The sequence below is a fragment of the Parahoeflea halophila genome, from assembly GCF_900220985.1.
Taxonomy (GTDB): domain Bacteria; phylum Pseudomonadota; class Alphaproteobacteria; order Rhizobiales; family Rhizobiaceae; genus Hoeflea; species Hoeflea halophila.
Genome location: NZ_OCPC01000006.1, coordinates 128,003 through 185,673, shown reverse-complemented (window position 1 = coordinate 185,673; position 57,671 = coordinate 128,003). Strand labels below are relative to the sequence as shown.

The window sequence follows — 57,671 nt, the reverse complement described above, 5'->3', positions numbered from 1 at the left end:
GTCGGCAAAACCGGGATCGGATCTCTTCCAGGCGGCCAGTTCGCCCCAGCCTTCGGCGCGATCGCCGAGCTTTGGCGGCTCGAAATAGGCGTTGATCGCGGCAATATCGGCTTCGGGCAGCTTTAACTCGCCATCCTTGAGATGGGCCCATTCGGCTTCGATCTCGGTGGTCAGCTTTTCGACACCGGTTTCATGCACCAGGATCTTGATGCGCGCCTTGTACTTGTTGTCGCGGCGGCCATGCAGGTTGTAGACCCGCATGATCGCCGTCACATAGGAAAGCAGATCCGCTTCCGGCAGGAAGTCCCTGACCTTCTTGGCCAGGATCGGCGTCCGCCCCTGCCCGCCGCCGATCCAGACGGCAAAACCGAGCTCGCCCTTGTCGTTCTTCTTCAGTTGCAGCCCGATATCATGAGTCTGGATTGCGGCGCGGTCACGTTCGGCCGCGGTCACCGCAATCTTGAACTTGCGCGGCAGGAACGAAAACTCCGGATGCACCGACGACCATTGCCGCAAGATTTCGGCATAGGGCCGAGGATCGGCCACCTCGTCGGCGGCAGCGCCTGCGAAATGGTCGGCGGTGACATTGCGGATGCAATTGCCCGAGGTCTGGATGGCGTGCATCTCGACCTCGGCCAGCTCTTCGAGAATTTCCGGCATATCTGAGAGCTTGGGCCAGTTGTACTGGATGTTCTGCCGCGTGGTGAAATGGCCATAGCCGCGGTCATAGGTGCGGGCGATGTGGGCAAGCTTGCGCATCTGGCGGCTGTTGAGTGTGCCGTAAGGCACCGCCACGCGCAGCATATAGGCGTGCAGCTGCAGATAGACGCCGTTCATCAGCCTCAGCGGCTTGAAGGCGTCTTCGGAGATTTCGCCGCTCAGGCGGCGCTCGACCTGGTCGCGGAACTGGTTGACGCGCGCGGCCACAAAGGCATGGTCGAATTCATCGTAACGGTACATGGATCAGTCCTTCAGGCGGCGTGGGAAACGCCGGCGGTGAATGCCGGTGCGTAGTCGATTGTCGGGCCATCGGAGCGAATGCGCTCCCGCAGCCGGAACGGGCGCGGGCCGGCTTCCGTTTCCTCGACCTCGATGACGTTGACATCGACGACGCGGTTGTCGTCGAGCGCCTGCTGGCCGGCGGACTCGATGGCCGCCACAGCATCGTCATGGCGGGCGAGAAACGCCTCCTTGAGCGAGGTGGTCCATTCGCCATTGGCGCCCAGCCAGACAGCGATGCCGTCGGTCAGGCGGTTTGCGGTGAGAACCTTGGTCTTGGTCGCAGCGGTTTTCATCGGGGCCTCCTCAGGCGGCTTGGGTTCGGTTGGCGGGTGCAGCGCTGGGCTGACCGGCCGCGATGGGTGTGGAGTGCTCGAAATTGGCGCCCGCGACGGCGTCGCCGATGACCACCATCACCGGGCCGGCAAGCTCGGAGCGGTGCTCCAGCGCGGGAAGGTCGGCAAGGGTGCCGTGAAACAGGCGGCGTTCGCCGCGCGAGGCGTTTTCGACGATGGCAACCGTCATGTCGGCGGGCAATCCAGCCTCGATCAGCCGGGTGGCGACGCTGGCGGCCACCGTGCGGCCCATATAGACACACAACGTGGCGCCGGAGACGGCCAGCCGCGCCCAGTCCGGCAGGGCGGCGCCGGTCAGGTCATGGCCGGTGGTAAACACCAGCGACGAGGCCACGCCGCGAAGGGTCAGCGGCAGCTCGAAATCGGCGGCTGCGGCAAGCGCCGAGGTGATGCCCGGAACGACCTCGAACGAGACCTCCGCGTCTCTCAACGCAGCCATTTCCTCGCCCGCCCGGCCAAACACCAGCGGATCGCCGGATTTCAGCCGGACAACGCGCTTGCCCTCGCGGCCAAGGCGGATCAGAAGATCGTTGATTTCGGCCTGGCTCTTCGAATGGCAGCCCTTGCGCTTGCCGACGGAAAAACGCTCAGCGTCGCGGCGGCCAAGCGCGACAACGCTTTCAGGCACCAGCGCGTCATAGACGATGGCATCAGCCTCCATCATCGCGCGCTGGGCCCGCAATGTCAGCAGATCCTCGGCACCCGGTCCTGCACCGACCAGCCAGATGTGACCCGGGACCGGTTCACGGCCCCGCAGCATGCGGGTGGCGGCGCGGCGCGCGAGCGAGATTTCGCCATTGTCGACATGGGTTGCCACATCGGCCTCGAAGAACCGGCGCCAGAAACGGCGGCGGGCGACGCCGCGCGGCAACAGGCGGTCAACCGCGACACGGTAGTCGCTCGCAAGCCGCGCAAGGGTGCCAAGAGACGGCGACAGCATCTGGTCGACCCGGGCGCGGATCATCTGCGCCAGCACCGGCCCTGCGCCTTCGGTTCCAATGGCAATGGCCACCGGCGCCCGGTTGACCAGTGCCGGAGTGAGAAAATCGCAATAGTCTGGCTGATCCACGGCATTGGCCGGGATGCGCCGCTCGCGGGCCGCGGTCACGATGGCGCGATCCTGAGCGGCATCGCCGGTTGCGGCAAACACCAGCGTGGCCCCCTGCATCTGCCGCACATCGAAGCGCACGCGCTGCGGCTCGATGCCAAGCCGCGCCAGGCTGTCGATCAACTCGGCCTCCGGCGCGTCGGCATAGACCGAGATGTCAGCCGAGGTGTTGGCAACCAGACGCGCCTTGGCCGCGGCTTCGGCGCCATTGCCGAAGATCGCCACCTTTTTCGCGTCAACCCGCATGAAGGCTGGGAATGTGGTCAGTTGCGCCGGTTGCGTCGCCATTTCGCTCAAACTCCTGATCTGAAGCCATTTTCAGGAAAGAAACGAAACAAATGAAGGAACAAACATGTGCCGATGGGGGCGAACAGACATTCTTTTACCTCTAGAATCCGATTATGGAGAATGGGTAACCGCGACGCGTCACGCTCCTGCGGTCGGACGAGACAGACTGGACCCTCACATGGAGATCAAGAAAAACGCAGACCTGGTGCGCAGGCTGCTCGACGTCATGGAACACGATATCCTGCCGCTGACGGAGACGGGCGTGGCACAAGGCAACAAGGTGTTTGGCGGCGCGCTGCTTAGAAAATCGGACTTTTCGCTGGTGATGGCAGAGACCAACAACGAGACCGAGAACCCGCTCTGGCACGGCGAAGTCCATCTTCTCAAATGCTTCTACGAGAGCCCTGTCGCGAAGGCCGAATCGACAAAGGACATGATATTCCTGTCGACCCACGAGCCCTGCACAATGTGCATGTCGGCGATTGCCTGGACCGGATTCGACAATTTCTTCTACTTTTTTAGCCATCAGGATTCGCGCGACAGTTTCTCGATCCCGCACGATCTCAAGATGCTCAAGGAAGTCTTCGGACTGGAGCCGGGCGGATACAATCACGACAATGCGTTCTGGCACGGACGCGGCATTTTCGACATCATGGCAACGCTGCCCGACGCCGAGGCACAGCCGCTGCTCGATCAGGCCAGGCGCATCCGTGACCGCTACGATGTGCTGTCGGAAGCCTACCAGGCAGGCAAGGACGACAACGCCATTCCGCTCAATTGAGTGGGACCGCGCACGTTCTTGCCGGCTTGATCTGTGGACAACGCCGACACCCGGAGCTGAAAAGTCGCGGGCGTCCCCCGGCTCGGGTAGTCTCGCCCGATACATTGATCCAGACAGCACGGCACGCTCCAGATGAAACCATCACGCGACATTTCCGGTCTTATCGAGATCATGGCGGCGCTCCGACATCCGGAGACCGGTTGCCCGTGGGACATCAAGCAGGATTTCTCCAGCATCAAGCCCTACACGATCGAGGAAGCCTACGAGGTGGCCGACGCGATCGAGCGCAATGATCCCGAGGATCTCTGCGACGAACTTGGCGATCTCCTGTTGCAGGTGGTGTTCCATGCCCGCATGGCCGAAGAGCAGCAGCTGTTCTCGTTCGAAGACGTGGTCGAGGCGATCACCCGGAAAATGATCCGGCGGCATCCGCATGTATTCGAGCGCTCGGAGGCCGACACCCCGGACAAGGTCAAGGCGCAGTGGGCGGACATCAAGGCCGCCGAAAAGCGCGAGCGGGCATTGCGTCGCGCCGCCCGGGGATTGCCGGAAACCGAAGCGGCCGGGCAATTGACCGGTATTCCGCGCGCCCTGCCCGCGCTGATGGAAGCGCTGAAACTGCAGGAAGCCGCCTCACGCGTCGGCTTCGACTGGGGGGCGGCCGGCCCGGTTCTCGACAAGATAGAGGAAGAAATCGCCGAGTTGCGCGCTGAGATCGCCGGCGGCGAGACGAGCAAGGCTGCAGGAGAACTGGGCGACGTGATCTTCGCCGTCGCCAATCTCGCACGCCACCTCAAGGCCGACCCGGAAGATGCGTTGAGGTCGACCAACACCAAGTTCCGCAACCGTTTTGGCCATGTAGAGGCTGGATTGGCGAAACTTGGCAAGACACCCGACGAGGCGACGCTCGAGGAGATGGAAAGGCTGTGGCAGGAGGCGAAGTCGTCCGGCTGAGGCAGACAGCAATCCGATCCAGAGAATAACCGAATCTAGTAATCTGCTTCCGGCTTCGGCCCCAGACCCAGCAGCCGGTCGAGATCTTGGTCGTCGGCGACGGTGAATTCGGCGGTCAGTTCCACCGAGCCGTCTTCGTGATCGACTCGGTTTTGCACCCGGCCGCGCTCGTAGATCCAGGACATCACCGGCAATTGCTGCGCAGTGAGCAGGATGGTGCGGGTGATAAGTTTTCCCGAAATCCGCTCCTCGACTGCGGCAAGCAGCGTGTCGACACCGTCGCCATTCAACGCCGAGACCACGACGGCCTCGCCCGACCCGGCGCGCGCGCGTAATGCCTCTGCCGCTTCGGATTCGAGCAGATCGACCTTGTTCCAGACCTCCAGCATCCGCTGCGGCTTGATTTCGCCAACGCCGAGACTGTTGAGGATCGCCTCGACATCTGCTGCCTGCGAGCTGCGGTCGGGATCGGCCATATCGCGCACATGCAGGATCAGATCGGCCTCGATCACCTCTTCCAGCGTTGCCCGGAAGGCGGCAACCAGATGGGTTGGCAGATCGGAAATGAACCCAACCGTGTCGGAGAGGATGACGGTGGCGCCGTGCGGCAGCTTCATCCGCCTCAGCGTCGGGTCGAGCGTGGCAAACAACATGTCCTCGGCCATCACCGCCGCGCCGGTGATGCGGTTGAACAGCGTCGATTTGCCGGCATTGGTGTAGCCGACAAGCGCCACGATCGGATGCGGAACCTTCTTGCGCTTGGCGCGGTGGAGCTGGCGCGTGCGGCGCACCTGCTCGAGCTCGCGCTCCAGCTTGACGATGCGTTCCTGCAGCAGCCGCCGGTCGGCCTCGATCTGGGTTTCGCCGGGACCGCCCATGAAGCCGCCGCCGCCGCGCTGGCGTTCAAGGTGGGTCCAGCTGCGGACGAGCCGGCCGCGCTGATAGTTGAGATGCGCAAGCTCGACCTGCAGCACACCTTCCTTGGTGGAGGCGCGGCGACCGAAGATCTCGAGAATGAGTCCGGTCCGGTCGATCACCTTGACCTTCCACTCGGTCTCCATGTTGCGCTGCTGGACCGGGGTGAGCGGGTGATCCACAATGACCAGCTTGGCATCGGTGGAATGGATCAGCGCATCGATCTCGAGCATCTTGCCCTTGCCGAACAGCGTCGACGGCCGCGGGGCGGACACAGGCACGATCAGCGCCTCAGCGACCTCGAGATTGATGGCACCGGCCAGTCCAACGGCTTCAGCCAGGCGGTTGGCATCGGGGCGCTTGTCAGGCTCGCCGCTTCCGGGCGCGGCATTGCGCGTGCGCAAGGTGGGAACCAGCACAATCGCGCGCATGACGCCGGACTTGCTGTCCGGGTCGTTGAAATTACCAGAGCTGTCTACAGTTTCGATTTGCGTTGTCCTGTCAGGCGCCGCTTGCGGCGTCCTCGTTTTCAAACATCTGCACAGGCTGACTTGGCATGATCGTGGAAATCGCATGCTTGTAGACAAGCTGCGAATGCCCGTCGCGTCTCAACAACACGCAGAAATTGTCGAAAGAAGTGACCACACCGGTCAACTTCACCCCGTTGATCAGAAAGATCGTCAGAGAGATTTTCTGTTTCCGAACCGTGTTGAGAAAGAGATCCTGCAGGTTCTGTGAACGCTCCGCCATTGCGCCTATTATCCGTCTTTTTCTTGCCCGCTAACCGCAGGTCATTACCGCACGTGTCCTATCCCTATGACATTCGCTTTCCCCAGAGATGAAAAAAGCGCAGCGCAGCCAAAAAGCTTACGCAACGTCAAGCCCCGAACAATCCCACTCCTTCTGGCCGACAGATATGGTAGTCTCGCCGCTGACAGAAAATTGCTCGTCCGAACGCTGTAGAGAAGACCATTGTTGCGGTGTTTTGTAAACACTTGTTTTCGTGCATGCAATTCACTGCGCCAATTTCCACTCGCCATGCAGGCCGACGAAATCCGCGATCCCCCTGGAATCTCAGGGTGGCGGGCCCACGGTGCTGGCTTTCTGCCGCAGCGTCGGGACTAACTGAAACAATGAGGGCTTGATCGTGGCCGGCAGTCCGGCATCGCCTGCAAACTGCGGACAACCAGTTGCCCGAACGGCATTGCCGCGATTGCTAGCGGCTCATCCAGTAGCGGACATTCAGAACGGCGAACACAACCATAATTTCAAGCCGCCCCAGGGTCATGATGATAATGGCAGCAATTTTCCCGGACGCCGGCATGGCCTGGAATTGCGGCCACACCTCATTGACCGGTTCAGTGACATAGGTTGGCGGGATCAAGGCTTCGTAGACCGGTCCGGCATTGGAGAAGAACGCAACTGCCATTGTAATGCCGCCTTCGAATTCTGCTGTCTCCAAAGTAAAGGCCAACGCGCCGAACGCAACAACGAGCAGCGATAAGGAAAAATAGGTCCAGATCGCGCGCATGGTTTTTTCGTCGATGAGATGCCGTCCGAAACGCAGGTTCGTTACGCTGCTGGGATAGATCAACTGATTGAGCTCGCGCGCCGAATGAACGGCCATCGCGGCAATCCGGTAGAGTTTGAAGCCGCCGGTTGTGGAGTAGATTCCGCCCCCGACCAGCACGATCATTAGGACGACCAGATCCGGCAACAGGGCGATGACGCCCGGCCGGCTTTCTATGCCACTGGTGGCGATTAGCGAGGAGGATGCAAGCAGGCCCTCGATAAAGATCGGTCCGAGGGACGCGCCTCCGGAAACGGTCGACAACCGAACCGCATAGAGCATGGCCACGAGCACAACCACAACAAAGATAAGCGCAATTTCCGGGTTACCCGTCAACAGCTGCTTCGGTGTGCGCAGCATCCGCCGGCGCCAGAATACGCTTACCGTGCCGAGCAGCAAGCCAAAGGTGAGCACCAACTGGGCCATCGGTCCGGCCTGGTTTTCCAGCGCCCCGTCGAACGGCAGGAATCCGCCGGTGGCGATCACCACCATCGACAGCATGGCCGAATAGGGACCATTCACGCCGGACAGCATCAAGCCGACAAAGACGACGAAGGTAATCAAAACGTACTGACCGAGTACCCGGCGAAAATCGCGCAGATCAATGGTCATGTTGCTGGCGCTGCCAGTAATTACCCGCCGGTCACCGGCCGGCAAACCACCAAAGCCGCCGGGCGCCAGCACATGGATGATCGACAGCAATGTCAGAAAGCCGCCGTACCACTCGATGGATGCACGCCAGAAAAGGATCGCCTGCGGCGCGGTTTCGCGGGACAGGAGGGTGGCGCCGGATGTCGTCAGTGCCGATACCGATTCGAACCATGCATCGATCCAGCTCAAGCCGGTCAGTGTCTTGAAAGATGCCGCCGCGACCATCGGCAGCAGCACCCACATCGCCACGAGCGCCACATAGCCCGATGCCCGGCCCAGGGTCCTGGCGAAGCCGGCGATTGCGCCGAGCACCATCAGCGCGGCGAAGACCCCGAGCGAGCCGACGAGCAGCATCGACAGCGCCATGTCCCGCATACCGTCCGCTATGGCAAACAGCACGGCTGGCACGAGCAGCGTGAAAAGCCCCGCAACCGCAACCGCCAGAACATGCAGGATGCCGAGCATCGGCTTAGAAGAACTCGAGGCTGACGCGGAACATCTGCTCCACATGACGGACGGAATCGAGCGCAGAGAACATCACGACCCTGTCCTTTGCCTTTATCTTGACCGAGCCGTCCGGGCGCAGCACCTGCTTGTCGCGATAGATGGCGCCGATGCGCACGCCGTCTGGCAGATCCAGGTTGCGCAACGGTTTCCCGACCAGCGGTGAGGTGTCCAGCGCTTCCGCCTCGATGACTTCAGCCGCCCCCTTCTGAACCGAGTAGACCGCCCTGATGCGACCGCGGCGAACGTGCTGCAGGATCTTCGAAATGGTCACGGCACGGGGATTGATATGCGCGTCGATTCCCAGCGTCTTGGTGAAGGACTGATAGGACGGGTTGTTGATCAGGGTCAGGTTGGCTTTGCAGCCGAGCCGCTTGGCCATTACCGATGACAGGATGTTGACCTGATCATCATTGGTCAGCGCCACCATCAGGTCGGCATTTTGAATATCGGCCTCGACCAGGATGTTCTGGTCCAGCGACGAGCCGTTCAGCACAACCGTGCGGGCGAGCGAATCGGCAATAGAGACCGCCCTGCCCCGGTCCGCCTCGATGATCTTGACCTTGGTCTTGGGCTGCCGTTCCTCGATCGCGGCGGCGACGTAGTAGCCGATATTGCCGCCGCCCGAGATGACGATGCGGCTGGCTTCCTGCTCTTCATGACCGAACAGGCCGAGCGTGCGGCGGACATGATCCTTGTCGCACACGACATAGGCCAGGTCGCCGGTTTCCAGCTGGTCGGACGAATGCGGAACAAACAGGCTCTCGTTGCGCCAGACCCCGACCACGGTGGCGAGAAGATCGGGAAACAGTTCGCTGAGCTGCACCAGCGGCGTGTTGACCACCGGGCAATCCTCCAGACACTCGATGGCGACCATGGCCACCTTGTCGTCAGCGAACCGCACCGCATCGGTGGCGCCAGGCAACGCGATACGGCGCAGCACCATCTGGCCGACCTCCACTTCCGGCGAAATAATCACGTCAATCGGCATGTGGTCGCGCGAGAACAGGTCCGCCCAGTGCGACTTGAGATAGGACTGGGCGCGGATACGGGCGATCTTGGTCGGCACGTTAAAGATCGAATGCGCAACCTGGCAGGCCACCATGTTGATCTCGTCATAGAGCGTGACGGCGATGATCATGTCGGCCTGGTCCGCGCCGGCCTGGGCCAGCACATCGGGATGGGCGCCATGGCCGACATAGCTGCGCACATCCAGCGTGTCGCGGATCGCCTGCACCAGCGTGGCGGAAGTATCGATCACCGAGACGTCGTTGTCTTCGGCTGCGAGGCGCTCGGCGATGCCGTACCCCACGCGTCCCGCTCCGCAAATGATAACCTTCATTGCCGACCCCTTAAGCGCCAATCCGATTGCGCGGCCGTAACCGCTTCGCGCCGCTTATACGCCAAGAGATTTCAATTTGCGATGCAGGGCAGACCGTTCCATGCCGACAAATTCGGCGGTGCGGGAAATGTTGCCGCCGAAGCGGTTGATCTGGGCGATCAGGTAATCGCGCTCGAACAATTCGCGCGCTTCGCGCAACGGCAGGGTCATGATGTGGTCCGATCCGGCCGCCGACGTCTTGGGCAGCATGTCGGAGACATCATCGGGCAACATGTCGGCGCTGATGGCGGTTTCCGGACCATCGGAGCGAGCCAAAATCATCAGCCTTTCCATATAGTTGCGCAATTGCCTGATGTTACCCGGCCAGGTATGGGCCTGAATGACGGCCAGCGCATCGTCCCCAATCCGCCGGTTGCGGATGCCTGCCTGCTCGGAAATCTGGCGCATGAACATGTCGACCAGGAAGGGAATATCCTCGCGCCGTTCACTGAGCGAAGGTACCCGCACCGGCACCACCGCAAGCCGGTGATAAAGATCCTCGCGGAACTCGCCTGCGCCGATGAGCTCTTCCAGATTGCGGGCCGTCGATGACAGGATGCGCACGTCGACCTTGACCCGCTTGGTGCCGCCGACACGCTCGAACTGCTGATCGACCAGCACCCGCAGGATCTTGCTCTGGGTCCCGCGCGGCATGTCGGCAACCTCATCGAGGTAGAGAATGCCGCCATGGGCTTCTTCCAGCGCGCCGACCTTGCGCTCGTGGCTGGCCGCACTTTCGGTTCCGAACAGGGCCACTTCCATCCGTTCAGGTGTAATGGCTGCGGCGTTGACGACGACGAACGGACCGCCGGCCCGGGTCGACTTGCGGTGGATCAGCCGCGCCACCAGTTCCTTGCCGGACCCGGAGGGCCCAAGAATCATCACGCGGCTGTTTGTCGGCGCGATCTTGTCGATCGACTGCTTGAGCTGGGACACGGCCACCGATGTGCCGATCAACTCGACCGGGTCGCCGGAACGCTTCTTGAGCTCGGTAACTTCGCGCTTGAGATTGGAGGTTTCCAGCGCCCGTTCGGCGACCAGCAGCAAGCGGTCGGCCTTGAACGGTTTTTCGATAAAATCATAGGCGCCGCGCTGGATGGCCGAGACCGCTGTCTCGATGTTGCCATGACCGGAAATCATCACCACCGGCAGGTCCGGATAGCGCGCCTTGATTTCATCGAGAAGTGCGAGGCCGTCCAGTCGGCTGCCCTGCAGCCAGATATCGAGAAAGACCAGGCGCGGAACGCGGTCCGAAATTGCCGCCAGGGCCGAATCACTGTCCGCGGCCGTGCGGGTTTCATGCCCCTCGTCATCCAGAATGCCGGATACGATCTCGCGTATGTCGGCTTCGTCATCCACGACCAGAATGTCAGACGCCATCTGCCGGTTCCCTTTCATTTTCTTCTTGCTCTTCGCTGCCCGGGGCCTCGACCGGTAGACGGACGGTTATCATCGCCCCCTTGCCTCCGTCGACCTCGACCGGCGCATCGCGCAACTGGATGGTGCCGCCGTGATCATCAATGATCTTCTTGACGATGGCGAGACCGAGGCCGGTGCCCTTGTCGCGCATAGTCATGTAGGGCTCGAGCAGGCGATGCCGGTTCTCGCCCGGAAGCCCCCGGCCATTGTCGATGATGTCAACGACGTATTCTCGCCCGTCGAGCGAACGGGCGGCGCGCACGATGATGGTCTTGCCGGACCGCTCCTGATCAGACGGAACCGCGTCAATCGCCTCGGTGGCGTTCTTGACCAGGTTGGCGAAGGCCTGCCCCAGCATGCGCGGATCAAACTCGCCTTCCAGCGGCTCTTCCGGGAACTCGCTGCTGAAGTCGATGTCGGAGCGGCTGACCTCACGCAAAAACGCGGCGTCCTTGAGGATTTCGCGCAGATCGGTGCGCACCTTGGACGGTTTCGGCATACGGGCGAAGGAGGAAAACTCATCGACCATGCGGCCGATATCCTCGACCTGGCGCACAATCGTATTGGTGCACTGGTCGAAGACTGCGCGATCCTCGTCGGGGATCTGCTTGCCATAGCGGCGCCGGATGCGTTCGGCGGAGAGCTGGATCGGTGTCAGCGGATTCTTGATCTCGTGGGCAATACGTCGGGCGACGTCGGCCCAGGCGGTCGAGCGCTGGGCAATGACGAGGTCGGTGATGTCATCCAGCGTGACGACGAAGGATTCGAGCCCGTCATGGCTCTCCTCGCGGGTTACCTTGACGTTGAGCGTGCGCTCCTTGCCGCCGCGGTAGAGCGTCACTTGCGCGATTGCCGCCGAACGCGGCCGCATCGAGGCCTCGGCGATGACGGTTTCGAACTCCGGCGCCAGCTCTGTGAAATGCTGGTCAATAACATCGGCTTCGCCACCCCCGAGAATTTCGCAGGCCGAGCGGTTGGCTATGGTCACCGTGCCATTGTGATCGACGCCGACCACGCCTGCGGAGACGCCGGACAGAACCGCTTCGGTGAATCGCCTGCGGTCGTCGATCTGGTCCTTGGCCGAAAGGATCTCGTCCCGCTGGGTCCGGATCTGCACGATCATGTTGTTGAAGGTCTGCGCCAGCGAACCGACATCGCCGTCGGAGGCATGAACCGGCACCACCACATCGAGATTTCCGCTGGCGACATCGTCGGAGGCCCCGATCAGCACCCGGATCGGGCGAACCAGACGGTCGGCAACGGCGATGGCGGTCCAGATCGCCGACAGCAGCACGATCAGGGCAAATCCTAGATAGAGAATGCCGAAGGCCAGTTGCAGCGATGCCCGCCCCTGCTCAAGGGTCTGGTATTCCAGTGTCGCCTCCTCCATCAACCGCATCGAGCGCATCACCTCGGCATCGACCACACGGACGGTGTAGAGCATCGTCCCGCTGATCTGCTGCAGCGGCATCAGCGCGCCCACCAGGTTGGTGACACCAGGCGGGATCAGCGTCGGCTGCCCGTTGACCGCATCCTTGAGCGCCCGCTCCGGCACCGCAGGCAATGGCCGCTCCGTTTCGATGTCGGCCTGCAGGATGACACTGCCATCCTCGCGGATGAGGAAGGCCCCGAGCAGGCCCCGACCGATCGCCTGGCGCGTCATGAATTGGGAAAAACCGACCCGGTCGAGCGAATAGAGCGACCGGGCGTTGTCGAGATCATTGGCCATCGACACGGTCTGCCCCTGCAGAAATCGGGCATTCTCGAGCACATAGGCTTCAGCGACCGACAGCGAGGAATTGACGATCGCCTTGGTGCGGATCGAGAACCAGCGGTCAAGTCCCACGTCCAGCGTGATCGACGCCACGATGGCCACCAGAATGGCAGGCAGAATGGCCACGATCGAAAACAGCGCAACGATGCGGATGTGAAGCTTTGCCGCCGCCTTTCCCCGTCGGCGCGCCCTGAGTAGCGAGCGAATCTCGAGAAAAACCAGCGTCACCAGACCGATAACAAAGACAAGATTGATTACCACCGCGCTAAGCACGACCCGATCGACCGGGTCAATCGGCGTCAGGCCGAGCAGAATGGCAAAGGATATCAGGGCGCTGAGAAAGGCGGAGACGACCAGGGCAATGCCCGGCAGCGTAAACAGGTTGCGACGACTGCCTGCGCCACCGACAAATCGTCCGGCATCAGCCGATGCACCGGGCTTCGGTGCGTGCTGCGAACCGGTTTTAGCCATTTCACCGCCAGCGGTATTGCGGCCGGATCCTGTTAGGCCCGTCTGTGCCGGTCCGGGCGCCGTGTCGATTGCCATGTGCTGCGTGCCACCTCAGTTGCGCTCCGACTACCGTTGCGAACAAGCAACAGAATGTGGCGAAAATGCAACGTGTGAACAATCCCTGTCAAGCGGCCGTGGGCGTCACCGAAACACGTCAGGCCGGGCGCGGCGAGCGATAGACCGTGACGCCGAGCTCGCGGATCTTCTTGCGCAGTGTGTTGCGGTTAAGACCGAGCAGGTCCGCGGCCTTGATCTGGTTGCCACGGGTTGCCGTCAGGGCGGCCAGGATAAGCGGATACTCTACCTCCTCCAGCACTCTCTGATAGAGTCCCGACGGCGGCAGCTCCTCGCCGAAACCCGAGAAGTAGCGACGCATGTTCTCTTCTACCGACTGGGCGATGGTGACCGGTCCCATGGCAGTCGCCCCCTGCGGCGAGGGCGGCTCCGGCGTTTCGATGCGCAGCTCATTGTCGATGATTTCGCGGGTTATGACATCCTGTGGGTAGAGCGCCATGACGCGGCGGACGACATTTTCGAGTTCGCGGACATTGCCTGGCCACGGATAGGCCTTGAGCAGCTCCAGCGCCTCGTTGTCAAAGCGCTTGGCATCAAGCCCCTCGCCGACCGCGCCACGCACGAAGTGACGGACCAGATCCGGTACGTCCTCGGCGCGGTCGCGAAGTGCCGGAAGGCGCAGCGGTACGACATTGAGACGATAATAAAGATCTTCGCGGAACAGGCCCTGATTGATCAGGATCTTGAGATCCTTGTTGGTGGCGGCAACGATGCGCACATCGGTCCTGATCGGGGTGCGGCCGCCCACGGTGGTGTATTCACCCTGCTGCAGCACACGCAGCAGACGGGTCTGCGCATCCATCGGCATATCGCCGATCTCGTCAAGGAACAGGGTGCCCCCCTCGGCCTGCTCGAAGCGGCCGGTGGACTTGTGCTGAGCGCCGGTAAAGGCGCCCTTTTCGTGTCCGAAGAGTTCCGATTCAATCAGATCGCGCGGGATCGCAGCCATGTTGATGGCCACGAAGGGGCCGTTGCGGCGCTTTCCGTAATCGTGCAGCGCCTTGGCAACCAGCTCCTTGCCGGTGCCCGACTCACCGGTAATCATCAGCGTCAGGTCGGTCTGCATGAGGCGAGCCAGAACCCGGTAGATCTCCTGCATGGCGGTTGAGCGGCCGACCAGCGGCATGCCCTCGGTGGTTTCCTCGGGCTGGACGGCAAGCTTGCGCGGTTCCGACAAGGCCCGGCCGATGGTGCCGATCATCTCGGTGAGATCGAACGGCTTGGGCAAATAGTCATAGGCCCCGCCTTCGGATGCCTTGATGGCGGTCATGAAGGTGTTTTGCGCGCTCATCACCAGCACCGGCAGATCCGGCCGGGCGCGGCGAATTCTGGGCAGCATGTCGAAGGCGTTTTCATCAGGCATGATCACGTCGGTGATGACCAGATCGCCATCGCCGGCCGAAACCCAGCGCCAGAGTGTCGCCGCATTGGAGGTGATGCGGACCTCGTAGCCGGCCCGGGTCAGGGCCTGGTTGAGAACGGTGCGGATAGCCGCGTCATCATCGGCGACAAGAATAGTGGCTTTGCCCATCAGCTCAGTCCTTCTGTCCGGATGCGCCGCTCATGCGAGCAGGCAGCGGTTTTGGTGGCCGGCCGTCGGGCGAAACCGGCATCAGAATGCGGAAAGTGGTCTTGCGGTTCTGGCTGTCACATTCAACGATGCCGCCATGACCGCCGACGATCTTTGCCACCAGCGCAAGGCCCAGGCCCGAGCCATTGGTCTTGGTGGTGACGAAAGGGTCGAACAGGTGCGAGACGAGATCCGCCGGCACGCCGGGGCCGTTGTCCTGAACGCAGAATTCGAGCGGCAGCGAGATTTTTTCCCGTGTACCGGCCACCGAAAGCTTGATGCCCGGCCGATAGGCCGTCGTCAGCACGATCTCGCCGTTGGGATCTTCGCCGATCGCTTCGGCGGCGTTCTTGACCAGATTGAGGAAGATCTGAACCAGCTGATCACGATTGGCATAGACCGGCGGAAGCGATGGATCGTAGAGTTCGACGAATTTGATCCTGCGCGCAAACCCGGCCTTGGCCACCGCTTTGACATGGTCGAGGACCGAGTGGATGTTGACTGGCGTCCGGTCGACCGGCCGTTCGTCCGAGAATATCTCCATGCGGTCGACGAGCGAGACGATGCGGTCCGTCTCATCGCGGATCAGCCGCGCCAGGGCACGGTCCTCGTCTCCCACCGACATCTCAAGCAGTTGCGCCGCTCCACGAATGCCCGAAAGCGGATTTTTGATCTCGTGGGCCAGCATCGAGGCCAGCCCGGTGACGGACCGCGCGGCCGCGCGATGGGTCAACTGGCGGTCGATCTTGTCGGCCATCGAGCGTTCCTGAAACACGACGACGACATTTCCGGGCAGGCCGGCGACGGGCGCGACATAGAGATCGACCAGCTTGTCGCTGCCAAGCCGTGGCGAACTCAGGTCGACCCGGTACTCGTTGACCGCCGCCCGGCGTTCGCGCACCTGTTCTATCAGTTCGAGCAGCGGACTTCCGAATGGAATGAAGGTGTCGAGCGTGTGGCGGCCGAGATGGGCCGCACTTGCGGCGAAAAAGGATTCCGCCTCCCAGTTGGCAAAACACACCATGCTGTTGGGGTCGACCATGATCACCGGATGCTGGATGGCGTTGAGCACCATGCCGGCGGTGTCCATGTCAACCGCAGCGGCCTGCTCTGCAAATCTCTCGCTCACGCGGCACTCTCCATCTCCGAAGACAAACCGGCGGCGGTTTCGAGCACTTCGGCGAAAGTTTCGACAACTTCTTCGGCATTATGGGAGGTCATCATCATGACCTTGCGGTCAGCCGGTGTACGGGGTGCAAGGGTTTCGAGATACCAGCCGATATGTTTGCGGGCGTGGCGGACGCCGACATCGTCGCCGTAATGGGCGATCATTGCACGGTAGTGTTCGAGCGCCACGGCATTGCGCGCCTTTCGATCGGCGGGAATATCCGCGGAGCCTGCCAATTCGCCGCAGATCCAGGGCTGTCCCTGCGCCCCGCGACCAACCATGACGGCATCGGCACCCGAACGGCGCAGGCACACGGCAATGTCGGCGCGGGACGTGACGTCGCCATTGGCGATCAGCGGAACCGCCACCGCTTCGCGCACCCGGGCAATCGCATCCCAGTCGGCGCTGCCCTTGTAGAACTGCATCCGGGTGCGGCCGTGGATGGTGATCATCCGCACCCCGGCAGCTTCCGCCCGGGCCGCGATCAGGGGCGCGTTGAGACTGTCGTGATCCCAGCCAAGACGCATCTTCAGCGTGACAGGCACCGAAACCGCCTTGACGGTGGCCTCGATCAGGCTCAGCGCATGATCCGGGTCGCGCATCAGCGCCGAGCCGGAGTAGCCGCCGGTGACCTTCTTGGCCGGGCAGCCCATGTTGATGTCGATCATCGCGGCACCGGCATCCTCGGCGATCTTTGCCGCCTCGCCCATCCACCGCGCCTCGCGGCCGGCCAGCTGAACCACATGCGGATCAATCCCGTCGCCGCGCAACCGTGCATGCGATTCGGGGTGGTCGACCACCAGTTCGCGGCTTGCCACCATTTCGGTAAAGACCAGACCTGCTCCGTGCCGCCAGGCCAATTGCCGGAACGGCAGGTCGGAAATTCCGGATAATGGCGCCAGAAACACCCGGTTTCGCGCGGTTACCGGCCCAATCTGAAGCGGCTGGCGGAGGAAAGCGTCAATGCTCTGCATTCGTTTCGTGCAACTCTCGTTTCTGCCTTTTTTTTAGACAATCATGATCGTGTTGCCAAGGCGTATTCGCGGGCGGGGCGAGAAAAATGCAAAAGAGCTTTTTTCCGGTAAACGCAACCTCTAAACACAGGAGCAACCGGGGCCGCCACAGCCCAGCCCAAATGCCGAGGATGAAAAGCCATGACCAAGGAAAACCAATCGGCCCCGCTGCTGCCGGATGTGCGCACCGGTAACGGTTATGACGTACACCGGCTAGTGGCAGGCAAGTCCGTTACGCTCTGCGGCGTCGAAATTCCGCACAATCAGCGGCTCGACGGCCATTCAGATGCCGATGTCGGCCTGCATGCGCTGACCGACGCATTGCTGGCAACCTGCGCGGCGGGCGATATCGGCGATCATTTTCCGCCTTCCGATCCGCAATGGCGCGGCGCCTCCTCCGACATCTTCCTGGCCCATGCGGCGAAGCTGGTGCGTGATGCCGGTGGCGTCATCATGAACGCCGATGTCTCGCTGATCGCGGAACAACCGAAGATCGGTCCGCACCGGCTCGAAATGCGCCAATCACTGGCGCGCATTCTCGATATCTCGATCGACCGCTGTTCGGTGAAAGCCACCACCAACGAGATGATCGGCTTCATCGGCCGCCGCGAAGGCATTGCCGCAATTGCCACGGCGACCGTGGTTTACGGAGCCGCCAGATGAGTACCGGTTCAAATCATGACGACGCCGGCAGCGACGTGGAGATGCTTGCCGGCCTGCGCGCTGACTGCCGTGAGCTGGCGCAAGAGATTATCGACACGTTTTCCCGCGGTCCGGCAACCATGGTGGCGACCGCGGAATCCTGCACCGGCGGTCTGATCGCCGCGGCAATTACCGACATTGCCGGCTCTTCCGCCGTCTTCGACCGCGGGTTCGTGACCTACTCCAACGAGGCCAAGCAGGACATGCTGGGCGTGCGGGCAGCAACACTCGAGGCCTACGGCGCGGTGTCGGCGCAGGTAGCAACCGAAATGGTGCTAGGCGCGCGGCGGCGCTCACGGGCCGATATTGCGGTCTCGGTCACCGGCGTAGCCGGTCCCGGTGGCGGCAGCCGGGACAAGCCGGTGGGACTGGTCTGGATGGGCCTTTCCGGCCCCGGCGACCTGACCAGCGCTTCCGAACTCAGATGGGATCCCTCATGGAGCCGCGACATGATCCGCGCCGCAACCGTATGTGCCGCACTTGAGGCCCTGCTCGGCCGTGCCGACTTGCGCTAGGCTTCTCAAGACACTCCGGTTTCGCCGTAGATCTTTCGGGCGCGTTTTTCAAAGGCCTCGGCAAACATGCGAAAGGCGCGGTCGAACATCGCGCCCATCAAAGCACCGAGCACCATGCTCTTGAACTCATAATCGATGAAAAACCTGACTTCGCATCCGCCATCGCTGCGTGGCTCGAAAGTCCATTTGTTGTCGAGATACTTGAACGGACCATCGAGGTATTTGACATCGATCACCAGATCCTCGGGCTTGAGCAGCACCTGGCTTGTGAAGGTCTCGCGGATCTTCTTGTAACCCACGGTCATGTCGGCAATCAGCAGAGACTTGGCGTCGCCGTCCTTGCGCGAGCGAACCGACAGCGCCTCGCACAAAGGCAGGAATTCCGGGTAGCGCTCGACATCGGCCACCAGATCGAACATCTGGCGCGGCGAATGGGGAACGGTGCGGGTGGTTTCGTATTGAGGCATTGAATCAGCCGGCTGCCGCAGCCGCCAGCTTCGCTTCCCGGTTGGCCTTGAGACGGGCGAAATCATCGCCGGCGTGGTGCGAAGAACGGGTGAGCGGGCTCGACGAGACCATCAGGAAGCCCTTGGTGTAGGCGATCTTCTCGTAGCTCTTGAACTCATCCGGCGTGATATAGGCCATCACCTCGTGGTGCTTGCGGGTCGGCTGCAGGTACTGGCCGATGGTCATGAAGTCGACATCGGCCGAGCGCAGATCGTCCATCAGTTGCAACACTTCGTTGCGCTCCTCACCCAGGCCCACCATGATGCCGGACTTGGTGAACATGGTCGGGTCGAGTTCCTTGACCCGCTGCAACAGTCTGAGCGAATGGAAATAGCGCGCGCCGGGACGAACGGTCAGATAGTTGCCGGGCACGGTTTCGAGATTGTGGTTGAAGACGTCGGGCTTGGCGGCAACCACGCGTTCGAGCGCGCCGGGCTTGCGCAGGAAATCCGGCGTCAGGATTTCAATCGTCGTCTCCGGAGAGGCTGCACGGATCGAGCGGATCACCTTTTCGAAATGCTCGGCGCCGCCATCGTCGAGATCATCGCGGTCGACCGAGGTGATGACGACGTGTTGCAGGCCCATCTGCTTGACCGCCTTGGCGACATTGTAGGGCTCGTGCACGTCCAGCGCATTGGGCTTGCCGGTAATCACGTTGCAGAACGCACAGGCGCGGGTGCAGATTTCGCCCATGATCATGAAACTAGCGTGCTTCTTGTCCCAGCACTCGCCGATATTGGGGCAACCAGCTTCTTCGCAGACCGTGACGAGGTTGTTTTCCTTCACGATCGAGCGGGTTTCCTGATAGCCCTTGGATGTCGGCGCCTTGACGCGAATCCATTCCGGCTTGCGCTTGACCTCGGTATCCGGACGCTTCTGCTTTTCCGGGTGGCGGACGCGCCGGGTCTCGGGCTTGATCGCATCAGGCTTGGTGGCGTCGAGGATCGTGACCATTTCGTGGTCCCTTCAATTCGCGTTGTGGTTCAGCCGCGCTTGGAGCGGCCGAAAATCCAGAGAATGAGGATTGCGCCGGCTATGGCGACAACCAGATTTCCGGCAAATCCGTAGTAATTGATGTTGAGCACTCCGGCCAGTGCGCCGCCGACAAAGGAACCGGCGATGCCGACCAGCATGTTGGTGAACAGCCCGTGATCGCGCTTCATCACGCGTTCGGCCACGTAGCCGGCAATGGCGCCGATCAGCAGCAGACCGAAAAACCCGACACCGGGCATTGTCATGAAGCCCGCCTCATGTTCCATCACCATCTGTCTCCGTTGGCGGCGTTTTCAAGCGCGCGCATGATCAACCAGAATGTAAGGCCGAGCATCAGTCCCATCAATGCCAGGATGACCGATACCGCGAGAATTCCCGCCAGCCCTTCAAGCCGGACGGCGCCCAGTTCCACCGCGCCGCGGCCGCTCAGGGCTGCCAGACCGCCAAGGGCGCCGAGCACGGCACCGCCGATCACCGGCAGCACCACAGCTCTTGGCATCCGGCCGAACCCGCTCACGCGTTGAGCGCCTGCCCATAGGCGTCAAGCACGCTTTCCTTCAGCGTTTCCGAGATCGTCGGATGCGGGAAGATGGTGTGCATCAACTCTTCCTCGGTGGTCTCGAGGTTCATCGCCACGACAAAGCCCTGGATCAGCTCGGTAACCTCCGCACCGACCAGATGGGCGCCCAGCAGTTCACCGGTCTTCTTGTCGAAGATTGTCTTGACCATGCCCTGGTCTTCGCCGAGCGCAATCGCCTTGCCATTGGCAACAAAGGGGAACCGGCCGACGCGGATGTCGCGTCCCTGTTCCTTGGCCTTGGCTTCGGTGAGACCAACGCTTGCCACCTGCGGATTGCAATAGGTGCAGCCGGGGATCTTGAGCTTGTCCATCGGGTGCACATTGGGCATGCCGGCAATCTTCTCGACGCAGATGACGGCCTCGTGCTCGGCCTTGTGCGCCAGCATCGGCGGACCGGCGACGTCGCCGATGGCATAAAGGCCGGGCACATTGGTCTTGCCGTAACCGTCAATAACGATGCAGCCGCGATCGGTTTTCACACCAAGCGCTTCGAGCCCGATATTCTCGATATTGCCCTGTACGCCAACGGCCGAAATCATCCGGTCCGCGGTGATCTTCTCGACCTTGCCGTCCTTGAGTTCGACATGGGCGGTCACGGAGTCGGCGCCCTTTTCCACCTTGGTGACCTTGGCCTCGAGCAGGATCTTCATGCCCTGCTTGTCGAACTGCTTCTTGGCGAAGGCGGAGATCTCGGCGTCCTCGACCGGCATGACGGTCTTCATCACCTCGACCACGGTCACGTCGACCCCCATGGTGCGGTAGAAGGAGGCGAACTCGATGCCGATGGCGCCGGAGCCCATGACCAAGAGCGATTTCGGCATCTTCTCGGGTTTCATCGCCTCGAAGTACGTCCAGATCAGCTTGCCGTCGGGCTCGATGCCCGGCAGGGCGCGGGGCCGCGCACCGGTGGCGACGATGATGTGCTTGGCGGTGTAGGTGCCCTCGCCCAGCGTGTTCTTGGGGATCGGGCCCTGCGGCTCGACGATCTTCTTGGTGGTCTTGGAGACCTTGATCTCGCCGGGCTTGGTAAGCTTGGCCTCGCCCCAGATGACGTCGACCTTGTTCTTCTTCATCAAGAAGCCGACGCCGCCATTCATGCGCTCGGCAATGCCGCGCGAACGCTTGACGATGGCGTCGAGATCCGGCGTCACCGTGCCTTCGAGCTTGAGGCCATAGTTCTTGGCATGCTCACTCAGGTGCAGCACTTCGGCCGAGCGCAGCAACGCCTTGGTCGGGATGCAGCCCCAGTTCGAACAGATACCGGCCAGATGCTCGCGTTCGACAACTGCCGTCTTGAGCCCGAGCTGGGACGCACGGATGGCCGCGATATAGCCGCCAGGGCCGGACCCGATGATGATCACGTCGTAATTGTTTGACACGCCTCGTCTCCTCTAAGTCAGGGCGGACGGATCACGGTCCGCCCTGCCAGGTTTACGGGGCAAGGTCGGGCTGTCTCAGCCGGCCAGCATCCCGTAGATTTCATCCTTGAGCTTCAGGCGCTGCTTGCGCATCGATTCCATGTTGAAATCATCTGTCGGCTCAATGTCGGTTTCAGCACGGTGGATGGCCCGGTTGACGTCGTGATAGGCATCGAAGAGCTTGGCAAAATGGGCATCGCCCTGCTTCATCTCGTGCATTTTCTCAACGTGCTCGGGAAATTCCTCCGCCAGTTCGTGGGGTGTATGGGCCATCAATCATCTCCTCGTTGGCTGGGTGATGAAAGCAGTCTAGTCCCCCTATGTCCTTGTTCTCCTTGACCTTGGTCAAATGTCCAAAATTCAGTGCCCCAACAGCAGCCGCGCCACCGGAGCCAATCCGCGGCCGATGGCGCGGGTATTCTTTGCATCAAGATGCACACCGTCGATCGCCGAACACGCGGCCACCGAGCCGGCATCGAAAAAACCGGCCCCGGTTTCATCGGCCAGATCGGCATAGAACGAGGCCAGCATGGCCGACTCGGCAACGCCGCCCTCGAACATCGCGGCGAAATCCGGATCGGCGGTTTCCACCAGCGGCGGCGGCGAGACCACCAAGATCTGCGGCGGTTCCTGGTCGTCCACCGGCCAGGCATGCAGCTTCACCAGTTGCAGCAAACGGCGCATGCCCTTGGAGGCGGCATGCGCGGTGCCTGCGAGAACCGGTTTCATGTCGTTCGAACCGAGCATGATAATCACCAGATCCAGCGGTGCATTCGTGTGCAGAACCGTCGGCAGCGTCCGCGCGCCATTGCGGTCGCAGTCGCCGGTGTAGTCGTCAAAAGCCGTGGTGCGGCCATTGAGGCCATCGGCCACCACATGCACGCCCTCGCCCAGCGAAGCGGTCAGCACCGTCGGCCAGCGGTCTTCCAGCTGATGCCGTGCCCGGGTCCTGGGGTCGTAGCCCCAGGTCAGGGAATCGCCATAGCAGAGCACGGTTTTCATGGTCTACCTTTCACCGGAAGCCAGAGTCTCATTCATGCCCCAGCTTGCGCAAGCCCAGCGCCACGAACAGGAACAACACGCCGTTTGAAACCAGTTCGATGCCAAGAAGCAGACCCAGAATGGTGGTCGCAGACGCTGGCAGACCGGCCAGGATTAACACACCCAGTGCTGCGGAGACGAGGCCGGAGACCAGTACCCAGACCCAGCCGCTGGCTGGTTTGAGCGACAGAGCGAACATGATCTTGGCAACACCGGTGGCCAGAAACAGCACCGCCACCAAGAGCGTCAGCGGGATGGCTCCGGCCAAGGGATCGGCGACCAGGATGACACCGACGAGCAGCGACAGAACGCCAAGGCCGAGCGACCAGATGAAGCCCGGCCAGTCACGGACGCGAAACGCGTGAATGATCTGGATGACACCCTGGATCAGGAACACCCATCCGGCCAGTGTGACGGCGAAGATGGTCGCCCCAAACGGGTTGAGCAGCGCCAGGAAGCCGCCGATGATACAGATCACCGCCAGCGCTGCCATCCAGGTCCAGCTTCTGCCGAATGTCCCGCTCACATCCTGATCTGCCATGTGCAGTCTCCCGTTCCGGATCGCGACAGTTCTCAGACAAGCATTCCCATCGGGTTCTCGATGTAGCCCTTGAAGGCGGCCAGCAGTTCGGCACCAAGCGCGCCGTCGACACAGCGGTGATCGGTTGAAAGCGTCACGCTCATCACCGTAGCCACTGCCAGTGCGCCATCCTTGACCACCGGGCGCTGTTCGCCGGCACCGACAGCCAGAATGGTGGCGTGCGGCGGATTGATGACGGCGGCGAAGTCCTTGACGCCCATCATGCCCATGTTCGACACCGAGGTGGTGCCGCCCTGGTATTCCTCGGGCTTGAGCTTGCGCTCCTTGGCGCGCTTGCCGAGATCCTTCATCTCGTTGGAGATCGCAGACAGGGTCTTCTGCTCGGCCGAACGGATGATCGGGGTGATCAGGCCGCCGGGGATCGAGACGGCAACGCCGACATCGGAGTGCTTGTGCACCACCATGTTCTCGTCGGTCCATGAGACATTGGCATCCGGCACATCGCGCAGCGCCAGCGCCAGCGCCTTGATCACCATGTCGTTGACCGAAAGCTTGTAGGCGGGCTTGTCGTCCCTGACCGGGGCCGACTTGTTGAGCTGCGATCTGAGCGCCAGCAGCGCATCGAGTTCGCAATCCACGGTGACGTAGAAATGCGGGATGGTCTGCTTGGATTCCTGCAGGCGCCGGGCAATGGTCTTGCGCATGCCGTCATGCTTGACGAGCTCGTAGGAGCCCTCGGCAAAGTTCTTCAGCACCGCGTCGTCCGACATGGCCTTGGTCGCTGCGGCGGGTGCTGCCGAAGCTGCGGCCTTGGGCGCATCCGCGGCCGCAGGCTTGCCGGTGCCCGAGGCAATCGCTGCCTCGACATCCTTCTTGACGACGCGGCCATGCGGGCCGGAGCCGGAAATCTGCGCCACGTCCACACCGGCATCCTTTGCGATGCGCCGGGCCAGCGGCGAGGAAAATACCCGTTCGCCGGATTTCGTGGTCGGCGCCGGTGAAGGTGCGCCGGGATTCTGGTCGCGGATCGGCTTGTCGAGCTTCGCGGCCGGATCGGATGCCGGTGCGGATTTTTCAGCATCCTGCTTGGAGGTGTCGGTCTTGGTCGATTCTTCCGCCTTCGGTGTTTCCGTGGCAGGAGCTGCTTCGCCGCCGGCCTTGGCGGCGTCCTCGACGCTTTCGCCTTCACCGGCAAGAATGGCAATCAGGGCATTGACCTTGACGCCTTCGGTGCCGCCGGGAACGACGATCTTGGCCACCGTGCCCTCGTCGACAGCCTCCACTTCCATTGTTGCCTTGTCAGTCTCGATCTCGGCGATGACGTCACCGGGGCCAACCTTGTCGCCTTCCTTGACCAGCCATTTGGCGAGGTTGCCCTCCTCCATGGTCGGCGACAGGGCGGGCATTGTGATGTTGATAGGCATCTGTCAGTCCTCCCCTCAAGCCGTGTAGGTGACGGCTTTGACCGCATCGACAATCTCCGCGACATTCGGCAGCGCGAGCTTTTCGAGATTGGCCGCGTAGGGCATCGGAACATCCTTGCCCGCGATGGTGATGATCGGCGCATCGAGATAATCGAACGCCTGTTGCTGAACGCGCGTGGCAATCTCGGTGCCGACCGAGGATTGCGGATAGCCTTCCTCGACCGTGACCAGACGGCCGGTCTTCTTCACGCTTTCGATCACGGTCGGCAGATCCATCGGACGGATGGTACGCAGGTCGATCAACTCGACATCGATGCCCATGCCTGAGAGCTCTTCCACGGCCTTGATGGCGTAGCTCATGCCGATACCGAAGGAGACGATGGTCACGTCCTTGCCCTTCTTGTGGATGCGGGCCTTGCCGATCGGCAACACGAAATCATCCATCTTCGGCACATCGAAAGTGTGGCCGTACATGATCTCGTTTTCCAGGAAGATCACGGGATTCGGATCGCGGATCGCGGCCTTGAGCAGGCCCTTGGCATCGGCTGCCGTGTAGGGCATCACCACCTTGAGGCCGGGAATGTGGCTGTACCATGCAGCGTAGCACTGGGAGTGCTGGGCGCCGACGCGGGCGGCCGCACCATTGGCGCCGCGAAAGACGATCGGTGCCCCCATCTGGCCACCGGACATGTAAAGCGTCTTGGCAGCGGAGTTGATGATCTGGTCGATCGCCTGCATGGCGAAGTTGAAGGTCATGAACTCGACGATCGGGCGGAGGCCGGCCATGGCTGCGCCGACAGCGATGCCGGTAAAGCCGTGCTCGGTGATCGGGGTGTCGACCACGCGGCGGGCGCCGAATTCCTGCAGCAGGCCCTGGCTGATCTTGTAGGCACCCTGATATTCGGCCACTTCCTCGCCCATGAGGAAGACGTCTTCATTGGCGCGCATTTCCTCGGCCATGGCATCGCGCAGGGCTTCGCGCACGGTGGTCGGCACCATTTCGGTGCCCTCGGGGATTGCAGGATCGGACAGGGCTTCATTGGCGACGGGGGCTGCCGGAACGGGTGCTGCCTTTTCCGGTTCGGAGGCCGCTGGCGCTTCCGGTTCCGCCGTAGCCTGGGCAGGTTCCGCGGCCTTGCCGGAGCCGATGTCGGAGGCGCTTTCGCCCTCTTCCAGCAGCACGGCTATTAGCGCATTGACCTTGACGTTCTCGGTGCCGGCGGCGACGACGATCTTGCCGATCGTGCCCTCGTCGACGGCTTCGACTTCCATTGTCGCCTTGTCGGTTTCGATTTCGGCGATCACGTCGCCGGCGGCAACCGTATCACCCTCGTTCTTGAGCCATTTCGACAGCGTGCCCTCTTCCATGGTCGGGGACAGCGCAGGCATCAGGATATCAATCGGCATGGTGTTCCCTCCCCTTAGAGCAAAATGTCGGTGTAGAGCTCGGAGGCATCCGGCTCCGGATTGTTCTGGGCGAAGTCGGCGGAATCGGCCACCACTTCGCGCACCTTCTTGTCGATGGCCTTGAGGTCATCTTCGCTGGCATGCTTGAGTTCGAGAATTCGCGCCTTGACCTGTTCGATCGGGTCGCTCTCCGAGCGCATCTTCTGCACCTCGTCCTTGGAGCGGTATTTCGCCGGGTCGGACATCGAGTGGCCGCGATAGCGGTAGGTCAGCATCTCGAGGATGATCGGGCCCTTGCCGGAGCGGCAATGGGCAACCGCCTCGACGGCTGCCGCGTGCACAGCGCGAACATCCATGCCGTCGACCTGATGGCCGGGGATGCCGAAGGAATTGCCGCGCAGGGAGAAATTCGACTGGGCCGAGGAGCGCGCCGTCGAGGTGCCCATGGCGTAACGGTTGTTCTCGACGATGTAGATTACCGGCAGCTTCCACAGCGCGGCCATGTTGAAGCTTTCATAGACCTGGCCCTGATTGGCGGCGCCGTCGCCGAAATAGGCGAGCGACACATTGTCATTGCCGCGGTACTTGTTGGCGAAGGCGAGACCGGTACCGAGCGACACCTGGGCGCCGACGATGCCGTGACCGCCGTAGAAGTTCTTCTCCTTGGAGAACATGTGCATGGAGCCGCCCTTGCCATGCGAATAGCCGTCCTTGCGGCCGGTCAGCTCGGCCATGACGCCGCGTGCTTCCATGCCGCAGGCCAGCATGTGGCCGTGGTCGCGGTAGCCGGTGATGACCTGGTCACCATCCTTGAGCGCCATCTGCATGCCGACGACTACGGCTTCCTGACCGATATAGAGGTGGCAGAAACCGCCGATGAAGCCCATGCCGTAGAGCTGGCCGGCCTTTTCCTCGAACCGGCGGATAAGAAGCATCTCGCGATAGGCTTCCAGCTCGGTTGCCTTGTCGAACTCGGTGATCCCGCCGTTCAGCCCGCTTTTCTCAGCCGGTTTCTTGCGGGATGCGGCAGTGGCGCTTTTGCGTGTAGCCATCTCATCCTCCCATTAGGTATCGTGAATTGACCATAGGAAAATTGGAGGGGTTCAGCAAGCGCATAAACGCATAGCTGGCATTCGCTCTAGAGAACTGTTTTTATTAGAAAATTGGACGATTAACTTAATTCAGGTTAACTCGCCGGATCAGTTGAAATACACAACCTCATCCTCGCGGGCGACGTTCAACAGAAACCGCGCCCGCTCGTCAAGCATGTCCGCTTCCACCGCACCGTCGCTCAACAGCATCACCTTGCGTTCGAGATGTTGCCTGCGTTCGGTCAAGCTTGCAAGCCGTTCCGACAATTCGACACGGCGAATCTCAAGCGCTTCGGCTGATTCCAGACCGTAGGCGCCCGACCATGAATGAAAACCGAAATATTTGAAGCAGGCGACCGACAGCACCGGGACGACCCAACGGCTCCAGAATCGCTTTTTCCTAAACTGTGTCCGCATTCGAAAAACGCCTTACCCCTGCGAAGCGATCAGTCTGCCGCAACAGGCTTAATATAGCGTTAGCTGAAACTGCAACTTGCTGCATTGCAAACAAAAACCCGCGCTTTCGCGCGGGCTCCTTGACTGGCCGTATTCTGCGCCATGCAAGGCGCACGCCGTGTTATCCGCGCAGGACGGAGGTTCCCGCGTAAGCCCCCTCTACACCGAGTTCCTGCTCGATGCGGATCAGCTGGTTGTACTTGGCAAGCCGGTCCGAACGCGACAGCGAACCGGTCTTGATCTGTCCGCAATTGGTTGCGACAGCCAGGTCGGCAATGGTGGAATCTTCGGTCTCGCCGGAGCGATGGCTCATGACAGCCGTGTAGCGCGCCTTGTGTGCGGTTTCGACGGCATCGAGCGTTTCCGACAGTGTGCCGATCTGATTGACCTTGACCAAGATCGAGTTTGCAACCCCCATCTTGATGCCGTCGCGCAGGCGGGCGGAATTGGTGACGAAGAGATCGTCGCCAACCAGCTGGCAACGGTCGCCGATCTTGTCGGTGAGCGACTTCCAGCCGTCCCAGTCATCTTCGCCCATGCCGTCCTCGATCGAAATGATCGGGTATTTCGCCTGCAGTTCAGCCAGGTAATCGGCCATCGCTTCGGGCTCGAGCGCGCGGCCTTCGCCGTCAAGCTGGTACTTGCCGTCGCGGAAGAATTCGGTGGCGGCGCAATCGAGCGCCAGATGGATGTCCTCGCCGGGACGATAGCCGGCCTTCTCGATCGACTTCATGATGAAATCGAGCGCATCGGGCGCGCTCTTGAGGTCAGGCGCGAAGCCGCCCTCATCGCCGACATTGGTGTTGTAGCCGCCGGCGGAAAGCTCCTTCTTCAGGGTGTGAAACACCTCGGAGCCCATGCGAACGGCGTCGCGGAAGGTTTCAGCGCCGACCGGCATGATCATGAATTCCTGAAAGTCGATCGGGTTGTCGGCATGGGCGCCGCCATTGATGATGTTCATCATCGGCACCGGCAGCAACCTGGCGTTGGCACCGCCGACATAACGGTAGAGCGGCAGTCCGCTCGACTGGGCGGCGGCGCGGGCGGCGGCCAGCGAGACGCCGAGAATGGCATTGGCGCCGAGATTGCCCTTGTTGGCCGAGCCATCAAGCTCGATCATAGCCTTGTCGAGGGCGATCTGGCCTTCGGCATCCATGCCGCACAGGTTCTCACACAGCGGGCCATTGACGGCCGCCACAGCCTTCTCCACACCCTTGCCCAGATAACGGCTGCCGCCATCGCGCAGCTCAACAGCTTCATGCGCACCGGTCGAGGCGCCGGATGGAACCATCGCCCGGCCCATGGCACCGTCCTCGAGATGCACGTCGACTTCAACCGTCGGGTTTCCGCGGCTGTCGAGGATTTCCCGTCCGACAATATCGATGATGGCGGTCATGGTGTGGTTCCTTTGATTGTATGTGGCAGGGAAGTGTCTGCGCCGTATTACCGCACCGGGACAAAAAATCAATCGCGGCGCGTGGTGCGACGTAGCACCCACAGAGCGCCGACGCCGCCGAGCGACCGATGTCACAGCTCCTGACCCACTCGGCGGAATGCGAAGCGTATCTGCTTAAAATTTATTTGCACCCGTTAACTTTATCTCTCACCGAAATACCATGATATTTACGGGGCTTTTCGGGATGACGTTCTCGGAGAACACTCAAATATAATGGATTTATACCCGGAATCAGACACCAACAACTCCTTTTAATTGAACTCGCAATACGAATGCAACCTGAAAAGACGTGCTAGAAATCGAGCACTGCCGTTAATCACTGCTTAGGCATTTGGCAACCGCCGCGAGACAAGACTTTGCCGTATTCGGGGGCAGCCTCACACACCGTGACGTTCTTGCATGATGCATTCCGCGCCCTTGCATTATGACCACGCAAATGGAGCACTACGGGCTGCAATAATGAGTCTTACTATTCAAAAAACCCTTCTTGGGCATAGTCGTCTCTGTCGGCCTCACCAGCTCAATCGCTCTAAAGAAGTACATCTTCGAAGAGCTCAGAATCAACGGTATCGTCTATCACGATCTTGCGCACGGCAAAGACCTGGTCGCCGACATCAATCCGCCAGCGCTTTACGTGGTCGAACCCTAAATGCTCGCCAATCAATTGCGGATAACCGAAAGCCTCGAAACCCGGAATTTCCCAATCTTGGCACCGGCGATTAAGGTTTCGATAACCACGAATACCCATAGTTATTTAGGGGATATTCGAAGGGCTGACACACCCCGAATGACGTGAAGCCAACAACCGCGATCGGTGCTGATCCTGGTTGCCACCACAACATCGCATCCAATTGAGGGTGACAACCTCGGAAAGGACTCACATTTCTATCAACATCTCGCGTAGCCTATTGCTGCTCGCGGCAACTGTGACGCTTGGCCTTGTGGCGGCGTTCGGGCTTCAAAAGAATATCTACGACAAGCTCAAGGTTACTGGTCCCACCTATTCCGTGATCGTTGACAGCAAGGATTTGCTTGCCGACATTCTGCCGCCGCCGCTTTACGTGGTTGAATCCTACATGCTGGCGAATGAAAACGTGGTCCACCCCACGCTGGTCGAACAGAACAGTGCCCGTATCCGGGAACTGCAAGGGGAATACGAGACCCGCCGGCGATATTGGCTCGACTCGAGCTACCAGAAAGAACTGGTCAATCACCTGAGTTCGGGCATTCTGAAAGAAGGCGAAGCCTACTGGCAAACCATGACCGGCGCCTTCCTTCCTGCAGTCGAGGCCGGTGATTTTGATGCCGCGACGATTGCACTGGATGAACTGCGCAAATCGTTCCTCGCAAGCGATGCCGCGGTCAAATCGCTGGTCACGGAAGTTTCCGAGTTTGATGAGGACTTTCGCGGCAAAGCCGCCTCCGAGGACAGCTTCTATTCGGTGGTCACTCTTGCCGCCAGCGTAGTGTCGGTAATCGTGTTCCTCGTCGGGCTTTTCATCTTCCGCCAGCGCGCCATTGTACCGCTGACGGCCATGAAGGATTACATGCGGGTCCTTTCGGACGGCGATTTCAGCCGTGACGTGCCCTATGCGGAACGCACCGACGAGATCGGCGAGATGGCCCAGTCGGTTGCCTTCTTCCGCGACACGGCCATCGAGCGGGATTCAGTTCGCGCCCAAGGCGAGACCGTTCGCAAGGAAAAGGAAGCCCAGGACGCTGCCACCGCCGCCCGCAAGGCGGAAGAGGATGCTGAACGGGTCAAAATCATCGAGGCGCTGTCTCGTGGATTGGAGAATCTGTCAGCCGGCAATCTGACCTATCGCATCACCGAGCCTTTCGCCCCCGAATACATGAAGCTGCGGAATGAGTTCAATGCATCGATCGAAAAACTGAACTCGACCCTTTCGGAGATTGCCGAAACCACAGATTCTGTTCGCCAGTCATCTTCAGAGCTGGGTTCGGCAGCCGATGACCTGTCCAAGCGCACGTAGCAGCAGGCAGCTTCGCTTGAGGAGACCGCAGCAGCACTCGACGAGATCACCTCGACCGTGAAGAGTTCCTCGCAGCGCGCCGAGGAGGCCAGTGACATGGTTGGCTCCGCCAAGACCGGTGCCGAGAAGTCTGGCATGGTGGTCAAGAACGCCATTTCGGCGATGGAAAAGATCGAGGACTCATCCAGGCAGATCAGTCAGATCATCTCCGTCATCGATGACATCGCCTTCCAGACCAACCTGCTGGCGCTCAATGCCGGCGTCGAGGCGGCACGCGCCGGAGACGCCGGCAAGGGGTTTGCCGTCGTTGCGCAGGAAGTGCGCGAGCTGGCGCAGCGTTCGGCGAACGCGGCCAAGGAGATCAAGACCCTGATCGAGACCTCCTCGACCCATGTCGGCGCCGGCGTGTCGCTGGTCAATGAGACCGGGACGGCGCTCGGCGAAATCGAAAGCCAGGTCGGCAAGATCAACGATCTGGTGCAGTCGATCGTCACCGGCGCACGTGAACAGTCCACCGCGCTCATCGAGATCAACACGGCGATCAACCAGATGGATCAGATGACGCAGCAGAACGCCGCGATGGTGGAAGAGACCAACGCCGCCACGCAGGGGCTTTCCGGCGAGGCCGTCAAGCTCGAGGGGCTGGTGCGCCGCTTCACCACCGATGGCAGCGCCAGTCACACCACTCCGGTTGCGGCCAGCACCACTTCCAAACCGGCGCAGTCCCCTGCCCGGGCACTCGGAGCCAAGGTCGCCTCGGCCTTCGGCTTTGGCGGCGGCGCGGCCACCGCTGCCAAGGAAGAAGCCTGGAGCGAGTTCTGACAGATCAAATCCACATGGTAGAATAAAAAAGGCCGCCGGGGACAAACCGGCGGCCTTTTTGCTGCTTCAGGCGGAAAACGGCGGTATCGGGAGTCAGGCCCGCTTGGCGACACTGTCGAATGCCATGAGGGTTTCAAGCAAGCGCGGCATCTCGGTGAGCGGCACCATGTTGGGGCCGTCGGAGGGCGCGTTGTCGGGATCTTCGTGGGTTTCGATGAACAGAGCCGCGACGCCGACCGCGACGGCTGCGCGCGACAGGGTCTCGACGAATTCACGCTGGCCGCCCGAGGAGCCGCCCTGCCCGCCGGGCTGCTGCACCGAATGGGTGGCGTCGAAGACGACGGGCGCGCCAAATCCGGCCATGATCGGCAGCGAGCGCATGTCCGAGACAAGCGTGTTGTAGCCGAAGGAGGCGCCGCGCTCGGTCAGCAGCACGTTGGCATTACCGCTTTCGGTAACCTTGGCCAGCACATTCTTCATGTCCCAGGGCGCGAGGAACTGGCCCTTCTTGACGTTGATTACCTTACCGGTGTTGGCGGCGGCCACCAGGAGATCGGTCTGGCGGCACAGAAAGGCCGGGATCTGAAGGATGTCAACGACCGTGGCCACTTCCGCACATTGGGCCTCGGTGTGGACATCGGTGATCACCGGCAGGCCGAGCTCACCCTTGATATCGGCAAAGACGCCCATTGCCTTTTCGAGGCCGAGGCCGCGCTTGCCCGACAGCGAGGTGCGGTTGGCCTTGTCGAAGGAGGATTTGTAGACCAGACCGATGCCGAGCCTGCCGCAGATTTCCTTGAGGCTGCCGGCCATCTCGAAGGCATGCTCGCGGCTTTCCATCTGGCAGGGACCGGCAATCAGCGTCAGCGGCAGATGATTGCCGAAAGTGACGTTGCCGGCTGTGACGGTGGCGTTGGGAGCGCTCATCGGATTTCCTCAAAACAGTAATAGGCGCCCTGCCCCGGCGCCGGATCAACCACCAGGCGTCCACCCACCTGGCGGCAGGTGACATCGTTTTTCAAGAGCAGCGCTGCAACAGCTGCGAGATCGGCGACCTTGTAGACCACGGCGCGGCCGGTAAGGCCCCGCTCGCGCGACGGATCGCTGACGCCGAGATGGGTTTCCAGCCCGGCCTTGTTATAGACCGTGATGGTGGCGCCCTCGAGCTCGATTGACATGCCGAAGGAATTGGCGTCAACCTCGCGGTTGCAGGCAAGTTCCTGGATGAAATACTGGAAGTCGGTCGGGTTGGGCTCCGACAGGATGACTTCGGAAATGCCCGTGACGCCGTTCTGGTGCCTGGTCAGAGCCGAGCGGTCGGCGGCCGGCGCATTTATCCGCTCGACGGCAAAGCCGAAGAAATCCGGCGTGCGCAGGTCTGCGGCGAACGCCAGCTTGAAACTGGCCGTATCCTCGGAACCGTCAGGCATTTTCATCGGCCGGGAGAATTCCAGCATTTCGCCGCCCGACATGCCGAGCTCGACGAAGCGTTCGTGATCGGCATCGCCATCATCAGAGCCGACGACGAGAGCCGAGAACCCGTTTTCGCTTCTGCGGAAGCGGTAGGCCTGATCGCGGGCGACAAAGACATTGCCTTTTCGCGCCGCCGCTTCGCATTCCTCGCGCTGGGCGACGCCGAGCGGTTCGAGATAGGTGCCGTCGGCGAAGAAGACACAGGCGTTCTCGGTGCCGAAAGGATGGCGCGCGTCGGCGGCAACGGTAAATCCGAGCGCTGAATGCCGGGCGCGCGCAATGTCGAGATCCTCGACCGGCAACACGAGATGATCGAGGGGACGTCTTAATCGCGGTGATGGCATGAAAAGTCTTGCTCCGTTCGGCCCTCCCCATATCAGCAAGCCCGGATCGGGTGCAACCGCGGCGTTGGTGGCTGGCGGGCCGCCTGATGGCTGAAAACCCGCCACCCTTGCGGGAATCGTGGCCACACGGTAATCAGTTAACGGGTTTCGAACGGGAGCGAGTTTTGACCGGACTGTTTGCTGGCGCCTTGCGCCATTGCCGCATTCTGCTGATGTCGGTGCTGGTGGCGGCCGCAGTCTCCGGCTGCGCGTCAACCGGCGGGTCGATCGAGGACGTGGTTGCGCCGATCGCACCGACAACCGAGAAATACGCGGCCATCGTGGTCGACGCAAAGACCGGCAAGATGCTCTATGGCGCCAATGTCAACGAGTTGCGCTACCCGGCCTCGCTGACCAAGATGATGACGCTCTACATGCTGTTCGAGGCGATGGACGAGGGCCGGATCAGCCGCAACGACCTGATCCCGATTTCAAAGAATGCCGCTGCACGTCCGCCGTCCAAACTGGGGCTGAAGCCGGGGCAGACGATTCCGGTCGACACCGCAATCCGGGTGCTGGTGGTAAAATCCGCCAATGATGTGGCCACGGCGACAGCCGAATTTCTCGGCGGCGGATCGGAAGCGCGCTTTGCCCAGATGATGACCGCCAAGGCACGGGCGCTCGGGATGAAGCGGACAGTGTTCAAGAACGCCTCGGGCCTGCCCGACAGCGAACAGGTGACGACCGCCACCGACATGGCGATCCTGTCGATCGCGCTCAGACGGACGTTCCCGCATTACTACGCTTACTTCGGGCAGAAGGAAGTTACCGTGGCCGGCCGCACCATCAAGGGCCACAACAAGGCGCTGGACATGATCCCGGGGGCCGACGGGCTCAAGACCGGCTACACCCGCGCCTCGGGTTTCAATCTCGCTACCTCGGTCCGCCACCAGGGCAAATCCGTGGTCGGTGTGGTGATGGGCGAGAACACCTCGGCAATCCGCAACGCCCGCATGGCCGCACTGATGTCGGCCTATGTGAAGAAGGCGAAGTAACTCGCTGCTTCAACACGGTGGTCCCTTGCAAGGCCAGAAGCCAGGCGGCCCCTGGCGTATCTGCATGTTACTGCCGTTCGCAGGTAATGCCGGTCGGCGGCTGTTCATCGATCTGCACGAATCCCAGTTGCAGCAGTTTGGTGTCGTGCCCGGCGCGCAGCCTTCTTGAGCCCGCGCGGGTGGCCGCCGGGGTTGGAGCTTGAGTTTCGGGTCCGGAGGGCCGCACGCGGGCATTGCCTTACGGAGTGAAGAGTAAATTGAGTGGCGCAGCCTGCGCACGGCCCGACTATCGCCGGATGATGTCCGCATCCGACAGGCAGTCACTGCTTCGCTCATCCGCTTGAGGGTTTTCACCCGACGCGGAGGTCCATGGGTTTCCCCAGGCCGCAACCCGGACCGGGGCCGCGGCGGAAGCGTTTGGTGCGGTCTCCGGCACGAAGCATCTCCCCGTCCTTCCAACGGGGCAGACCTCCGCCACAGGCCCGGTTCGCTGTCCGGTCCCGCCTGCGTGAGCATGCAGGACCCGGGGACGTCCCGGTGGCCGGCTGATCCCGGAGGTTGTCACACCACCGAGGCCGCCGACGGAGCCGCACTTGTCACCGCCTCCTCCCAGGCCCTGCCGCACGTCATGGCAGGTCCCGAAAGGCAATCCTCCCACCTGGTCCGATACGTTCGCGATCCATCCGGCAGCGGAAGCGCAATAATGATGGCATATGTTAGGAGGATGGGGATGAAATTGTGGGAAAACTTGTTCGCGATAGCGCGGCGCGCACCCTCTCCCCCTTGGTCGGGGAGAAAGCTAATTCATGGCCTTAGCTTCAGCAAAGCCTTAGATCTTGTCAGAGAGGGGGTCGGTTTTAGGGTGTGGAACGTCCCCCTTGTAAGCAGAAGCAATGCCGATGTGGTAGAGATATTGCCGCGGCACCGGATAGTAGCCCGTCCCCCCTGCCCTCAAATGTCGTCACCGCCCTCTGGACGCCGCTTCGCCGATCTGCCACAAGCCGGGCGGGACGCGACTGCCGTTATCTATAGAACGGGGTCGGGCTGTAGATTGACGTCACGCAGCTGCCGCGAGGACACGCCGGCCGTTCCATTCTCCTCCGGGACATAGCGTTGACAGCGCGAGTATGGCGTTCTTCCTCACGAGGTTCACGCTTTCGGTCTTTCTCCGAGTTCATCCTTGCCGTCCTCTGACAAGAGGTCGGTGCCGGCTTGCTGCTGGCGCTCATCCTCGACCTTGCGGAGAACCGCCTCGTCGACACCGGTGTCGGTGACCTGTTCCGGCGGCGGCGTGCCGGCTTGCTTGGGTTCGGGCGCCGGAACCGGTTTGAGCGTGGCCGAGCCCGGTTCGCCCGGAGACACTTGCCGGCCCGTATCCGGCCGGCCTGCGGCCGGCACCGGCATGCCGTTGTCGAAGCGCAGGCGGTAGATCGGTTCCGGCAGCGCGAAGCCTGCCTGTTCGAGCGCGGTCTTGACCGTGCGGATGGCTTCGGAGCGGGCCTTGACGAAATCGGTCTCGGTCTGGTTGATCCAGCCGGAAACGCCGATCAGGACATTGGAATCACCGACCTTCTCGATCCAGGCACCGGGTTCGGGATTGCGCAGCACGAAATCCAGACCGGCCAACGTGTCGTGGCAGACCGCCAGTGCCTCGTGCAGCACGCTGTCGGCGTCGACACCGAGCTCGAAGGAGAAGCGGCGCTCCGGGTTTCGGGAATAATTGACGATCCTGGCCTTGAACACCGTGGCATTGGGGATGCGGATGTGATTTCCGTCGATATCCATCAGAATGGTGGCGCGCGAGGTGAGCCGGATGACGAACCCCTCCATGCCCTCGAGCGCGATGAAATCCCGCGGCTGGAACGGCTGGCGGATCGAAAGCAGGATGGAGGCGATGTAGTTCTCCACAGTGTCCTTGACGGCGAAGCCGATGGCCAGGCCAATGATGCCGACGGCACCCAGAATGGTGCCGAGCACCGCGGTTGCCCCCAGAATATCGAGCGCCATTAGTGCCCCCAGCATGACGAAGGCCAGCCAGACCGTCTGGCGCAGCAGATCGGCGATAAAGGCGTTCGGCGTGAGCCAGTCCCATGGCTGCTTGCGGGTGGTGACGAACCAGCCCAGCATGCCGATCAGCAGCCAGACGAGGGCCGCGACCAGGATCAGAGGCAGATAGTCCAGCGTCTGCTGCATGCGGTTTTCGAAACGGCCGATGACCGGCTTGAGACGCTCGGTGACGGCCGTCTGTTCGGTCAGCTGGTTTTCAATGGCGACAACGCCCGAGACACGGCTGACCAGATCCTCGGCCTTCTTGGCAAGCGGCGCTTCCTCGACCTGGCCGCTCAGGGTAACGACGCCCGAACTGACGGAGACGAAGATCCGGTTCAACCCCTCGATCTCGCGAAAGATGGTCTGGATTCGGCTGCGGATCTCGTTGTCGGAGGTGACGCTGTCGCCGATCTCGATGGTCGGCCCGGCCGGCTCGACGCTGTCCTGGGCGATCGCGGTGGTGGGGAGGGCAAGCCCGAGCACAATGATGGAGATGAAAAGACGGAAATGCCGCATGCAGTATAGTCCTTGCCAAGTCCGAAAGGGTGTCCAGGCAAGGTAGCGTGAAGGGATGACGGTGGCCACGGGTTTGTTTGGCGTGAATTGGCGAAGACACAGCCGCTACGATCTTCTTCAGATCATATCGTCATGTAGCCGTATCGCCAGAGGACGTTATGGCCTCATCTCAGGCGGCAAGACATCCGAGCAGCTGAGACTACGGCCAAGATTTTGACAGTGCTTCCTCTCCAGCAAGGGAGAAGCCGCAGCTTTCTAAACCAGCCGTGATTGTTCCAGTGCCGCTTCGATGAAGCTGGCGAAGAGCGGGTGCGGCTCAAGCGGGCGCGATTTCAGCTCGGGGTGATACTGCACGCCGATGAACCAGGGGTGGACGTCGCGCGGGTACTCGATGGTTTCGGGCAGCAGGCCATCGGGCGAGACGCCGGAAAACACCAGGCCCGCGGCCTCGAGCTGGTCCTTGTAGTCGATATTGACCTCGTAGCGGTGGCGGTGGCGCTCGGAGACTTCGGTGGACCCGTAGATCTCCGAAATCAGCGAACCGGGCTTGAGCGGATGCGGATAGGCACCGAGCCGCATTGTGCCGCCGAGATCGCCGCCCTTGGCGCGCTTTTCAAGCTGGTTGCCCTTGAGCCACTCGGTCATGATGCCGACGATATGGGTGCCGGTCTTGCGGTCGAATTCCGAGGAATCCGCGTCTTCGATGCCGGCCAGGTTGCGCGCGGCATCAAGCACGGCCATCTGCATGCCGTAGCAGATGCCGAAATAGGGAACCTTGCGCTCGCGGGCGAATTTGGCAGCGGCAATCTTGCCTTCGGCGCCACGCTCGCCGAAGCCGCCGGGCACAAGAATGCCGTTGACCTTTTCGAGCCAGGGCGACGGGTCCTCCTTCTCGAAGATCTCGCTCTCGATCCATTCGAGCTTGACCCTGACCCGGTTGGCGATGCCGCCGTGATAGAGCGCCTCGATCAGCGATTTGTAGGCGTCTTTCAGGCCGGTATACTTGCCGACGATGGCGATGGTGACTTCGCCTTCGGGATTGTGGATGCGTTCGGAGACCGCTTCCCAGGACTGCATGCGCGGTGCCGGTGCCGGATCGATGCCGAAGGCGGCCAGAACTTCGGTGTCGAGGCCTTCCTTGTGGTAGGCAATCGGCACGTCGTAGATCGACAGCACGTCCAGCGCCTGGATGACGGCGGAGGGGCGCACATTGCAGAACTGCGACAGCTTGCGGCGCTCTTCCGTCGGGATTTCGCGGTCGGCACGCACCAGCAGGATGTCGGGCGCGATGCCCATGGCCTGCAGCTCCTTGACAGAATGCTGGGTCGGCTTGGTCTTGAGCTCGCCGGCAGCCGCAATCCACGGCATCAGGGTGAGATGGACATAGACGGCGTTGCCGCGCGGCAGGTCGTTACCGAGCTGGCGGATCGCCTCGATGAAGGGCATCGCCTCGATGTCGCCGACGGTGCCGCCGATCTCGCAGAGAACGAAATCGTAATCCTCGTTGCCCTCGAGCACGAAGTTCTTGATCTCGTTGGTGACGTGCGGAATGACCTGAACGGTGGCGCCGAGATAATCGCCGCGGCGTTCCTTGTCGATGATGTCCTTGTAGATGCGGCCGGTGGTGATGTTGTCGGACTGCACCGCGGAACGCCCGGTAAAGCGTTCGTAATGACCGAGATCGAGGTCGGTCTCGGCACCGTCGTCGGTAACAAACACCTCGCCGTGCTGGGTCGGGCTCATGGTGCCCGGATCGACATTGAGATAGGGGTCGAGCTTGCGCAGCCGCACCCGGTAACCACGGGCCTGCAGCAACGCACCGAGGGCGGCCGAGGCAATGCCTTTACCAAGCGAGGAGACCACGCCGCCAGTTATGAAAACATATCGCGCCATGGGAGTGAACCGATACCCTTAGAATGCTGATTCCGCCACCCCAAAAATCAGATGGCGCATTTTAGCGGTGCATAACAATCGAATTGCCATGAAAACCGCATGAAAAAACCGGCGGTGGCCAGATGCCATCCGCCGGTTTGCGACATTGTCGGCCTTACTGGCCGGTAGGAACGTCGGAGGCCGGGGCCTCGGGTGCAGCCGGGATGTCACCGCCCGCCGGAGCGGCCGCGCCGCCGAGCTGGTCGAGGACGCCGGAGCCGGTGCCCTGGGTCTGGGACGGAATGCGGTCGAGAATGTCGGTCGGACTTTCGCTGTAGCGGGCGAGAATGCCGAGCGCCAGCGATGTGGCGAAGAAGGCCGCGGCGAGAATGCCGGTGGTGCGGGTCAAGGCACTTGCGGCACCGCGCGCCGACATGAAGCCCGAGCCGCCGCCAATACCAAGGCCACCGCCTTCCGAGCGCTGGATCAACACGATGCCGACAAGCGCCAGCACGATCATGAGATGGATAACAATCAAAACGGTTTGCATCGGCTTCTTTCCTGCCCGTTTCGGGCGCAATCTTGGTCCGGTTTTGCGGCTCTTTACACGAGGGCAGCAAGCTTTCCAAGTCCCGACTGGCCGTAACAGCGCCAAGCCGGGATATAATCTCGCTGCCCGATCAGCCCAGGAGGCCGCGACAGGCCTTACAAATGGCGAGGAAGTCGTCCGCTTTCAAGCTCGCACCGCCAATCAGGGCGCCGTCGACATGGGCAACGCCGAGCAGTTCGGCGGCATTGCCGGGCTTGACCGAACCGCCATAGAGCAAGCGCATCGAAGCCCCCTCGCCCGCAAAACGGGATTTCATCTCGGAGCGGATGAAGGCATGGGCTTCGGCGACGTCATCGACGGTCGGCGTCAGGCCGGTGCCGATGGCCCAGACCGGCTCATAGGCAATGACGGTGTCGGCGGCCGTCGCCCCGTCGGGCACGGAGCCTGAAAGCTGGGCGCCCAGCACCTTGAGCGTGTCGCCGGACTTGCGCTCGGATTCGGTCTCGCCGATGCAGATGACGCGGACAAGCCCCGCACGTTTGGCGGCCTCGGCCTTGGCGCGCACGGTCTCGTTGTCTTCGCCATGCAGGGTGCGGCGTTCGGAATGGCCGACCAGCGCATATTCACCGAGACAATCGGCAATCATCTCAGCCGAGATGTCGCCGGTATAGGCACCGCTCTGCTGATCGTGACAATCCTGGGCGCCGATCGACAGCGGGGTCTGTTCGGCGATCGCGGTGGCGACATAGAGAAGCGTCGCGGGCGGGCAGATCAAAGCATCGATCCCGTCGGCGAGATCCGGACCGAGGCCTTCGGCAATGGCCTTGATCTGGTCAAGGTTTTCGCGCGTGCCGTTCATCTTCCAGTTGCCTGCCACGAGCGGGCGAATGTCAGGTGTCATTGTCAATCTCCGGTCCGAATGTCGTGAACGGGGCTTAGCAGACCGGGCTTTATTTGCAACAGCCGGCGACCGGGGGCTGGCGGAGAAGCGCGTCCAGCCAGTTCATTTCAGAACCGTTCAGGCACACCGTACCGGAAGCACGCGATTGTATCTGCCGGGAGCCTTCGGACTGAACCGTCGTTTGCGGTTGGGTTCCAGCCTGGCGACCGATTTCACCAGCAGTTCATCAAGTGGCTGGTCAAACTCAGTCCCGATAATGAAGCATCCAATTCGGCGTATCCGCGCTGTCGAATTGACATTGATCCACGGAATATAGACGCGGCATCTCCTATGGATCACGTCAAACACCGAATCGAGGCCTCCCTGCGCATCCATGCCGGTCCAGGGCAATCGGTCGTTTGAGAAAAGACAACCGGTGACCGACAGGTTAACGATCATACCGGTAAGGGCGATGTAGTGTTTCCCATCCGTGAATGTCAGCTCGACAACGCCCGGACAGCGGGCTCCATAGCGTACATCGGAACTGCGATAGTAATTATCACGTGACTGTTCGGCTTGATTTCCGGTGTCTGAAGCCATGTAGAAACCCCCTATACCGCTGCCTGAGCTGGTACCAATATAGACGACCATCGTGAAAAAATTCTGAACCAAATGCAGCGCGGCCATTCGCGCGTCGGGATAAAATCGAAACCCAAATGAGGATGACCTGCGCAGAGGCTAGCGCTTGAGGAAAGGCAGCCTCTGTAAAAGCGGGATGTGGACCTTCAGCTGGTTGCGTCCGGCATCCTTTGCAGCATAGAGCGCGATATCAGCCTTTCGGTACAAATCGTCCGCGCTGGAGGCGTCGGTTGCCATGCACAGACCGAAACTCATGGTGATCCGACCACAATCGATGTCGTCATTGTGGTTCTTCAGCGGTGTGGATTCGATTGCCAGCCGAATGCGTTCGGCGGTCTGCTTTGCTCCTTCCAGACTGATGCCGTGCAGGACCACTGCGAATTCCTCGCCGCCGATCCGTGCCACAAAGGCGTCCGGGTTCAACGCGGTTTTCATGACGGCAGCCGCGGCGCCAAGCACGCGGTCGCCGACCTGATGACCATAGGTATCGTTGAAGGTCTTGAAGTGGTCAATATCGGCTACCAGGAGCGCGTGGTGCATGGTGTTTGAGGTGTCATCGAAAATCGCCGCCAACCGCGCGTCAAAGGCCCGGCGGTTTGACAACCGGGTGACGGGATCAATGCTGGCGAGGCGCTTGTACTCCTCGAGTTCGGACTTGAGTTGCGCCATCTCATCAGCGCGCTCAACTATCTGTACGAGTATCGTGTCACCTTTCTTCATGGTGTCGCCGGTCGCCGAGGACAGAACCTTGACAAGCCCATCGAGGCGATCGGGGGTTGAAGCGTTCTCGGACATGCGGGACGACGTGTCTCCAAGCAGTGAGGAGTATTTTCGCAGCGCCATTTGTTCCTGTTTGACCAGGTTGATCACGTCCCTCATCTCGCCCGAAATACGCTCGCGGCTCTGGTCGACTGTCCTGATGTCATGGTGGTGCGGCAGAAATTTCCTGCCGATGGCATCCAGCTGTTCCTGGCTCGGCCGCCGGCCGAGTGCCGCGAACTCACGGATCAACGCGGTGTTGGAGCTGTTGAGGAACTGATAGACCAGCTCGTAATTGCGGGGCAGCGAGGAAATGCCACGCTCGCGCATCTTGGTGACCACCGTCATCGCGGGATCGACGCTGTCACCATTCTCCGACTGAACCACGAGGCAATTCACCTAGCAAGACAACAAATATCCAGGACTATTTTAGTCAACACAGATTGAAAGTTTGCTAATTGCCCGCACCCGCGGAGCCGGTGTTTCAGTCCCGGATTGCCGGGAAACGCCCGCAACCAGCCCGGCTGGCGGCGTCCCCGCCGACAGGAGCTTGTGTCACGCCGGGCCAATGCACACGGCACCGAACTGGTCCGCACCATGCAATCGGCGGCGTCACTCTTCATTTCGGGCAAGGATTGGTCTAAAGGGACGAGGGTGTGGTTTGCCTGACCGGGATCCGAGCCGGAATGCAGCCGATGATGTTGTTGCCGCAGGAGCTTTGATGCTTGATATTTTGCGTAGGGGCGCCCAAGGTTGGGTCGCCAAATTCCTTCTGGTCTTGCTGGTCGCCTCGTTCGGCGTGTGGGGCATTTCCGGATCAATCCTGAATGCCGGCAACACGGCCGTAATCACGGTCGGCGAAACAGTGGTGAGCCCGAACGAGTTCCGGCTTGCCTATGACCGGCAGGTCGGCGCGGTGAGCGAGCAGATCGGCCAACGGCTGTCAACCGAACAGGCGCGGGCCTTCGGCATCGAGAACCAAGTCTATTCGCAATTGATCGCCGGCGCGCTTCTGGACGAACAGGCACGCGAGATGAATCTGGGGCTTTCGGATGACCGGCTTGCAAGCCTGATCGCGGAAGACACGGCGTTTCACGATTTCAACGGGCGTTTCGACCGCAACAATTTTCGCCGCGTGCTCAGCTCGGTCGGCATGACCGAGGAAGACTATCTGCGCAGCCGCGGCCAAGTGGCCGTGCGCACACAGATCGTCGAAGCGGTCTCGGATGGTTTTGATGCCCCCGACGCGCTGATCCGGGCGTTGGCACAATATGATGCACAAACCCGTGATGTGAATTACCTGCTGCTGACCAAGGCGAACATTGATCCGGTAGCGGCCCCGAGCGATTCCGAACTTTCGTCTTTCTTCGATGAAAACAAGGCCCGCTACGCGGCCCCGGAATACCGCAAGATCACCTACGTGAAGCTGCAGACCGAAGACATTGCCGATCCGGATGCGATTTCGGCGGAAACCGCACGCGCCGATTACGAGGCACGCAAGGACCGTTACACGACGCCCGAAACCCGGACCATCGACCAGCTGGTGTTCGCCGACCGGGCTGCCGCTGACGCAGCCGCTGCGGAACTGGCAGGCGGAAAAAGCTTCGACGATCTGATCGCCGAGCAGGGCCGCAGTGCAAGCGATGTGCGGATCGGCAGCTTTGCCAAGGCCACCCTGCCCGACCAATCGCTGGCAGACGCGGTTTTCGCAGTGAGCGAAGCCGGAGGAACCACGCCGGTGGTCGACGGTCAGTTCGGCCCGGTGATCCTGCGCGTGGCCGAGATCACGCCGGAAGACGCGAAGAGCTTCGAAGATGTCGAGTCGGAGATCCGCGAGCAACTGGCGCTGGCGGAAGCATCGCAGGTGCTGCTCGATGTGCATGACGCCTATGAAGATGCCCGCGCCAGCGGCATGACGCTGGCCGAGGCTGCCGCCCAGCAAAAGCTCAAGCCGGTGACGATCGACGCCGTCGATCGCAGCGGCCAGACGCCGGACGGCACGGTCGTCAGCGACATTCCGGAATCGCAGGCCCTGCTCCGGGACGCGTTCGAGGCCGAGATCGGCGTCGAAACTCCGCCGATCAACATCGGCTCGGAGGGCTTCGTCTGGTTCGAAGTCAACGAAGTGACGGAAGCCCGTGATCGCACGCTGGATGAGGTGCGCGACCAGGTTGTCGCCGACTGGACTGCGATGAAGACCGCCGAGGCGCTGGACGCCAGGGCGGAGGAGCTGAAACAGCGTCTGGAAAAGGGCGCCGAGCTGTCCACCATCGCCGAAGAACTCTCCGTTTCGGTCGAGACCAAATACGCGCTGACGCGCGGTGACACCGATGCGGTGTTCGGTGAAACTGCCGTGGCGTCCGCCTTCTCCGGTCCCAAGGGGCTGGTTGCCGTGGCAAGCGACGCCTCGGACGAGAACCGCATCCTGCTCAAGGTGACCTCGGTCAACGACGCCTCCACGGTCACCGCCGGTTCGGTGGCGCCGGAACAGCGTCAGCGGGTGTCGCAGCAGATCTCCGACGACATTCTCGACCAGATGGTGGCGCGGCTGCAGTCGGAATACGGTGTGGCGGTCAACCGCGAGCTGGCTGAACGCGCGCTGGCATTCTAATGCATGTCGCGTTCAAATGGGTTCATTTGAACGATGAGCGACATGCATCATTTCAAAGTGTTACAGCGAGTTCTGCGCATCCGGCTGGATGCGTGGCGCTGTAGGGCCAGGAGAACGGGGACCGATACATGGCTGATCTCAAGTCCTTCATCGCCAAGGTGGCCGAAGGTCGACCGCTCGACCGCACCGAAGCCCGCTCGGCCTTTGGCGTGATGATGTCGGGCGACGCCACGCCGTCGCAGATTGGCGGCTTCCTGATGGCGTTGAGGGTACGCGGCGAGAGCGTCGACGAACTCTATGGCGCGGTCAGCGTGATGCGCGAGAAGATGTTGCCGGTCAAGGCACCGGCAGACGCGGTGGATATTGTCGGGACCGGCGGCGACGGGTCTGGGACTTACAATGTTTCCACCGCTGCGGCCTTCATAACCGCCGGTGCAGGCGTGAAGGTGGCCAAGCACGGCAACCGGGCCCTGTCGTCGAAATCGGGCACCGCGGATGCGCTTTCGGCGCTGGGGATTTCGCTCGACCTCGACCCCAAGGGCATTTCGGCCTGCATCGAGGAAACCGGTGTCGGCTTCATGTTTGCGCCGGCGCATCATTCGGCAATGCGCCATGTGGGTCCAAGCCGGGTGGAACTCGGCACCCGCACGATCTTCAACCTGCTGGGTCCGCTCTCCAATCCCGCCGGGGTGAAGCGGCAGTTGCTCGGCGTGTTCTCGGCTCACTGGCTCGACCCGCTGGCGCAGGTGATGCGCGACCTTGGCTCGGAGACCGTGTGGGTCGTGCATGGCGACGGGCTCGACGAAATGACCACAACCGGCACGACACAGGTCCATGCGCTGGAGGACGGCAAGATCCGCCAGTTCGACCTGACGCCGGAAGACCTCGGCCTGCAGCGGGTCTCGCTGGACCAGCTCAAGGGCGGCGACGGCGCGCACAATGCGGCGGCGCTGAAACGGGTTCTGGAGGGCGAGAAGAACGCCTATCGCGATATCGCGGTGCTTAACGCTGCCGGCGCGCTGGTTATTGCCGGCAAGGCCGAAGCGCTCGGCGAGGCGATCGGCATAGCCCAGAATGCAATCGACAGCGGCGCGGCGCGTGCTGCGCTCGACAAGCTGGTCAGCGTTTCGCAGGCAAATGCCCCGGCACCGAAAGCGGGATGATCCAATGAGCGATATTCTGACCAGAATCGAAGCCTACAAGCGCGACGAGATCGCTGCGGCCAAGGCCGCCATTCCATTTGACGAGATCAAGGCGCGCGCCAAGGACAGCAAGCCCCCACGCGATTTTGTCGGTGCGATCGAGGCCAAGCATCGAGCCGGCAGCTACGGACTGATTGCCGAAATCAAGAAGGCAAGCCCGTCGAAAGGGCTGATCAGGGCCGATTTCGACCCGCCGTCGCTGGCGCAGGCCTATGAGGCCGGTAACGCAGCCTGCCTTTCGGTGCTCACCGATGCGCCATCGTTTCAGGGCGCGCCGGAATTCCTCACCGCGGCGCGGGCGGCATGTGCTCTGCCCGCGTTGCGCAAGGATTTCATGTTCGACACCTACCAGGTGCACGAAGCGCGCGCCTGGGGCGCTGACGCGATCCTGATCATCATGGCGTGCCTGAATGATGACGAGGCCAGGCGGCTCGAGGACGAAGCGCATGAGCTCGGCATGGCGGCCCTGATCGAGGTGCACGACGAGGCCGAGACCGAGCGGGCGCTCAAGCTCGACAGCCGGCTGATCGGGGTCAACAACCGCAATCTGCGCACTTTCGAGGTCTCGCTGGCGAATTCGGAGCGGCTGGCGCCGATGGTGCCGGACGACCGCATCCTGGTCGGCGAAAGCGGCATCGGCTCTTTTGCCGATTGCCAGCGCCTGTCTGGCAGCGGCATCAAGACCTTCCTGGTCGGCGAAAGCCTGATGCGCCAGAGCGATGTCACCGCGGCCACTAGAGCGCTGCTGACGGGTGTGGCAACGAGCGCGGCGGCGGAGTGATGGCGGAGGAGAACCGCCCTCGCCTGACCCATCTTGCCGAAGACGGCTCGGCTGCGATGGTCGATGTCGGCGACAAGGCGGACACGGTGCGCGTTGCCGAAGCGATCGGCCATGTACGGATGCAGCCCGAAACGCTTCAACTCATCCTCGCCGGCAACATGAAGAAGGGCGACGTGATCGGGGCGGCGCGGATTGCCGGGATCATGGCAGCCAAGCAGACCGCCAATCTCATTCCGCTGTGCCATCCGCTGGCACTGACCAAGGTCAGCGTCGAGATCGAACCGGACGAATCCCTCCCGGGCCTGCGCGTTCACGCGCTGGCCAAGCTCACCGGCAAGACCGGGGTCGAAATGGAAGCGCTGACCGCAGCGTCGGTCACCTGCCTGACCATCTACGACATGGCCAAGGCGGTGGACCGCGGCATGGAAATCGGCGGTATCAAGGTCAAGGCCAAGTCCGGCGGCAAATCCGGCGACTGGAATCTCGATAGCTGAAGGAAATCACCGATGGCACTGATGCCGGTTGACGAGGCTCTTAGGCGCATACTCGAAGGTGCTGCACCGCCGGCGGAACCGGAAGTGCTGCCGTTGTCCAAGACCTATGGCCGGGTGCTGGCCCGCGATATCCTGGCGCTGCGCACCCATCCGCCCTTCGCCGCCTCAGCCATGGACGGCTATGCGGTGCAGGCGAGCGAAGCCATTGCTGGCGCGAAGCTGAAACTGCAGGGCGAGGCCGCCGCCGGTCATGCCTTTGACGGGCCGCTGGCACCCGGTTCGGCCATCCGCATCTTTACCGGTGCGCCGGTTCCCGAGGGCGCTGACGCGATTCTGATCCAGGAAAATGCCGAAAAGCTCGATGACGGGCTGGTGCTCGTCAACGAGGCGCCTGAGGAAGGCCGCTACATCCGTCCCGCGGGCGTTGATTTCACCGAAGGCAGGACCGGGCTTGCAAAAGGCCGGTTTCTCGATCCCGGCGCGATCACCTTCGCTGCGGCGATGAGCCATGCCGAGCTGCCGGTGGTGCGCAAACCACGGGTCGCAATTCTTGCCACCGGCGACGAGTTGCGCCTGCCCGGCCAGGTGCTCGGACCCGGGCAGATCATCGCCTCCAACACCTTCGGCGTCGCAGCGCTCGCCAAGGCTGCCGGCGCTGAGGTGATCGACCTCGGCATCGCCATTGACCGGATGGACGCGCTCGACGAGGCGCTGGACACGGCCATCGCACAGGAAGCCGATGTACTGGTAACCATTGGCGGTGCGTCGGTCGGCGACCATGACCTGGTGCAAAAGGCGCTGACCGGGCGCGGCATGGCGCTCGATTTCTGGAAGATCGCCATGCGGCCGGGCAAGCCCCTGATGTCGGGCAAGCTTGGCGGCATGCGGGTGCTCGGCCTGCCCGGGAACCCGGCCTCGAGCCTCGTCTGCGCGCATCTGTTTCTCGAGCCGCTGCTCACCCGGCTCGGCGGCTTGCCGGACCCGGACCGGATCAGGACCGCAATCCTCTCCACAGACGTGCCGGAGAACGATCTGCGCCAGGACTATCTGCGCAGCGACCTTGACACCGGGGCCGATGGTGAGCTCATCGCCACCCCTTCACCGCGGCAGGATTCATCGCTGATGAAGGTCTTCGCCGACGCTCGCTGCCTGATCATCAGACCACCATTCGCAGCGGCGGCGAAAGCAGGTTCAACCTGTGAGGTGATGGTCCTGCGAGACTGATCACGGCCTGATATGCCGCTGCCCTGAGCGGCGAAACCTTCCCCTCAGCCCATCCCCGCGGCTGCGGCTTTAATAGCCGACGATCCTCCTTGCTGGCGATCCCTGCCCGTGCGTACGCGCTGATTGAGAAGACGAGACAGGGCCACGCGTTATCTGATCCGCACACCATCAAAGCGGCCGGAACCAATCCGGCGCTGGCGTGTTCAAGTCTCACACGCCTTGAACCGCAGGAGATACCAATGGGCACGATTTTCTTTCTCATGGCACTCACACTTGGTGCTCTCGCCTTCGTCAATCTGGCGTAGCAACAGCTGAGCCCGATTCGTCACAACCAGAGCAGATGCCGGTATCAGTCAGCCAAGCCTGGTGGCATACTGGCGATCGACTGACAGACCCTCGACCCACCGGCAAATGCACACTCACCCGGAAACATGACGCAAGCCAGAAGCCTCCTTCACGATTTCCTTGTCAAAATAGAACGCCTCTGGGACCGATACCGTCCCCGCGATGAAACGCACGAGCCGGTGATTGACACCTATATGGGCTACGCGACGCCGGACGGCTGTGTGCTGCGCGGGCGGGTTCTGGATACGACCTGGTTCTCAAACCGGCTGGAAGCGCCCTCACGGCTGAACGCCATCCGCAACATGGCACGCAACTTCATCACAAACGAGATGCCGGGCGTCCGGATCGTCTCAGGCGACGTGGAAACCGTTACGGACGAGGAAGGCTATTTTCAGCTGGTGATTCCGGCGCTGCCTCCAGGCTGGCAGACCGCCGAATTGTCGCTTCGCGACCACGAGAGCACGGCTCATGCGAGCGTTCAGGTCCCTTCACCAGAGGCAGATATCGGTATCATCTCGGACATCGATGACACCGTGATGCGAACCGGAGCCTATTGGCTGCCGCGCAATCTCTGGACAACAGCCACCACATTTGTCTCCAACCGCGAGGTGTTTGAGGACACCGCTGCCTTCATTCGCCAGAGCCAGGCCGGCATAAACCCGGTGTTCTATGTCAGTTCCTCGCCGTGGAACCTGCATCCCTATCTCAATCAGGTGTTTGATACGCACAAAGTGCCCAACGGCCCGTTCTTCCTGCGCGATCTTGGCATATCGGAAACAAAGTTCATCAAGTCGTCGCACGGCTCGCACAAGGGCGACGCGATCGACACGATCGTGGCGGCCAATCCCGGGCTGCAATTCATCCTGATCGGCGATTCGGGGCAGCATGATGCCATCGTTTATCTCAATGCCATCAAACGCCACCCGGGCCGGATCAGGCAGGTGGTGCTGCGAAGGGCCGGAAAGATCGACGATGCCGATCTCAAGGCCGCCGAGGCGATCCGGCAGACCGAGGTCGATTTCTTCTCCGGACCGAGCCTCGAGCCGTTGCTGAACGGCAAGGGGTCCGGCTGAGCAGAACATCGGCCTGAGAGATCAGAAATCTTTATGCCCTTTTGTGGTGTTGCCCCGGTCATGCAAAAGCCTGGATGCCGGTCTGGGCACGGCCCAGGATCAGGGCATGGACATCATGCGTGCCCTCATAGGTGTTGACGGTCTCGAGGTTCTGCGCGTGCCGCATGATGTGATAGCCGCTCTGGATGCCGTTGCCGCCATGCATGTCGCGCGACTGGCGGGCAATATCGAGCGCCTTGCCGCAATTGTTGCGCTTGATGAGCGAAATCATCTCGGGCGCGAAGCGGTCTTCGTCAAAGAGCTGTCCGACCCGAAGCGCTGCCTGAAGCCCGAGCGCGATTTCGGTCTGCATGTCGGCGAGCTTCTTCTGGTAAAGCTGGGTGGCAGCGAGCGGCCGGTTGAACTGCTTGCGGTCGAGGCCATATTGCAATGCGCGCTGCCAGCAATCCTCGGCCGCGCCCATCACGCCCCAGGCAATGCCGTAGCGGGCGCGGTTGAGGCAGCCAAAGGGTCCGCTGATTCCTTCCACGCCGGGCAGAAGCGCGTCCTCGCCGACCTCGACATTGTCCATGACGATCTCGCCTGTGACCGAAGCGCGCAGCGACAGCTTGCCCTCGATCTTCGGTGCCGAAAGGCCCTTCATGCCCGTGTCGAGGATGAAGCCGCGAACCTTGCCGCCATGCGCGTCCGACTTGGCCCAGACGACGAAGACATCGGCGATCGGAGCGTTGGAGATCCACATCTTGGATCCGGTCAGACGGTAACCGGTATCGGTCTTGACCGCGCGGGTGCGCATGCCGGCTGGATCGGACCCGGCATCGGGCTCGGTGAGGCCGAAACAGCCGACATATTCGCCGCTTGCGAGTTTTGGCAGGTATTTCTGCCGCTGCACTTCAGACCCGTAGGCGTAGATCGGGTAGATGACCAGCGAGGACTGCACCGACATCATCGAACGGTAGCCGCTGTCGATGCGTTCAACTTCGCGCGCCACCAGGCCGTAAGCCACGTAGGAGGCACCGGCACCACCATACTGCTCGGGCAAGGTGACGCCCAGCAGCCCGGCCTCGCCCATTTCGCGAAAGATTTCGGGATCGGTGCGCTCTTCGAGATAGGCGGTCTCGACCCGGGGCGCCAGCCTGTCGGCAGCGAAGGCCGCAGCCGCGTCGCGGATCATGCGCTCGTCTTCGCCCAGCTGGTCTTCGAGCAGGAAGGGATCGGCCGGCGTGAAGGGGTTCGGCTTGCTGGACATTGGGAGACCTCGTTTGCTTGCGTGGACCGGCTGATCAAGCTGATTGATGCAGCAGATCACTGATATGGCGACATTACTGCCTGACAGATAGCCACGAAAACGCTATTGCTTCATGAGTTCATGCAGTGAGTGAATGATATGCGCCAACGCCGTTTCCTGCCCTCGCAAAGCCAGCTGCTGGCGCTCGAAGCCGTGGTGCGGCGCCGTTCGGTGACGGCGGCTGCCGAAGACCTGCACCTGACACAGAGCACCGTGAGCCGGCTGATCCAGTCGCTTGAAGCGCAGCTGGGCCGGGAGCTGTTCACGCGGCAGCGCAAGAAGCTGATCCCGACGGATGCGGCCCTGAGCTATCAGCGCGACGTCTCGCGGGCGCTCGACATGATCCAGCGGGCCAGCATGTCGCTGGTCACCAATCCCGGCGGCGGGGTGATGTCGCTGGCGGTGCTGCCGACGCTGGCGACGCGCTGGCTGGGGCCACGGCTGGGCGGGTTTCTGGCCGCGCATCCCGGCATTTCGGTCAATATCGCCACCCGGATCGAGAAATTCAGCTTCGAGACCGAGATCTTTGATGCGGCGATCTATTTTGGCGAACCGAATTGGCTCGGCGCACACGCCTTCAAGCTGTTTGACGAACGGGTGACGGCCTGCGCCAGTGCGGCGTTTCTAGAGCACAATCCGATCACGGACGCCCGGGACGTCGCCGCTCTGCAGCTTCTGCAACTGGAAACCCGCCAGAGCGGCTGGGACGACTGGTTTGCTGGCCAGACTACCGGCCAGGAGCCGGGAAAGACGGCGCGTTTCAGCGGCGCGACCGGCATGTTGGTGGACCAGTTCTCAATGATGATCCAGGCGGCGATATCGGGCCTCGGGATCGCGCTGCTGCCCGATTACCTGGCCCAGATCGAGATCGCCGAGAACCGGCTGGTGCCGGTGCTCAAGCAGGCCGTGCCGACAAGCGGTGCCTACTGGCTGGTCTGGCCGGAAGCGAAAGACAGCTACGCGCCGATCATCGCTTTCAAGCAATGGCTGGCCGAGGAAGTGAACCGCGACCAGGCAGGCTGAAGCCGCCCTGTTGCGGATGGCTCCGGCTGCGCCCGGGTTATCTGCCCAGGCGGAACCGGGCCTTGCAGTGATTCGCAAAACCATCCTGCCCAGTGCTTTTTCGGCGTTTTGGCGCCCCTTGCCCGGCATTCAGGAAAAAACACCGAAAATTATTCCAATCCGGGGACCCCGGTACTGTTTCACGGGCTGCGGCGGTCCTCGCCCGGCTTCGGTTGCAGTTTCCCGCTTCATTCCCCCTTCGTTCCAAGAGACTTATTTACTCTATATTTTCAGCTATTTAAACTCATGTTGGGGGCTTCGAATGGAAACGGGCCGGCAAAAGCCCACAGCAGGCAACCGGGCTTGATTGTCAATGTGTTGGAGGAATATACCCGCTTATCTGCGCTCAAGTCCCAGAGCGCCACTCAGCGGTGAATGGTCCTGCGATGTTCCTTTATTGTTTCTTTACCTCTTGTAGAACACATATGGAACATGATAGCTAAGTTCTGGTTTTGTTTCACACCAGCCATCGAACCGGCCACCGGGGTATCTGACCAATGTTGACACGCAAACAGCACGAGCTTCTTCTTTTCATCAACGAACGCATGAAGGAAAGCGGGATCCCGCCCTCCTTTGACGAGATGAAGGATGCGCTCGACCTTGCGTCGAAATCGGGCATTCACCGGCTGATCACGGCACTCGAGGAACGCGGCTTCATCCGCCGGCTGCCGAACCGGGCCCGGGCGCTGGAAGTCATCAAGCTGCCGGACAGCTACCAGGCCAATCTGCAGCCGCGCCGGGGGTTTTCGCCAAGCGTCATAGAGGGTGGCCAAGGCAAGCAGCCTGAACCCGCGCGGCGGGCAGAGCCTGCCAATGACGAGCCGTCGCAGGTGGCCGAAGTTCCGGTGATGGGCCGGATCGCGGCAGGTGTGCCGATCTCGGCCATCCAGAACACGACGCACAATATCAGCGTGCCGGTGGAAATGATCGGGCCGGGCGACCACTACGCGCTCGAGGTCAAAGGTGACTCGATGATCGATGCGGGAATCTTTGACGGCGATACCGTGGTGATCCGCAACATCACGACGGCCAATCCCGGCGACATCGTCGTCGCGCTGGTTGACGACGAAGAGGCCACGCTGAAGCGCTTCCGCCGCAAGGGCGCGTCGATCGCGCTGGAGGCCGCCAATCCGGCTTACGAGACCCGGATTTTCGGTCCGGACCGGGTCAAGGTACAGGGCAAGCTGGTCGGACTGATCCGGCGTTATCACTGATCTGCACGGAGTGCTCGGGATACCGGCTATCCCTGAACGGTGCCGTGCAGCGTCACGGGGCTGAGACATTCTCAATCAGGCAGGTCAAAGGTGCCGGTGCGCCAGTCGTAATAGCGCTGCATCGTCCACGGCCGGATAACGCCTTTCAGCGCAGCCTCGATTTGAAAGTCCGGGCGCCTGATGCTGTCTTCGGACGTGTTGCCCTCCCCCGGGATTGGATCGCCATTTGCAGCCGCACCATCCTTGACCGTGATTGCCAGCGAACCGGTTCGGCGCAGCGTTCTGGCCGTGACCAGTGTGGCGCCTGACCGGCAGGCATCGAGATAGACCGGGATCGAAATGACCACCAGATCGGTCCGGTCACAGGCAGCACCGATAAGGGCTGCCTGGTCAATCGCAACGATCCTGACGCCTGAGTGAACAGCGGCGCAGATGCCTCTGCCCGCGCAGTGGAACCGTGAGGTCTGCAGTTCGGCAGAGCTTATCAGGCGATCAAGAATGCCGGCGTTCGGTAGCGGCGCAGGACCGGCTGCCTGACCGGGTGTTGCTGCCCGTACCGCGACAGGTGGAAGATGGGCTGCACCGCGAAGGGCCGTCTGCCACTGTCCGAACACGAAGGACGGTGGCCGGGCTGCGTTGCTGGCGAGGCCGGAAGGTCCTGCCAGTGCAACCAGGTTTCCTTTCTCGCTGACCAGGATATCGGGCGGCTGCCCGGCAAGCGGCGGCGTCGCTAGCGCCAACCCAAGCCCGATCATTACAAGCCCGGCAAGCCGCAGCCAGCTTCTTAAAAACACCAGAATGACGAAACCGGCTCCGGCGGCCAAAGTCGCCGGCAGCGGCATCCGGCCGACGTTCACATCACCGCCCAGCGCGTGAACCCCGTTGGCGACGGCAACAACGCTCTCAAGCCCCTGTCCCATGACGAGAAGGGGCCAAACATCAAGGCCGAGCGGCATCAGCAGCATTGCCACCAGCCCTGCGGGCATCACCACCAATGTAACCAGCGGCATGGCCAGCAGGTTGGCCAAAAGGCCAGCGCCAGCGAGGCGGTGAAAATGGTGCGCGGAGAACAGACCGGTGGCAAGGCCTGCGACAAGCGACGTGATGGCGAGCCCGAGCAGCGCCTTGAGCGCAAAAATCAGTCCCCGCACGAGCCGCGACCGGGTCCTGGTCATGGATTGCGCCGACCGGGCTTTGCGGGCGCGACCGGAGAGAGCGGCATAGGCCGCGATCAGGGCCGCAGTGGCCGCAAACGACATCTGGAAGCCGGGTCCGACCACAGCAGACGGGGAAACGAGGATGATGACGATGGCGGCGAGCGCAACATTGCGCATGGTCAAGGCTGCCCGGTCTGCAAGCACTGCGACGAGCATCACCGTCAGCATCACCCAGGCGCGCTGGGTGGACACGCTGCCGCCGGAAATCAGGAGATAGGCGGTGGCCGTCATCATGGCGCCTGAGGCGGCGAGTTTCTTGACCGGCCAGGCCTCGGCCAGTCCGGGAAACAGTGCCAGGCCCTTGCGGATCCCGATGTAGAGCGTGCCGGCGGCGAGCGCCATGTGAAGGCCGGATATGGCCAGAATGTGCGCCAGCCCGGTAGCGCGCAGCGCCTCCACCGTCGGCGCGCTGATGCCACGCCGGTCCGACACGGCGAGCGCCGCGGCGATGGCGCCGGGATCACCTTGCAGCACCGTGCGGATCCGCTTCGAAATCCGCTCCCGAATCTGCCGCAAGCCATCACTGAAAGCCTGAAACAGCCGGGCCATTGCTGACGCCTGCTCCGGTTGCTGTTCGGTCTGCTCGGGCGCCCGGAAGAAATAACCATGCGCACCGATGCCGTCGACAAAGGCCCGGAAGGCGAAGTCATAGCCCCCCGGCATCACCGGCCCCGAGGGCGCAGTCAATCGCGCACGGCCAGAAATGGCAGCGCCGACGGCTATCGCATCGTGCGGGCTGCGGGCGGTGAGCCGGACCCGCGACGGTGGCCGCCGGATCTCGGGCCCGGAGGTGGCATTGAGCCTGATGAGGTAACGCACCCTGCCCGCAGCATCGAATTCGCGCGCCTCGACGGTTCCCGATATCGTGGTGGTGACATCGGAATCCAGCAGGATGGCTCCGCGGGAGGTTTCAAGCGCCGCAGCCAGCGCACCGATGCAGATCGCCGCAGTGTAGCCCGCCACCAGCGCCGCGCCGCGATGATGTCTGCGTGCGAAGGACGCGACCAGCAGCGCAGCAAGAAGGGCCGCAACCAGGAACAGCAAAGCGGGATTGGCTGGCGACATGTAGAAGAGCCCGGCTCCCGCCCCCATTGCCACGGGCAGGAACAGGAAGGCCAATCCGCGGTCTTTCTCCACGGCAAGCGCCGAAGCGGCTGCCATACGCCAAGACGACAGAGCCGCGCCAGGAGCCAACCCACTGCCCGCTGGTGCCTGAGTGGTCAGGCGGGGGCTGCGGCGGGGAACCGGGAGTGAAGCACCGGTGCCGTCGTCAAGCAGGACAGACGGGCTTTCAGCCGCCGGCATGGCAGTTGGATCGGGTTCACATGTCTCGCGTTTTGCCTGCGTCATGCACGCCTCGCTAGCAGCTTTCGAGACTACCACCGAAACGGAACAAAATGCGACCGCAAATTGCATCCGGACGCACTCAGGTGCAACCGGCACCCGGATTCACGTTACAAATCCGCTTCCGCGTTTGTTACGCAATTCCATGGCGTTAACATATGCTAAAGGCTGTCGCCGCGGCCTCTGCAAACAACCATGCCGCAGTGCAATTAGCAATCCGCATAGCTTGGCACGGTGCAACAAATCATATAGCTAAACCCCTGACGGTCATCCAAGACGGCGGCCGAGTGCCGCACGCCTGCATCTGTGGAAGGACATGCCCATGGCAGACAAGAACGCAAAAATCACTATGGACAACAAAGAGGTCGAATTGCCGATCAAGACCGGCACGATCGGTCCTGACGTCGTCGACATCAGCGCGCTTTACAAGAACACCGGATCCTTCACCTACGACCCGGGTTTTACCTCCACAGCGTCTTGCGAATCCAAGATCACCTTCATCGATGGCGACGAAGGCATTTTGCTGCACCGCGGCTATCCAATCGACCAGCTGGCCGAGCACGGCGACTTCCTGGAAGTCTGCTATCTGCTGCTTTACGGCGAACTGCCGACGGCGACCCAGAAGGCGGATTTCGATTACCGCGTCACCCGCCACACCATGGTTCACGAGCAGATGACCCGGTTCTTCACCGGATTCCGCCGCGACGCCCACCCTATGGCCGTGATGTGCGGCTGCGTTGGCGCCCTGTCGGCCTTCTACCACGATTCAACCGACATCACCGATCCGCACCAGCGCATGGTGGCTTCGATGCGGATGATCGCCAAGATGCCGACGCTCGCAGCGATGGCCTACAAATACCATATCGGCCAGCCCTTCGTGTACCCGACCAACAATCTCGACTACGCGTCGAACTTCCTGCGCATGTGCTTTGCCGTGCCGTGCGAGGACTATGAGGTCAATCCGGTGCTGGCGCGCGCCATGGACCGCATCTTCGTGCTGCATGCCGACCATGAGCAGAACGCCTCGACATCGACCGTCCGTCTCGCCGGCTCCTCGGGCGCCAACCCGTTCGCCTGCATTGCTGCGGGCATTGCCTGCCTCTGGGGCCCTGCACACGGCGGTGCCAACGAAGCCGCGCTCAACATGCTCTCGGAGATCGGCAGTGTCGACCGGATTCCCGAATTCGTCGCCCGCGCCAAGGACAAGAACGATCCGTTCCGCCTGATGGGCTTCGGCCACCGGGTCTACAAGAACTACGATCCGCGCGCCAAGATCATGCAGAAGACCTGCCACGAAGTGCTCGACGAGCTCGGCATCAAGGATGATCCGCTGCTGGAAGTGGCAATGGAACTGGAGCGCATCGCGCTGACCGACCCCTACTTCATCGAAAAGAAGCTGTACCCGAACATCGACTTCTATTCGGGCATCACGCTCAAGGCGCTCGGCTTCCCCACCACCATGTTCACCGTACTGTTCGCACTTGCACGCACGGTCGGCTGGATTGCGCAGTGGAGCGAGATGATCGAGGATCCGAGCCAGCGCATCGGCCGCCCGCGCCAGCTCTACATCGGCGAAGCCTCGCGCGACTACGTCCCGGTGTCGAAGCGCTAACGCGTTTCACTTATCCGGACCGAATCTTGAGAAAGCGCCTCCGGGCGCTTTTTTTGATTCCGTAGCTGTTCATTCGGAATTGACGGCTGCAGGAACGGTGCCATG

General features: G+C 61.8%; 51 protein-coding genes and 1 pseudogene (1 of these 52 cut by a window edge). 17 read left to right on the top strand and 35 right to left on the bottom strand.

Features of this window, described 5'->3' with window-relative positions:
* The 3 genes in view from CRO46_RS18240 to cysG are tightly spaced (at most 11 nt apart) and all read right to left on the bottom strand, a layout consistent with a single transcriptional unit that may run on beyond the window.
* Positions 1-960, bottom strand: the 5' portion of a protein-coding gene (locus tag CRO46_RS18240; protein WP_097109229.1) for a nitrite/sulfite reductase. It extends 711 nt beyond the left edge of the window; only the first 960 of its 1,671 coding nucleotides appear in the window; the start codon lies at positions 958-960; its stop codon lies off the left edge, out of view.
* Positions 961-971: 11 nt separating this feature from the next.
* Positions 972-1,295, bottom strand: coding sequence for a DUF2849 domain-containing protein (locus tag CRO46_RS18235; RefSeq protein ID WP_097109228.1), 324 nt, complete (start codon positions 1,293-1,295; stop codon positions 972-974).
* Between the two features lie 10 nt (positions 1,296-1,305).
* The gene (gene cysG, locus CRO46_RS18230) at positions 1,306-2,751 is read right to left on the bottom strand and encodes a siroheme synthase CysG (protein WP_097109227.1); all 1,446 of its coding nucleotides are present in this window, start codon (positions 2,749-2,751) and stop codon (positions 1,306-1,308) included.
* Positions 2,752-2,929: 178 nt separating this feature from the next.
* Between cysG and CRO46_RS18225 the strand changes: the two genes are divergently transcribed.
* Positions 2,930-3,532, top strand: coding sequence for a cytidine/deoxycytidylate deaminase family protein (locus CRO46_RS18225; RefSeq protein WP_097109226.1), 603 nt, complete (start codon positions 2,930-2,932; stop codon positions 3,530-3,532).
* A gap of 132 nt (positions 3,533-3,664) precedes the next feature.
* Positions 3,665-4,486 carry a nucleoside triphosphate pyrophosphohydrolase gene (mazG, locus tag CRO46_RS18220; protein WP_097109225.1) on the top strand — a complete coding sequence of 274 codons (822 nt, stop codon included), beginning with the start codon at positions 3,665-3,667 and terminating at the stop codon, positions 4,484-4,486.
* 35 nt (positions 4,487-4,521) lie between these two features.
* On the opposite strand, the gene hflX is transcribed toward mazG, so the two are convergent.
* From hflX to dusB, 9 genes are all read right to left on the bottom strand, one after another.
* On the bottom strand, positions 4,522-5,832 hold the full coding sequence (gene hflX, locus CRO46_RS18215) for a GTPase HflX (RefSeq protein ID WP_097109224.1): 1,311 nt from the start codon (positions 5,830-5,832) through the stop codon (positions 4,522-4,524).
* Between the two features lie 70 nt (positions 5,833-5,902).
* On the bottom strand, positions 5,903-6,151 hold the full coding sequence (gene hfq, locus CRO46_RS18210) for an RNA chaperone Hfq (protein ID WP_097109223.1): 249 nt from the start codon (positions 6,149-6,151) through the stop codon (positions 5,903-5,905).
* A gap of 466 nt (positions 6,152-6,617) precedes the next feature.
* Positions 6,618-8,087, bottom strand: a complete 1,470-nt coding sequence (locus CRO46_RS18205; protein WP_097109222.1) for a potassium transporter TrkG — start codon at positions 8,085-8,087, stop codon at positions 6,618-6,620.
* 4 nt (positions 8,088-8,091) lie between these two features.
* Positions 8,092-9,489, bottom strand: coding sequence for a Trk system potassium transporter TrkA (trkA, locus tag CRO46_RS18200; protein WP_280176274.1), 1,398 nt, complete (start codon positions 9,487-9,489; stop codon positions 8,092-8,094).
* Positions 9,490-9,522: 33 nt separating this feature from the next.
* Positions 9,523-10,887: a nitrogen assimilation response regulator NtrX gene (gene ntrX / locus CRO46_RS18195; RefSeq protein ID WP_097109220.1), complete on the bottom strand. Its 1,365-nt coding sequence runs from the start codon at positions 10,885-10,887 to the stop codon at positions 9,523-9,525.
* Entirely contained in the window at positions 10,877-13,171 is a 2,295-nt protein-coding gene (locus tag CRO46_RS18190) for a sensor histidine kinase NtrY-like (RefSeq protein ID WP_097109393.1), read from the bottom strand. Before CRO46_RS18190 ends, ntrX begins: the two co-directional genes overlap by 11 nt.
* A 193-nt stretch (positions 13,172-13,364) precedes the next feature.
* The gene (gene ntrC / locus CRO46_RS18185) at positions 13,365-14,816 is read right to left on the bottom strand and encodes a nitrogen regulation protein NR(I) (protein ID WP_097109219.1); all 1,452 of its coding nucleotides are present in this window, start codon (positions 14,814-14,816) and stop codon (positions 13,365-13,367) included.
* A gap of 4 nt (positions 14,817-14,820) precedes the next feature.
* Positions 14,821-15,945, bottom strand: a complete 1,125-nt coding sequence (locus CRO46_RS18180; RefSeq protein WP_097109392.1) for a two-component system sensor histidine kinase NtrB — start codon at positions 15,943-15,945, stop codon at positions 14,821-14,823.
* Positions 15,946-15,980: 35 nt separating this feature from the next.
* Positions 15,981-16,997, bottom strand: a complete 1,017-nt coding sequence (gene dusB / locus CRO46_RS18175; protein WP_097109218.1) for a tRNA dihydrouridine synthase DusB — start codon at positions 16,995-16,997, stop codon at positions 15,981-15,983.
* 198 nt (positions 16,998-17,195) lie between these two features.
* On the opposite strand from dusB, the pseudogene ispF reads away from it, so the two are divergent.
* Positions 17,196-17,699, top strand: a pseudogene (ispF, locus tag CRO46_RS18170) (2-C-methyl-D-erythritol 2,4-cyclodiphosphate synthase); the annotation flags it as partial.
* Between the two features lie 41 nt (positions 17,700-17,740).
* Positions 17,741-18,253: a CinA family protein gene (locus tag CRO46_RS18165; RefSeq protein ID WP_097109391.1), complete on the top strand. Its 513-nt coding sequence runs from the start codon at positions 17,741-17,743 to the stop codon at positions 18,251-18,253.
* 5 nt (positions 18,254-18,258) lie between these two features.
* Here CRO46_RS18165 and CRO46_RS18160 read toward each other — a convergent pair whose 3' ends face one another.
* From CRO46_RS18160 to eno, 13 genes are all read right to left on the bottom strand, one after another.
* The gene (locus CRO46_RS18160; protein WP_097109217.1) at positions 18,259-18,720 is read right to left on the bottom strand and encodes a type II toxin-antitoxin system RatA family toxin; all 462 of its coding nucleotides are present in this window, start codon (positions 18,718-18,720) and stop codon (positions 18,259-18,261) included.
* A 4-nt stretch (positions 18,721-18,724) separates the two neighbouring features.
* On the bottom strand, positions 18,725-19,714 hold the full coding sequence (lipA, locus tag CRO46_RS18155; protein ID WP_097109216.1) for a lipoyl synthase: 990 nt from the start codon (positions 19,712-19,714) through the stop codon (positions 18,725-18,727).
* 29 nt (positions 19,715-19,743) lie between these two features.
* A complete protein-coding gene (locus CRO46_RS18150) occupies positions 19,744-20,019 on the bottom strand; it encodes a GlsB/YeaQ/YmgE family stress response membrane protein (RefSeq protein ID WP_097109390.1) in 276 nt (91 codons plus the stop codon).
* Entirely contained in the window at positions 20,019-20,270 is a 252-nt protein-coding gene (locus tag CRO46_RS18145) for a hypothetical protein (protein WP_097109215.1), read from the bottom strand. Before CRO46_RS18145 ends, CRO46_RS18150 begins: the two co-directional genes overlap by 1 nt.
* On the bottom strand, positions 20,267-21,712 hold the full coding sequence (gene lpdA, locus CRO46_RS18140; RefSeq protein WP_097109214.1) for a dihydrolipoyl dehydrogenase: 1,446 nt from the start codon (positions 21,710-21,712) through the stop codon (positions 20,267-20,269). The genes CRO46_RS18145 and lpdA overlap by 4 nt, the downstream gene beginning before the upstream one ends.
* 75 nt (positions 21,713-21,787) lie before the next feature.
* Positions 21,788-22,024: an HP1242/YdcH family protein gene (locus CRO46_RS18135; RefSeq protein ID WP_097109213.1), complete on the bottom strand. Its 237-nt coding sequence runs from the start codon at positions 22,022-22,024 to the stop codon at positions 21,788-21,790.
* 87 nt (positions 22,025-22,111) lie between these two features.
* Positions 22,112-22,753, bottom strand: coding sequence for an SGNH/GDSL hydrolase family protein (locus tag CRO46_RS18130; RefSeq protein ID WP_097109212.1), 642 nt, complete (start codon positions 22,751-22,753; stop codon positions 22,112-22,114).
* Between the two features lie 28 nt (positions 22,754-22,781).
* Positions 22,782-23,333 carry an HdeD family acid-resistance protein gene (locus CRO46_RS18125; protein WP_097109211.1) on the bottom strand — a complete coding sequence of 184 codons (552 nt, stop codon included), beginning with the start codon at positions 23,331-23,333 and terminating at the stop codon, positions 22,782-22,784.
* A 32-nt stretch (positions 23,334-23,365) separates the two neighbouring features.
* Positions 23,366-24,757, bottom strand: coding sequence for a pyruvate dehydrogenase complex dihydrolipoamide acetyltransferase (locus CRO46_RS18120; protein WP_097109210.1), 1,392 nt, complete (start codon positions 24,755-24,757; stop codon positions 23,366-23,368).
* 15 nt (positions 24,758-24,772) lie between these two features.
* Entirely contained in the window at positions 24,773-26,164 is a 1,392-nt protein-coding gene (locus CRO46_RS18115) for a pyruvate dehydrogenase complex E1 component subunit beta (protein ID WP_097109209.1), read from the bottom strand.
* A gap of 14 nt (positions 26,165-26,178) precedes the next feature.
* On the bottom strand, positions 26,179-27,216 hold the full coding sequence (pdhA, locus tag CRO46_RS18110; protein ID WP_097109208.1) for a pyruvate dehydrogenase (acetyl-transferring) E1 component subunit alpha: 1,038 nt from the start codon (positions 27,214-27,216) through the stop codon (positions 26,179-26,181).
* Between the two features lie 147 nt (positions 27,217-27,363).
* Positions 27,364-27,672, bottom strand: coding sequence for an FtsB family cell division protein (locus CRO46_RS18105; protein ID WP_097109207.1), 309 nt, complete (start codon positions 27,670-27,672; stop codon positions 27,364-27,366).
* Between the two features lie 160 nt (positions 27,673-27,832).
* Positions 27,833-29,107 carry a phosphopyruvate hydratase gene (eno, locus tag CRO46_RS18100; RefSeq protein ID WP_097109206.1) on the bottom strand — a complete coding sequence of 425 codons (1,275 nt, stop codon included), beginning with the start codon at positions 29,105-29,107 and terminating at the stop codon, positions 27,833-27,835.
* A gap of 547 nt (positions 29,108-29,654) precedes the next feature.
* Between eno and CRO46_RS20020 the strand changes: the two genes are divergently transcribed.
* From CRO46_RS20020 to CRO46_RS20200, 3 genes are all read left to right on the top strand, one after another.
* Complete coding sequence (locus CRO46_RS20020; RefSeq protein WP_179759115.1) at positions 29,655-29,816, top strand: hypothetical protein; 162 nt, start codon at positions 29,655-29,657, stop codon at positions 29,814-29,816.
* A gap of 277 nt (positions 29,817-30,093) precedes the next feature.
* Positions 30,094-31,161: a HAMP domain-containing protein gene (locus CRO46_RS20205; RefSeq protein ID WP_244577960.1), complete on the top strand. Its 1,068-nt coding sequence runs from the start codon at positions 30,094-30,096 to the stop codon at positions 31,159-31,161.
* Positions 31,162-31,218: 57 nt separating this feature from the next.
* Entirely contained in the window at positions 31,219-31,983 is a 765-nt protein-coding gene (locus CRO46_RS20200; protein ID WP_244577959.1) for a methyl-accepting chemotaxis protein, read from the top strand.
* 93 nt (positions 31,984-32,076) lie between these two features.
* Here CRO46_RS20200 and kdsA read toward each other — a convergent pair whose 3' ends face one another.
* The gene (gene kdsA, locus CRO46_RS18090; protein ID WP_097109205.1) at positions 32,077-32,910 is read right to left on the bottom strand and encodes a 3-deoxy-8-phosphooctulonate synthase; all 834 of its coding nucleotides are present in this window, start codon (positions 32,908-32,910) and stop codon (positions 32,077-32,079) included.
* The gene (locus CRO46_RS18085; protein WP_097109204.1) at positions 32,907-33,800 is read right to left on the bottom strand and encodes a VOC family protein; all 894 of its coding nucleotides are present in this window, start codon (positions 33,798-33,800) and stop codon (positions 32,907-32,909) included. Before CRO46_RS18085 ends, kdsA begins: the two co-directional genes overlap by 4 nt.
* Positions 33,801-33,964: 164 nt before the next feature.
* Between CRO46_RS18085 and CRO46_RS18080 the strand changes: the two genes are divergently transcribed.
* Positions 33,965-34,834: a D-alanyl-D-alanine carboxypeptidase family protein gene (locus CRO46_RS18080; RefSeq protein WP_244577958.1), complete on the top strand. Its 870-nt coding sequence runs from the start codon at positions 33,965-33,967 to the stop codon at positions 34,832-34,834.
* 1,149 nt (positions 34,835-35,983) lie between these two features.
* On the opposite strand, the gene CRO46_RS18075 is transcribed toward CRO46_RS18080, so the two are convergent.
* The 6 genes from CRO46_RS18075 to CRO46_RS18050 form a co-directional block, all read right to left on the bottom strand.
* Positions 35,984-37,399, bottom strand: a complete 1,416-nt coding sequence (locus CRO46_RS18075) for a mechanosensitive ion channel domain-containing protein (protein WP_097109203.1) — start codon at positions 37,397-37,399, stop codon at positions 35,984-35,986.
* Between the two features lie 255 nt (positions 37,400-37,654).
* A complete protein-coding gene (gene pyrG, locus CRO46_RS18070) occupies positions 37,655-39,292 on the bottom strand; it encodes a CTP synthase (RefSeq protein WP_097109202.1) in 1,638 nt (545 codons plus the stop codon).
* Positions 39,293-39,446: 154 nt separating this feature from the next.
* On the bottom strand, positions 39,447-39,821 hold the full coding sequence (gene secG / locus CRO46_RS18065; protein ID WP_097109201.1) for a preprotein translocase subunit SecG: 375 nt from the start codon (positions 39,819-39,821) through the stop codon (positions 39,447-39,449).
* 130 nt (positions 39,822-39,951) lie between these two features.
* Positions 39,952-40,722 carry a triose-phosphate isomerase gene (gene tpiA / locus CRO46_RS18060; protein ID WP_097109200.1) on the bottom strand — a complete coding sequence of 257 codons (771 nt, stop codon included), beginning with the start codon at positions 40,720-40,722 and terminating at the stop codon, positions 39,952-39,954.
* 117 nt (positions 40,723-40,839) lie between these two features.
* Positions 40,840-41,388, bottom strand: coding sequence for a hypothetical protein (locus CRO46_RS18055; RefSeq protein ID WP_097109199.1), 549 nt, complete (start codon positions 41,386-41,388; stop codon positions 40,840-40,842).
* A 51-nt stretch (positions 41,389-41,439) separates the two neighbouring features.
* On the bottom strand, positions 41,440-42,486 hold the full coding sequence (locus CRO46_RS18050; RefSeq protein WP_244577957.1) for a GGDEF domain-containing protein: 1,047 nt from the start codon (positions 42,484-42,486) through the stop codon (positions 41,440-41,442).
* 334 nt (positions 42,487-42,820) lie between these two features.
* Between CRO46_RS18050 and CRO46_RS18045 the strand changes: the two genes are divergently transcribed.
* From CRO46_RS18045 to CRO46_RS18020, 6 genes are all read left to right on the top strand, one after another.
* Positions 42,821-44,710: a peptidylprolyl isomerase gene (locus CRO46_RS18045; protein ID WP_097109197.1), complete on the top strand. Its 1,890-nt coding sequence runs from the start codon at positions 42,821-42,823 to the stop codon at positions 44,708-44,710.
* A gap of 128 nt (positions 44,711-44,838) precedes the next feature.
* The gene (gene trpD, locus CRO46_RS18040; protein WP_097109196.1) at positions 44,839-45,873 is read left to right on the top strand and encodes an anthranilate phosphoribosyltransferase; all 1,035 of its coding nucleotides are present in this window, start codon (positions 44,839-44,841) and stop codon (positions 45,871-45,873) included.
* Positions 45,874-45,877: 4 nt separating this feature from the next.
* Positions 45,878-46,693 carry an indole-3-glycerol phosphate synthase TrpC gene (gene trpC, locus CRO46_RS18035; protein WP_097109195.1) on the top strand — a complete coding sequence of 272 codons (816 nt, stop codon included), beginning with the start codon at positions 45,878-45,880 and terminating at the stop codon, positions 46,691-46,693.
* Positions 46,693-47,187: a cyclic pyranopterin monophosphate synthase MoaC gene (moaC, locus tag CRO46_RS18030; protein ID WP_097109194.1), complete on the top strand. Its 495-nt coding sequence runs from the start codon at positions 46,693-46,695 to the stop codon at positions 47,185-47,187. Before trpC ends, moaC begins: the two co-directional genes overlap by 1 nt.
* 12 nt (positions 47,188-47,199) lie before the next feature.
* On the top strand, positions 47,200-48,411 hold the full coding sequence (locus CRO46_RS18025; RefSeq protein WP_097109193.1) for a molybdopterin molybdotransferase MoeA: 1,212 nt from the start codon (positions 47,200-47,202) through the stop codon (positions 48,409-48,411).
* Between the two features lie 524 nt (positions 48,412-48,935).
* The gene (locus CRO46_RS18020) at positions 48,936-49,829 is read left to right on the top strand and encodes a phosphatase domain-containing protein (RefSeq protein ID WP_179759114.1); all 894 of its coding nucleotides are present in this window, start codon (positions 48,936-48,938) and stop codon (positions 49,827-49,829) included.
* 58 nt (positions 49,830-49,887) lie between these two features.
* On the opposite strand, the gene CRO46_RS18015 is transcribed toward CRO46_RS18020, so the two are convergent.
* On the bottom strand, positions 49,888-51,078 hold the full coding sequence (locus CRO46_RS18015; protein WP_097109191.1) for an acyl-CoA dehydrogenase: 1,191 nt from the start codon (positions 51,076-51,078) through the stop codon (positions 49,888-49,890).
* Positions 51,079-51,216: 138 nt separating this feature from the next.
* Here CRO46_RS18015 and CRO46_RS18010 point away from each other — a divergent pair, with 138 nt between their 5' ends.
* Positions 51,217-52,140 (top strand): LysR family transcriptional regulator, encoded by a 924-nt coding sequence (locus CRO46_RS18010; RefSeq protein ID WP_097109190.1) that lies wholly within the window; start codon positions 51,217-51,219, stop codon positions 52,138-52,140.
* Positions 52,141-52,676: 536 nt separating this feature from the next.
* Positions 52,677-53,393: a transcriptional repressor LexA gene (gene lexA, locus CRO46_RS18005; RefSeq protein ID WP_097109189.1), complete on the top strand. Its 717-nt coding sequence runs from the start codon at positions 52,677-52,679 to the stop codon at positions 53,391-53,393.
* 71 nt (positions 53,394-53,464) lie between these two features.
* On the opposite strand, the gene CRO46_RS18000 is transcribed toward lexA, so the two are convergent.
* Positions 53,465-55,747 carry a ComEC/Rec2 family competence protein gene (locus tag CRO46_RS18000; RefSeq protein WP_179759113.1) on the bottom strand — a complete coding sequence of 761 codons (2,283 nt, stop codon included), beginning with the start codon at positions 55,745-55,747 and terminating at the stop codon, positions 53,465-53,467.
* A gap of 529 nt (positions 55,748-56,276) precedes the next feature.
* Between CRO46_RS18000 and gltA the strand changes: the two genes are divergently transcribed.
* Entirely contained in the window at positions 56,277-57,566 is a 1,290-nt protein-coding gene (gene gltA / locus CRO46_RS17995; protein ID WP_097109187.1) for a citrate synthase, read from the top strand.
* Positions 57,567-57,671 lie beyond the last annotated feature (105 nt).

Excerpts from the sequence above, each read along its gene's own strand:
- lipA (WP_097109216.1), bottom strand. The coding sequence starts at position 19,714 with ATGGTCACGATCCTCGACGCCACCAAGCCTGATGCGATCAAGCCCGAG.
- CRO46_RS18190 (WP_097109393.1), bottom strand. The coding sequence starts at position 13,171 with ATGGCTAAAACCGGTTCGCAGCACGCACCGAAGCCCGGTGCATCGGCT.
- CRO46_RS18205 (WP_097109222.1), bottom strand. The coding sequence starts at position 8,087 with ATGCTCGGCATCCTGCATGTTCTGGCGGTTGCGGTTGCGGGGCTTTTC.
- CRO46_RS18045 (WP_097109197.1), top strand. The coding sequence starts at position 42,821 with ATGCTTGATATTTTGCGTAGGGGCGCCCAAGGTTGGGTCGCCAAATTC.
- CRO46_RS18135 (WP_097109213.1), bottom strand. The coding sequence starts at position 22,024 with ATGGCCCATACACCCCACGAACTGGCGGAGGAATTTCCCGAGCACGTT.
- kdsA (WP_097109205.1), bottom strand. The coding sequence starts at position 32,910 with ATGAGCGCTCCCAACGCCACCGTCACAGCCGGCAACGTCACTTTCGGC.
- cysG (WP_097109227.1), bottom strand. The coding sequence starts at position 2,751 with ATGGCGACGCAACCGGCGCAACTGACCACATTCCCAGCCTTCATGCGG.
- CRO46_RS18180 (WP_097109392.1), bottom strand. The coding sequence starts at position 15,945 with ATGGACACCGCCGGCATGGTGCTCAACGCCATCCAGCATCCGGTGATC.
- lexA (WP_097109189.1), top strand. The coding sequence starts at position 52,677 with ATGTTGACACGCAAACAGCACGAGCTTCTTCTTTTCATCAACGAACGC.
- CRO46_RS18055 (WP_097109199.1), bottom strand. The coding sequence starts at position 41,388 with ATGGCCGCGCTGCATTTGGTTCAGAATTTTTTCACGATGGTCGTCTAT.
- CRO46_RS18115 (WP_097109209.1), bottom strand. The coding sequence starts at position 26,164 with ATGCCGATTGATATCCTGATGCCTGCGCTGTCCCCGACCATGGAAGAG.
- secG (WP_097109201.1), bottom strand. The coding sequence starts at position 39,821 with ATGCAAACCGTTTTGATTGTTATCCATCTCATGATCGTGCTGGCGCTT.
- CRO46_RS18160 (WP_097109217.1), bottom strand. The coding sequence starts at position 18,720 with ATGCCTCAATACGAAACCACCCGCACCGTTCCCCATTCGCCGCGCCAG.
- CRO46_RS18075 (WP_097109203.1), bottom strand. The coding sequence starts at position 37,399 with ATGCGGCATTTCCGTCTTTTCATCTCCATCATTGTGCTCGGGCTTGCC.
- CRO46_RS18225 (WP_097109226.1), top strand. The coding sequence starts at position 2,930 with ATGGAGATCAAGAAAAACGCAGACCTGGTGCGCAGGCTGCTCGACGTC.
- CRO46_RS18105 (WP_097109207.1), bottom strand. The coding sequence starts at position 27,672 with ATGCGGACACAGTTTAGGAAAAAGCGATTCTGGAGCCGTTGGGTCGTC.
- CRO46_RS18130 (WP_097109212.1), bottom strand. The coding sequence starts at position 22,753 with ATGAAAACCGTGCTCTGCTATGGCGATTCCCTGACCTGGGGCTACGAC.
- hflX (WP_097109224.1), bottom strand. The coding sequence starts at position 5,832 with ATGCGCGCGATTGTGCTGGTTCCCACCTTGCGCACGCGCAATGCCGCG.
- gltA (WP_097109187.1), top strand. The coding sequence starts at position 56,277 with ATGGCAGACAAGAACGCAAAAATCACTATGGACAACAAAGAGGTCGAA.
- tpiA (WP_097109200.1), bottom strand. The coding sequence starts at position 40,722 with ATGACACCTGACATTCGCCCGCTCGTGGCAGGCAACTGGAAGATGAAC.
- eno (WP_097109206.1), bottom strand. The coding sequence starts at position 29,107 with ATGACCGCCATCATCGATATTGTCGGACGGGAAATCCTCGACAGCCGC.
- pyrG (WP_097109202.1), bottom strand. The coding sequence starts at position 39,292 with ATGGCGCGATATGTTTTCATAACTGGCGGCGTGGTCTCCTCGCTTGGT.
- CRO46_RS18165 (WP_097109391.1), top strand. The coding sequence starts at position 17,741 with ATGCTTGCCGGCCTGCGCGCTGACTGCCGTGAGCTGGCGCAAGAGATT.
- pdhA (WP_097109208.1), bottom strand. The coding sequence starts at position 27,216 with ATGGCTACACGCAAAAGCGCCACTGCCGCATCCCGCAAGAAACCGGCT.
- ntrX (WP_097109220.1), bottom strand. The coding sequence starts at position 10,887 with ATGGCGTCTGACATTCTGGTCGTGGATGACGAAGCCGACATACGCGAG.
- ntrC (WP_097109219.1), bottom strand. The coding sequence starts at position 14,816 with ATGGGCAAAGCCACTATTCTTGTCGCCGATGATGACGCGGCTATCCGC.
- CRO46_RS18150 (WP_097109390.1), bottom strand. The coding sequence starts at position 20,019 with ATGGAACATGAGGCGGGCTTCATGACAATGCCCGGTGTCGGGTTTTTC.
- CRO46_RS18235 (WP_097109228.1), bottom strand. The coding sequence starts at position 1,295 with ATGAAAACCGCTGCGACCAAGACCAAGGTTCTCACCGCAAACCGCCTG.
- CRO46_RS18125 (WP_097109211.1), bottom strand. The coding sequence starts at position 23,333 with ATGGCAGATCAGGATGTGAGCGGGACATTCGGCAGAAGCTGGACCTGG.
- CRO46_RS18015 (WP_097109191.1), bottom strand. The coding sequence starts at position 51,078 with ATGTCCAGCAAGCCGAACCCCTTCACGCCGGCCGATCCCTTCCTGCTC.
- hfq (WP_097109223.1), bottom strand. The coding sequence starts at position 6,151 with ATGGCGGAGCGTTCACAGAACCTGCAGGATCTCTTTCTCAACACGGTT.
- CRO46_RS18120 (WP_097109210.1), bottom strand. The coding sequence starts at position 24,757 with ATGCCTATCAACATCACAATGCCCGCCCTGTCGCCGACCATGGAGGAG.
- mazG (WP_097109225.1), top strand. The coding sequence starts at position 3,665 with ATGAAACCATCACGCGACATTTCCGGTCTTATCGAGATCATGGCGGCG.
- CRO46_RS18085 (WP_097109204.1), bottom strand. The coding sequence starts at position 33,800 with ATGCCATCACCGCGATTAAGACGTCCCCTCGATCATCTCGTGTTGCCG.
- moaC (WP_097109194.1), top strand. The coding sequence starts at position 46,693 with ATGGCGGAGGAGAACCGCCCTCGCCTGACCCATCTTGCCGAAGACGGC.
- CRO46_RS18025 (WP_097109193.1), top strand. The coding sequence starts at position 47,200 with ATGGCACTGATGCCGGTTGACGAGGCTCTTAGGCGCATACTCGAAGGT.
- trpD (WP_097109196.1), top strand. The coding sequence starts at position 44,839 with ATGGCTGATCTCAAGTCCTTCATCGCCAAGGTGGCCGAAGGTCGACCG.
- CRO46_RS18010 (WP_097109190.1), top strand. The coding sequence starts at position 51,217 with ATGCGCCAACGCCGTTTCCTGCCCTCGCAAAGCCAGCTGCTGGCGCTC.
- trpC (WP_097109195.1), top strand. The coding sequence starts at position 45,878 with ATGAGCGATATTCTGACCAGAATCGAAGCCTACAAGCGCGACGAGATC.
- dusB (WP_097109218.1), bottom strand. The coding sequence starts at position 16,997 with ATGCAGAGCATTGACGCTTTCCTCCGCCAGCCGCTTCAGATTGGGCCG.